General features: G+C 71.2%; 50 protein-coding genes and 1 pseudogene (1 of these 51 only partly in view). 12 read left to right on the forward strand and 39 right to left on the reverse strand.

The window, feature by feature from the left end; translation table 11 throughout:
• Positions 1-208: 208 nt before the first annotated feature.
• The 9 genes from VF092_00165 to VF092_00205 form a co-directional block, all read right to left on the reverse strand.
• A complete protein-coding gene (locus tag VF092_00165; GenBank protein ID HEX6745695.1) occupies positions 209-1,045 on the reverse strand; it encodes a hypothetical protein in 837 nt (278 codons plus the stop codon).
• Positions 1,046-1,089: 44 nt separating this feature from the next.
• A complete protein-coding gene (locus VF092_00170) occupies positions 1,090-2,106 on the reverse strand; it encodes a GNAT family N-acetyltransferase (protein ID HEX6745696.1) in 1,017 nt (338 codons plus the stop codon).
• Between the two features lie 5 nt (positions 2,107-2,111).
• The gene (locus VF092_00175; protein HEX6745697.1) at positions 2,112-3,299 is read right to left on the reverse strand and encodes a hypothetical protein; all 1,188 of its coding nucleotides are present in this window, start codon (positions 3,297-3,299) and stop codon (positions 2,112-2,114) included.
• A gap of 458 nt (positions 3,300-3,757) precedes the next feature.
• On the reverse strand, positions 3,758-4,798 hold the full coding sequence (locus tag VF092_00180) for a YpdA family putative bacillithiol disulfide reductase (protein ID HEX6745698.1): 1,041 nt from the start codon (positions 4,796-4,798) through the stop codon (positions 3,758-3,760).
• Between the two features lie 107 nt (positions 4,799-4,905).
• Positions 4,906-6,111: a hypothetical protein gene (locus tag VF092_00185; protein HEX6745699.1), complete on the reverse strand. Its 1,206-nt coding sequence runs from the start codon at positions 6,109-6,111 to the stop codon at positions 4,906-4,908.
• A gap of 350 nt (positions 6,112-6,461) precedes the next feature.
• Entirely contained in the window at positions 6,462-7,679 is a 1,218-nt protein-coding gene (locus VF092_00190; GenBank protein HEX6745700.1) for a PLP-dependent aspartate aminotransferase family protein, read from the reverse strand.
• On the reverse strand, positions 7,672-8,262 hold the full coding sequence (locus tag VF092_00195; protein HEX6745701.1) for a hypothetical protein: 591 nt from the start codon (positions 8,260-8,262) through the stop codon (positions 7,672-7,674). Before VF092_00195 ends, VF092_00190 begins: the two co-directional genes overlap by 8 nt.
• 6 nt (positions 8,263-8,268) lie before the next feature.
• Positions 8,269-8,733, reverse strand: coding sequence for a peptidylprolyl isomerase (locus VF092_00200; protein HEX6745702.1), 465 nt, complete (start codon positions 8,731-8,733; stop codon positions 8,269-8,271).
• A gap of 64 nt (positions 8,734-8,797) precedes the next feature.
• Positions 8,798-9,760 carry an ATP-binding protein gene (locus tag VF092_00205; protein ID HEX6745703.1) on the reverse strand — a complete coding sequence of 321 codons (963 nt, stop codon included), beginning with the start codon at positions 9,758-9,760 and terminating at the stop codon, positions 8,798-8,800.
• 312 nt (positions 9,761-10,072) lie between these two features.
• Here VF092_00205 and VF092_00210 point away from each other — a divergent pair, with 312 nt between their 5' ends.
• Positions 10,073-10,300 (forward strand): hypothetical protein, encoded by a 228-nt coding sequence (locus tag VF092_00210; GenBank protein HEX6745704.1) that lies wholly within the window; start codon positions 10,073-10,075, stop codon positions 10,298-10,300.
• 364 nt (positions 10,301-10,664) lie between these two features.
• Here VF092_00210 and VF092_00215 read toward each other — a convergent pair whose 3' ends face one another.
• The 9 genes from VF092_00215 to lepA all read right to left on the reverse strand — a co-directional run bounded on the left by VF092_00215 (position 10,665) and on the right by lepA (position 20,922).
• Positions 10,665-11,264 carry a dihydrofolate reductase family protein gene (locus VF092_00215; GenBank protein HEX6745705.1) on the reverse strand — a complete coding sequence of 200 codons (600 nt, stop codon included), beginning with the start codon at positions 11,262-11,264 and terminating at the stop codon, positions 10,665-10,667.
• A gap of 278 nt (positions 11,265-11,542) precedes the next feature.
• Positions 11,543-12,811 (reverse strand): DUF6596 domain-containing protein, encoded by a 1,269-nt coding sequence (locus VF092_00220; protein ID HEX6745706.1) that lies wholly within the window; start codon positions 12,809-12,811, stop codon positions 11,543-11,545.
• On the reverse strand, positions 12,808-13,203 hold the full coding sequence (locus tag VF092_00225; GenBank protein HEX6745707.1) for a YciI family protein: 396 nt from the start codon (positions 13,201-13,203) through the stop codon (positions 12,808-12,810). Before VF092_00225 ends, VF092_00220 begins: the two co-directional genes overlap by 4 nt.
• A 236-nt stretch (positions 13,204-13,439) precedes the next feature.
• The gene (locus VF092_00230; GenBank protein ID HEX6745708.1) at positions 13,440-14,714 is read right to left on the reverse strand and encodes a DUF4272 domain-containing protein; all 1,275 of its coding nucleotides are present in this window, start codon (positions 14,712-14,714) and stop codon (positions 13,440-13,442) included.
• Positions 14,715-14,972: 258 nt separating this feature from the next.
• Positions 14,973-15,941 (reverse strand): PfkB family carbohydrate kinase, encoded by a 969-nt coding sequence (locus tag VF092_00235; GenBank protein ID HEX6745709.1) that lies wholly within the window; start codon positions 15,939-15,941, stop codon positions 14,973-14,975.
• Between the two features lie 364 nt (positions 15,942-16,305).
• Entirely contained in the window at positions 16,306-17,310 is a 1,005-nt protein-coding gene (locus VF092_00240) for an ROK family protein (GenBank protein HEX6745710.1), read from the reverse strand.
• A complete protein-coding gene (locus VF092_00245) occupies positions 17,307-18,173 on the reverse strand; it encodes a glycosyltransferase family 2 protein (GenBank protein HEX6745711.1) in 867 nt (288 codons plus the stop codon). Before VF092_00245 ends, VF092_00240 begins: the two co-directional genes overlap by 4 nt.
• Positions 18,173-18,739, reverse strand: coding sequence for a hypothetical protein (locus VF092_00250; protein HEX6745712.1), 567 nt, complete (start codon positions 18,737-18,739; stop codon positions 18,173-18,175). Before VF092_00250 ends, VF092_00245 begins: the two co-directional genes overlap by 1 nt.
• 383 nt (positions 18,740-19,122) lie before the next feature.
• The gene (gene lepA, locus VF092_00255) at positions 19,123-20,922 is read right to left on the reverse strand and encodes a translation elongation factor 4 (protein HEX6745713.1); all 1,800 of its coding nucleotides are present in this window, start codon (positions 20,920-20,922) and stop codon (positions 19,123-19,125) included.
• A 211-nt stretch (positions 20,923-21,133) separates the two neighbouring features.
• Between lepA and VF092_00260 the strand changes: the two genes are divergently transcribed.
• Positions 21,134-22,456, forward strand: coding sequence for a DUF5723 family protein (locus tag VF092_00260; GenBank protein HEX6745714.1), 1,323 nt, complete (start codon positions 21,134-21,136; stop codon positions 22,454-22,456).
• A 104-nt stretch (positions 22,457-22,560) separates the two neighbouring features.
• Here the strand turns inward: VF092_00260 and VF092_00265 are convergent, their stop codons facing one another.
• From VF092_00265 to VF092_00300, 8 genes are all read right to left on the reverse strand, one after another.
• Positions 22,561-22,767, reverse strand: coding sequence for a hypothetical protein (locus tag VF092_00265; protein HEX6745715.1), 207 nt, complete (start codon positions 22,765-22,767; stop codon positions 22,561-22,563).
• Positions 22,768-22,975: 208 nt separating this feature from the next.
• Positions 22,976-23,224: a hypothetical protein gene (locus VF092_00270; protein ID HEX6745716.1), complete on the reverse strand. Its 249-nt coding sequence runs from the start codon at positions 23,222-23,224 to the stop codon at positions 22,976-22,978.
• Positions 23,225-23,259: 35 nt separating this feature from the next.
• Positions 23,260-23,508 (reverse strand): hypothetical protein, encoded by a 249-nt coding sequence (locus tag VF092_00275; GenBank protein HEX6745717.1) that lies wholly within the window; start codon positions 23,506-23,508, stop codon positions 23,260-23,262.
• Between the two features lie 188 nt (positions 23,509-23,696).
• Entirely contained in the window at positions 23,697-23,915 is a 219-nt protein-coding gene (locus tag VF092_00280; protein HEX6745718.1) for a hypothetical protein, read from the reverse strand.
• 194 nt (positions 23,916-24,109) lie between these two features.
• Positions 24,110-24,337, reverse strand: a complete 228-nt coding sequence (locus VF092_00285) for a hypothetical protein (GenBank protein ID HEX6745719.1) — start codon at positions 24,335-24,337, stop codon at positions 24,110-24,112.
• 397 nt (positions 24,338-24,734) lie between these two features.
• Entirely contained in the window at positions 24,735-25,679 is a 945-nt protein-coding gene (locus VF092_00290) for a cation diffusion facilitator family transporter (protein ID HEX6745720.1), read from the reverse strand.
• A 32-nt stretch (positions 25,680-25,711) separates the two neighbouring features.
• Positions 25,712-26,701 carry a prolipoprotein diacylglyceryl transferase gene (gene lgt, locus VF092_00295; protein HEX6745721.1) on the reverse strand — a complete coding sequence of 330 codons (990 nt, stop codon included), beginning with the start codon at positions 26,699-26,701 and terminating at the stop codon, positions 25,712-25,714.
• A 26-nt stretch (positions 26,702-26,727) separates the two neighbouring features.
• Positions 26,728-27,441 (reverse strand): tetratricopeptide repeat protein, encoded by a 714-nt coding sequence (locus tag VF092_00300; GenBank protein ID HEX6745722.1) that lies wholly within the window; start codon positions 27,439-27,441, stop codon positions 26,728-26,730.
• Positions 27,442-27,944: 503 nt separating this feature from the next.
• On the opposite strand from VF092_00300, the gene VF092_00305 reads away from it, so the two are divergent.
• Positions 27,945-29,294, forward strand: coding sequence for an MFS transporter (locus VF092_00305; GenBank protein HEX6745723.1), 1,350 nt, complete (start codon positions 27,945-27,947; stop codon positions 29,292-29,294).
• A 101-nt stretch (positions 29,295-29,395) separates the two neighbouring features.
• Here the strand turns inward: VF092_00305 and VF092_00310 are convergent, their stop codons facing one another.
• From VF092_00310 to VF092_00320, 3 genes are all read right to left on the reverse strand, one after another.
• The gene (locus VF092_00310; protein HEX6745724.1) at positions 29,396-29,599 is read right to left on the reverse strand and encodes a hypothetical protein; all 204 of its coding nucleotides are present in this window, start codon (positions 29,597-29,599) and stop codon (positions 29,396-29,398) included.
• 166 nt (positions 29,600-29,765) lie between these two features.
• On the reverse strand, positions 29,766-29,936 hold the full coding sequence (locus VF092_00315; GenBank protein ID HEX6745725.1) for a hypothetical protein: 171 nt from the start codon (positions 29,934-29,936) through the stop codon (positions 29,766-29,768).
• 223 nt (positions 29,937-30,159) lie between these two features.
• Positions 30,160-31,515 carry an ectonucleotide pyrophosphatase/phosphodiesterase gene (locus tag VF092_00320; GenBank protein ID HEX6745726.1) on the reverse strand — a complete coding sequence of 452 codons (1,356 nt, stop codon included), beginning with the start codon at positions 31,513-31,515 and terminating at the stop codon, positions 30,160-30,162.
• Between the two features lie 692 nt (positions 31,516-32,207).
• On the opposite strand from VF092_00320, the gene VF092_00325 reads away from it, so the two are divergent.
• Entirely contained in the window at positions 32,208-33,545 is a 1,338-nt protein-coding gene (locus VF092_00325) for an NAD(P)/FAD-dependent oxidoreductase (GenBank protein ID HEX6745727.1), read from the forward strand.
• 114 nt (positions 33,546-33,659) lie between these two features.
• Here the strand turns inward: VF092_00325 and VF092_00330 are convergent, their stop codons facing one another.
• A complete protein-coding gene (locus tag VF092_00330) occupies positions 33,660-34,544 on the reverse strand; it encodes a DUF1259 domain-containing protein (GenBank protein HEX6745728.1) in 885 nt (294 codons plus the stop codon).
• Positions 34,545-34,708: 164 nt separating this feature from the next.
• Between VF092_00330 and VF092_00335 the strand changes: the two genes are divergently transcribed.
• Both VF092_00335 and VF092_00340 read left to right on the forward strand, forming a co-directional pair.
• Entirely contained in the window at positions 34,709-36,286 is a 1,578-nt protein-coding gene (locus tag VF092_00335) for an NAD(P)/FAD-dependent oxidoreductase (GenBank protein HEX6745729.1), read from the forward strand.
• A 347-nt stretch (positions 36,287-36,633) separates the two neighbouring features.
• A complete protein-coding gene (locus VF092_00340; GenBank protein HEX6745730.1) occupies positions 36,634-38,577 on the forward strand; it encodes a von Willebrand factor type A domain-containing protein in 1,944 nt (647 codons plus the stop codon).
• 209 nt (positions 38,578-38,786) lie between these two features.
• On the opposite strand, the gene VF092_00345 is transcribed toward VF092_00340, so the two are convergent.
• Positions 38,787-40,865 carry a carboxypeptidase regulatory-like domain-containing protein gene (locus tag VF092_00345; protein ID HEX6745731.1) on the reverse strand — a complete coding sequence of 693 codons (2,079 nt, stop codon included), beginning with the start codon at positions 40,863-40,865 and terminating at the stop codon, positions 38,787-38,789.
• Positions 40,866-41,285: 420 nt separating this feature from the next.
• Between VF092_00345 and VF092_00350 the strand changes: the two genes are divergently transcribed.
• The 4 genes and pseudogenes from VF092_00350 to VF092_00365 all read left to right on the forward strand — a co-directional run bounded on the left by VF092_00350 (position 41,286) and on the right by VF092_00365 (position 43,720).
• Positions 41,286-41,750, forward strand: a complete 465-nt coding sequence (locus VF092_00350; GenBank protein ID HEX6745732.1) for a MarR family transcriptional regulator — start codon at positions 41,286-41,288, stop codon at positions 41,748-41,750.
• Positions 41,751-41,817: 67 nt separating this feature from the next.
• A complete protein-coding gene (locus VF092_00355) occupies positions 41,818-42,258 on the forward strand; it encodes a DoxX family protein (protein HEX6745733.1) in 441 nt (146 codons plus the stop codon).
• 43 nt (positions 42,259-42,301) lie between these two features.
• A complete protein-coding gene (locus VF092_00360) occupies positions 42,302-43,219 on the forward strand; it encodes a VOC family protein (GenBank protein HEX6745734.1) in 918 nt (305 codons plus the stop codon).
• Positions 43,220-43,308: 89 nt separating this feature from the next.
• Positions 43,309-43,720 (forward strand): annotated as a pseudogene (locus VF092_00365) (transposase).
• 105 nt (positions 43,721-43,825) lie between these two features.
• Here VF092_00365 and VF092_00370 read toward each other — a convergent pair.
• Positions 43,826-44,704 carry a helix-turn-helix domain-containing protein gene (locus tag VF092_00370; GenBank protein ID HEX6745735.1) on the reverse strand — a complete coding sequence of 293 codons (879 nt, stop codon included), beginning with the start codon at positions 44,702-44,704 and terminating at the stop codon, positions 43,826-43,828.
• Positions 44,705-44,823: 119 nt separating this feature from the next.
• Here VF092_00370 and VF092_00375 point away from each other — a divergent pair, with 119 nt between their 5' ends.
• Together VF092_00375 and VF092_00380 are read left to right on the forward strand one after the other, a co-directional pair.
• Positions 44,824-45,123 carry a hypothetical protein gene (locus VF092_00375; GenBank protein ID HEX6745736.1) on the forward strand — a complete coding sequence of 100 codons (300 nt, stop codon included), beginning with the start codon at positions 44,824-44,826 and terminating at the stop codon, positions 45,121-45,123.
• A 117-nt stretch (positions 45,124-45,240) separates the two neighbouring features.
• Positions 45,241-47,460: a hypothetical protein gene (locus tag VF092_00380; protein ID HEX6745737.1), complete on the forward strand. Its 2,220-nt coding sequence runs from the start codon at positions 45,241-45,243 to the stop codon at positions 47,458-47,460.
• Positions 47,461-48,065: 605 nt separating this feature from the next.
• Here VF092_00380 and VF092_00385 read toward each other — a convergent pair.
• The 7 genes from VF092_00385 to VF092_00415 all read right to left on the reverse strand — a co-directional run.
• A complete protein-coding gene (locus VF092_00385; protein HEX6745738.1) occupies positions 48,066-48,329 on the reverse strand; it encodes a hypothetical protein in 264 nt (87 codons plus the stop codon).
• A 186-nt stretch (positions 48,330-48,515) separates the two neighbouring features.
• On the reverse strand, positions 48,516-49,175 hold the full coding sequence (locus VF092_00390; protein HEX6745739.1) for a hypothetical protein: 660 nt from the start codon (positions 49,173-49,175) through the stop codon (positions 48,516-48,518).
• Positions 49,176-49,404: 229 nt separating this feature from the next.
• Positions 49,405-49,893, reverse strand: a complete 489-nt coding sequence (locus VF092_00395) for a hypothetical protein (protein ID HEX6745740.1) — start codon at positions 49,891-49,893, stop codon at positions 49,405-49,407.
• A gap of 15 nt (positions 49,894-49,908) precedes the next feature.
• On the reverse strand, positions 49,909-51,879 hold the full coding sequence (locus tag VF092_00400; protein HEX6745741.1) for a hypothetical protein: 1,971 nt from the start codon (positions 51,877-51,879) through the stop codon (positions 49,909-49,911).
• A 21-nt stretch (positions 51,880-51,900) separates the two neighbouring features.
• Positions 51,901-53,643 (reverse strand): hypothetical protein, encoded by a 1,743-nt coding sequence (locus VF092_00405; GenBank protein ID HEX6745742.1) that lies wholly within the window; start codon positions 53,641-53,643, stop codon positions 51,901-51,903.
• Positions 53,643-54,593, reverse strand: coding sequence for a baseplate J/gp47 family protein (locus VF092_00410; GenBank protein HEX6745743.1), 951 nt, complete (start codon positions 54,591-54,593; stop codon positions 53,643-53,645). The genes VF092_00405 and VF092_00410 overlap by 1 nt, the downstream gene beginning before the upstream one ends.
• Positions 54,594-54,596: 3 nt before the next feature.
• Positions 54,597-57,021, reverse strand: the 3' portion of a protein-coding gene (locus tag VF092_00415) for a putative baseplate assembly protein (GenBank protein HEX6745744.1). Its footprint extends 1,847 nt past the window's final position; only the last 2,425 of its 4,272 coding nucleotides appear in the window; its start codon lies off the right edge, out of view; the stop codon is at positions 54,597-54,599.

Here is a 57,021-nt window from a genome sequence, read left to right on the forward strand (position 1 = left end):
CACCGCTACCGCAAGCGAACCCCCGCAATGGCCATCGGGCTGAGCGGCCACGTCTGGACCTGGGAGGAATTCCTGACTCGGAGAATTCATCACTGATGAGTAGAGTCACTACCTATAGATCCTTCGGCCTGCAACCACTTGCGCAGACGCCGGTTACGGTGTGGCCGGCCTCAGGATGACGTCGGCGGGGATTTGTGCGGATTCCCAATCACCGCCGCCGCGGCTGGTAGTTGAAGACGGTCTGTCGGTTGCGGCCGATGGTGCGGGCGTCCTTCATCAGGAAGCCGGCGCGGCGCGCGTCGGCGGCCTGCAGGTCGGGGAGGAGGCGCGCGTTCGGGGCCACCAGCACGCCCAATTGGATCATCCGCCCGCGGCAGATCTCCACGTAGTGCGACAGGCTGAAGCGCATCGCGGCGCGCCCGGCCTCGAGATGGTGGAAGGCGAACTCCTGCGCGAAATCCTCGCCCACGCCGTAGGTGCAGTCGTCGCCCGGCGGCTGGATCTCGTGCGTCTTCAGCGCCTCGACCATCGCCGCCAGCGACGCGAAGGAGCGCACGTGCGCCGAGTCCATCGCCTGCCGCACCAGGCGGTCGGCCATCAGCGCGCGCAGCAGCTCGCGTTCGGGGACGAGGTCCGTCGCGCGCACCTCGTGCGGGCGGGCGACGGTGCCGCGCGCCAGGTCGTACGCCACGAAGCGCGTCCACAGGATGGGATGCGCGCCGCCGCAGTCGCAGTAGTTCGCCTCCTCCAGGCTCACGATCGAGCCCACCACCGACATCAGCCGGTACTTCATCTCGAACTCGCGCACCGGCACCTCGTCGTCGTGGTCGCTCGCCATCTTCGCCCACTCGGCGTCGGCGACGCGGCGCGCGCTGAAGACGAGCGCGCCGTCGCTGGCCCGCCGCGCGGTGATGTCGCGCTCCGTCCACGCCACGTCGAACCCGCCCGAGCGCCCGCGCCAGATCGCCTGCTGCGCGTCGGCCGCCGTGGCGCCGAGGCCGGCCATCATCAACAGCGGTAGGGAGATGCGGGAGATCGCAAGCATCCGTGTCCTCGGGGAGATGGGGATCGGGGGATGATGCCCGTCCGCTACGCGGGGAGCGGGAGCGGAGATTCGAAGATGACGCGCCGCACCTCGCCGGGGACGACGAGCGCGGCGTTGGCGGCTGCGGCGAGCTCCGGCGGCGCCTCGGTGAAGCCCAGACCGCGGAACATGGCGAGCGAGGCCGCGTTGTCCTCGCGCACGTCGGCGTAGACGCGGGTGACGCCGTCGCGGTACGCCTCCGCGCACGCCGCGCGCACGAGCTGGCGCCCCAGTCCCAGCCGCCGCGCCCACGGCGACACGCCGACCGAGCGCACCCAGTGGCCGGGGAGCGCCACCCCCTCCGCCGCGTACTCGTCCACGAAGGTGAAGCCGCGCACCGTCCCCCGCGCGTCGAACGCGGCGACCGGGAAGCCTTCCGCCGCCCACCGGCCGCGCACCTGCCGGGCGATGAGGTCGCGCATCCGCGGCAGCGCCTCGGCGGCGAAGGCGTCGAGCGCGGCGGCGTCGCCCGGGCCGGCGCGGCGGATGCGGACCTGTCCCACGTGCCGGGCGCGCATCCGCCGCGTGGCCGGGGAGGAGCGGACGAAGCGGAGGGCGGGGCCGAGCACCCGGCGCGCGCCCGCGCCGGCGCGCTGCATCGCCCACGCGGCGGCGCGGTGGGTCGCGCCGAACTCGAACGTGCGCCCGCCGCGACGGACCGCCATCACGCGGCCGTGGACCTGGCAGGCGTCGTCCTCCATCGCGCCGTGCAGCGTCCCCAGCCGCGGCGGTTGGACGGCGGCGACGACGCGGACGGACCACGGCCCGCCGCAGCGCACCAGCGCCAGGTCGCCGCGGCGCAGCGCATCGCCCCCGCACCGCTCGATCCCCATCTCGTCGCCCGGGCGCAGGAGCGGCGCGAAGGTGCGGCCGTTCACCGGGAGCCAGGCCAGCTCGCCCGGGGCGGCGGCGCGGAGTCGCGCGAGGACGTCGCCGCCCGGCGCGGCCGCATCTCCCGAAAACACGCGAGGCGCGGAGGACGCGGCCCGTTCCGCGCGCTCCACGCCCCGGTGCCAGCTCACGTTGCTCAGCGGTGGGAGTCGTGCTGGTGCGGCATCCCCGGCGTGTGCGTGTGCTCCGCCGCGGGCCGGGGAGTCGCGGGCTTCGCGGGCGCGGCGGCCGTGCCGTGGCTCATCCCCGCCATCCCCCCGTGCGGGTGGCCGGAAGGGGCCGAGCCGCCGTGCATGTGGCCGCTTCCCTCCTGGTTCCCCGTGTGCACCAGGTGCCAGTCGAGCTTGAGCTGCGGGTCGTTGCGGTCCACCCCCGGCCAGCGCGCGTCGCCGTCGGGAACCAGCGCGCCGCCCAGCGCTCCCATCGCGCCGCTGGGGATCATCCGCCCGGTCGGGTTGTCGTACTCCGCCGTCAGCCGGTACAGGTGGTCCGGTCGCACGGGCACACCCAGGCGCCAGACGAAGAGCCCGGTCGGCATCCCCACCACCTCGCCGTCGGCATCCAGCGTCGGCCGCGACTCCCAGATCACTTTGTTGGCGGTGACGTCGGTCAGCCGCAGCGCGGTGCCGTACTGGTGCAGGTGCCCGCCGAGGCCCAGGATGCGCCCCGCCACGGCCGGACGCGCCTCCCAGCTGCGGCTGGAGCGCCCCGGCGGCAGGTCCCACGAGTGCAGGCTCGCGGGCGGCATCACGTCCATGTAGAAGGGGAACACGGAGATCGGCTTCATCAGCGCGTCGCCCGGCGTGTAGCCGAAGTGGATGCGCAGGGTGACGCCCCTGTAGTCGCGCCCGGTGGGATTGTGCATCATCGAGGTGACGATGAGCTCCTGGCCGCGGCGCACGCGGTAGCCCAGCATCCGCGGCAGGCCGACGGGCGGCGTCTCCTGCCCGGCGGCCGCCACGCGCAGCATGATGGGGCTGAACAGCTCGCGCTGCCCGGGGGCGATCACGTTCACGTGGTGCAGCGTGCGCCGGGGAACGGGGCGGCCGCGCGCGTCCACCATCTCCACCCGGAAGCCGTGCAGCCAGCCGTCCACGGGGATGCTGGCGTGGTACGCTGGCAACTGCTTGTGGCCGCCGGCGGCCGGCAGGTCCACCGGGCCCACCTCCAGCACCAGGTCCCTGTTCGGCGCGTCGACGCGGACGCGCAGCCCCGTCAGGTTCGCGGCCGCCGTCGCGGGCGCCTGCGCGTGCGCGAGGGAGAGGGTCGACGGCAGCGCGGCCAGCATCACGAGGCCGCGGAGGTGCGCGCTGCGGAATCGCATGGGTCGGTGCGGAAGGATCGCGATGGATCGGTGTGGCTGCGGATCAGGCGCGGAATCGCGCGGAGGCGTGCCCCACAACGTAGCAGGAAAGTGCACGCTTGGGGAGTGGCGGGGCATGCTTCAGGCGGGAACGACGTCCGAGAGGAGTATGCGAATAAATTCGCGGCTACAACCACACGAAGTCCCCTCCGGGGACTACAGGCGTCGTCGCGGACGAGGCCACGGCGCTCGCGACGGGCCTCCAAATCGGTGAACCCGGGAAGCCGGTCGCGAGCACCGTAATCGCAGCCGATGGGAAGCCGGTAGTCCGCGAAGGCGGACTTCGTGTGGTCGTAGCCGCGAATTTATTCGCATTGTCCCCCGACGATGCCCGGCCACTCTCTCCGGCCACTCTCTCCGGCCACTCTCTCCGGCCACTCGACCGCGGCGGCGCCCGCGGCCGCGGTCGCGCCCGCACCCTACGTCGCCACTGCGAGAGACTTGGCCTTCGTCACCGTATCGGGGTCGGGCTCGCGGCCGAGGATGGCGTCGGCGATCAGGGGGCCGTGGAACTTGCCGTTCTCGATGAAGATCTTGTTGGCGTCGTAGCCCGCCGCCAGCACCCCCGCGATGTACACGCCGGGGACGTCCGTCGCCATCGTCGAGCGGTCGTGCGTCGGGATGCCGGTCTTGGGGTCGATGGTGACGCCAAGCGCGCGCAGGAGGCCGGGGTCCGGCTCGTATCCCGTCATCGCCAGCACCCAGTCGTTCGGCAGGGTGCGGATCTCGCCCGTCTCCAGGCTCTCCACGTCCACCTCGCGCGGGCGGATGGCGACGACGCGGTGGCGCCAGAGGACGGGGATGGATCCCTCGGCGATGCGGTTCTCCATGTCGGGACGCACCCACGGCTTCACGCCGCGGTCCAGCTTGTCGAAGAGGTGGACGATGGTCACGCGCGCGCCCTCGCGCCAGGTGGTGAGCGCCGCGTCGGCCGCGCTGTTCCCCGCGCCGATGACGACGACGTCCTGGTCGAAGTAGAGGAACGGCTCGGTGAAGTAGTGCACCACCTTGTCGAGTTCCGCGCCGGGCACGTCCAGCCGCCGCGGCGTGTCGAAGTAGCCGGTGGCGATCACGATGTTCCTGGCCCGGTACTCGGCGTCGTCGGCGTCGCGGATGCGGGTGCGCAGGATGAAATCATCCCCGTCGCGCTCGATCTCGACCACGTCCTCGTACTGGTGCACGTCGAGCCCGAAGTACGTCACCAGCTTGCGGTAGTAGCGCAGCGCCTCGCGCCGGGTGGGCTTGTCGCCCGCCGTGGTGAAGGGAACGTTGGCGATCTCCAGCTTCTCCGGCCCGCTGAAGAACGTCGTGTACGTGGGATACCGGTAGACGGACCAGGTCACCGGCCCGCGGTCGAAGTTCACGCACGAGAGGCCGCGCTCCCTGGCGGCCACGCCCACCGCCAGCCCGCACGGCCCCGCCCCCACCACCGCGATGTCGAACGGCTGCTGCTCAGCCATCTGCGCTCGTCTGCCCGGGATACGACGCGTCCCGCCGGCACCGCGCCGTCGGGACGTGGAAGAATATCGCCGGAGCGAGCCTCCGGCCAAGTTCGTGCCGCGAACTCCTATTGGGATTTACCCACGAGTGGGCGGAGCGAATCCTCCACAAATTGATTTGGCTTCCAGCCCTTGAGGATGCGGTCAAGGACGAACGTGTCCGTAGCACCCAGCGCCAAGCCCAGCGCTGTCCCTAAGCCGCCTGCCCCGATCGAATCCAAACCTACGCCTAAACCTGAGAACAAAAGCCAACGGACAGTCTTGGAGGGGAGTTTATCCACCCAAGTCGAAGTAGTCACACTCCTGAAGTATTCCTTGATCAAGTCTGCGTCCGCCGGCTGGCTATGTAGCCAACTCTTGAACTTGGCCGCCTTCTCGAGCAACCGAAGGACATCCTCGACGCCAATTCGACCGGTGTTGACAGCTTCGCGAATGGCACGACCATCAGCAAACAAGAAGTCCTGAAATCGTGCTATGTTCGATTCATTTTCGGCGCGCCTCGCGAGAAGCGAATCAATCCGTACGGCTGCTACGACCGAGTTCACTGGATCTGCTGCCATATCTGCCCCAGAACGCGCGGCATCCTCCAAAATCTCGCGAGCACTAAGGAAATGCGCTAACAAGAATGCGGGTGTTAGCGGATCTGCCCGAAACGTGGTTCGACGAAACAATGCGTTTGCGACCACAAAATCGATGTTCGTCAGAACCCGTAACCCGTCCTCGACCTGTTGCACCTCAAATCGTGTATTCGACGGAAGATCGAGTCCCGGGGCAAAGATGCGTAACATGTGACGAACAGCTAAACTGACATACTCCGAGTCTAGCAGATCCGAGGTGACTCGCGTTGTTATTGCAGAGTCTGTTTGTTCAACGATGAGTCTTCGGCATACCTGCGCAGTAACTCTCCGCGCTCGTCCTCGACGACCGATCACTTCCTCAAGGGCACGCCTAATTAGCACTTCTGGTCCAGCAACACCGGTTTCACCTGCTGCAAGCGCCATGACCACAGGATGGTAGCGTTCGCGCGCACTTCCAGTGTTCGCAGTGTGGATTCCAGTTAGCCCCTGCTGGAACCTAAACTTTGCCACGCCGCTGTTCAGAAGCGCGAGAAGCCCCTCCGGGGACCACATCCTAGCGATCTGCTTAATGACTCCTGGATTGACCAGGACTTCAGCCTCGCCATAGAACAGCAGTCCCTCGACCAACGCGCCAAGATCGAGCGGTGTATCTGCGTCCAGCGGACTGTGCGGTCGGAGGCTTAGTTTCTCGAACATTCCCTGTCTTTCAGCGTTGCTCGCATCCTTGCTCTAACCAATCCACCCAAGCAGTCACGCTCGGTGTCCGAGCGGCGAGACAAATCTCCGTAGTATAACATGTACTCCTTAAGCACCGTGGCGAAGGGCGCCGTATTAGGAATGAGGGATAAGCACGAATAGGGGAGGCAGCCTTCTGCCGCCCGTGCTTTTGTTCGACGTCGTGTAGGCCCCGCGGGAACAGACGTTGGGACCCGATCGGGACGATGAGGAGATTTGGGATCACGCAGAGTCAGCAGGGTCAGCAGAGAGAACAGCTTCAGTTCTCTGCTGACCCTGCTGACTCTGCGTGAGACCTTCTGTTCCAGGAATCAATCTGCCGCGATCTCGTCCGGGATCTCGCGCCGCTCGGCGGCGGTGGCGCCGTTCGTCGCCGCGTCCACCGCCTGCTCGAAGTCGGCGATCAGGTCGGCGGCGTCCTCGATCCCCAGCGACACGCGCACAAAGCCGTCGCGGATGCCGTTGGCGGCGCGCTCCTCGGGCGTCATCGCCGAGTGCGAGGTGTAGCGCGGCTCGCTCACCAGCGTCTCTACGCTGCCCAGCGACGGGGCCACCTTCGCCAGCTGCAGCGCGCGGACGAAGCGCGCCGCCGCCGGTCCCCCGCCCGCGATCTCCAGCCCGATCATCCCCCCGAAGCCGTCCAGCACCCGCCGCGCCGTCTCGTAGTCCCGGTGCGACGGGATCCCCGGGTAGTGCACGCGCGCGATCCCCGGGTGCGAATCCGCCCAGAGCGCGACCGCCAGCCCGTTGGCGTTGTGGCGCTCCATCCGTAGCGCCAGCGTCTTCATCCCCCGCTCCAGCAGCCACACGCCGTGCGGGTCGAGCGCCGGCCCCCAGATCTTCGCGCGGTCGCGCACCGCCTTCACCCGCGCGGCGCCGCCGGCGATCACCCCCGCGGTCACGTCGCTGTGGCCGCCCAGGTACTTGGTGCCGCTGTGCATCACCAGGTCTACCCCGTGCTCCAGCGGCCGCGAGTTGATCGGCGACGCGAAGGTCGAATCCACCATCACCACCGCGCCGCGTGCGTGCGCCTCGTCCGCCAGCGCGCGCAGGTCTAGCACGCGGACCAGCGGGTTCGACGGGCTCTCGCCGATCACCAGCTTCGTCTCCGGGCGGAACGCGTCGGTCCACCCGGGGGCGAACATGTCGACGAACGTCGTCGTGATCCCCAGCCGCGGCAGCTCGTTCTCCAGCAGCGCGCGGGTGCCGCCGTAGATGGCGTCCGTCGCGACGACGTGGTCGCCCGCCTGGACGACGGAAAGGACGGCGCACGACATCGCCGCCATCCCGCTGGCCAGGACGACGGCGTCCTCCGCCCCCTCCAGCGCGGCGATGCGCGCCTCGGCCAGCACGTGGTTGGGCGCGTTGCCATAGCGCTGGTAGAGCACCGGGCCGCGGCCGTCGGGGTCGTTGTAGAAGGTGGTGGAAAGGACGATGGGGTTCACCACCGGCCCGTAGAGGTCCTTCGCCCCCTCGCCCGCGTGCACGGCGCGGGTGGACGGCCCGGGCGTGCGGCTGGGATCAGTCATCGAGCAGCATGGACAGGGGCGTCACCGTGCCGTCGGGGTGCGGGGTGACCACCCGGTGGTTGATCAGCGCGGCCAGCGTGGCCTCCACCGCGTCGGGCGAAAGGCCCGTGTCGGCAGAGAGCTCGGCGGCGCCGGCGCGGCCGCGGCGCGTCAGCGCGTCCCACGCGGCGCGATGCACCGGCGTGGCCGCCCCCATCAGCTTCACCGTCCCCTCCTCGTCGCGCGCGACCAGGAGGAGCGAGTGCCGCTCCAGCACCGCCTCGATGGCCTCCTCGTGGTGCTCCTGCATCCCCAGCACCACGAAGTACGCCTCGGCCGGCCGCTCCTCGCCCAGGAAGCGCAGGAGGAGCTTGGCCACGATCTCGTCGGCGCACGAGTAGTCGAGCACGCGCACCTGCGAGAAGTCGAGGATCGACAGGCACGGCTCGGCGGGCCCGTCCATCTCCGCGATCTGGCTCTCCACGCCGGTGCGGATGGCGCGGCCGGTGGGGCGCGTCACCAGGTTGCTGAAGAGCGAGGTCACCGAGCGGCGCTGCACGGCCATGAGGCGGAAGGGGGCGCGGGTGACGAGGGCGGCCTGCACGCTGCGTCAGGCGTCAGCGACAGTGACCTTGTCCATGCGGTCGCCCTTCTGGAGCTGCCGCACCACGTCCATCCCCTGCGTGACCTTGCCGAACACGGTGTGCACCCCGTTCAGGTGCCGGGTGTTGGCCTCGCTCAGCACGATGAAGAACTGGCTCCCGCCGGTGTTCTTCCCCGCGTGCGCCATCGAGAGCGAGCCTTCCTCGTGCCGGTGGGGATTCCCCTCGGTCTCGCACTTGATCTGCCACCCGGGCCCGCCGGTGCCCACGCGCGGGTGGTTCAGCCCCAACTCCTTGGTCAGCGGGTCGCCGCCCTGCACCACGAAGTCGGGGATCACGCGGTGGAAGATGATCCCGTCGTAGAAGCCGCTCCCCGCCAGCTTCTCGAAGTTCGCCACCGTCCCCGGCGCCTCGTCGGGATAGAGCTCGGCGGTGAAGGTGCCTTTGTTGGTTTCGAAGGTCGCGGTTTTCATGAGTGCGTGAGTGCGAGAGTGCGAGAGTGCGAGAGTGCGAAAGCAGAACGGTGCCGCGATCGGATCACCCCGGACGCGGGCGCTGCGGTGGCGGCGACGCCGTCCGTGCGCGGGCGCCGGGGGCGGGCGCGGCGGGCTGCGGCGGCGCGGGCTCCTTCGCCGGCAGGATGATCTCGATCTGCGCGCCGGGGAAGTACGGCAGGTCCTTCGCCAGCGGCTGCGCGTCGTCCCACTCGGGAACGTCGGCGATCTTCGCGGTGCCCGAGCGGATGGAGATCTTGCCGCCCCACTTTCCCACGCGCTTGCGGATCTGCTTGAGCCCCTGGCCGCGCCCCGGCTCGCGGAAGCGGGTGACGCCGTGGATGAACGCCGCCTCCAGCGCCGTCGCGTCGCCCCAGCGATCGCCGAAGCGCGCGGCGTGCTCGCGCTCGAGCGAGCCCTTGAAGCCCACGCCCAGGTCCATCACCGCGATCACCGCCACCTGCCGCTCGATTCCGCGCCAGCGCCGGTAGGTCTGGATCCCCACCCAGCCGGGCGCGGCGGCGTGCTCGATGATGTTCTGGGAGACTTCGGAGAGGAGGACGCTGAAGCCGATGGCGTCGACCTTGGAGTGGCCGAGCTTCTCGGTCAGCAGCGCGCTCACCCGCCCCTCGTTCAGCTCGTTGACGACCGCGTGCACGTCGTCGGCCGAGTTGATCACGGTGATGGGCAGCAGCGCGCCGCTCTCGGGGACGCGGCCGCGCGGCGCCGCCATCTCGAACGCATTGGCCGCCGCGGCCAGGAAGCCCATCCCCCCGAAGTAGCGCACCACCTCGGGCGACTGCGGAAGCTGCAGCATGGGCCGCCCGCCTCCCTCGCCCAGCCAGGTGCCGAGCGCCAGCAGGCCCAGCATCCCGTACGGGTCGGCGAAGCGCACGTGGCGCGCGTCGAAGAGCAGCTTCTCGTCGCCCGCGCCGGCCGATTCGGCGAGGAGCGCCTCGAAGGCGTCGCCGTTCAGCGTCGGGGGCACCGCCACCACGCGCGTCATGCGCCGGTCCGTCCGTTCGTCGGCATGCCCGGCAAACTACTCGCGGAGAGGGGAATCGGAAAGTGTTCGGTGTGGAAGCGGGATGCCGATTGCACCCGGAACAATCCCGCACCGACGTTGCCCCAAGGCCGGCCAGACTGTAATTAGCGTCCGCGCAAGCGTCCTTGCGTGCGACAAAGCGGTGCCCCTGGACCCGACAAACTGGTGACCGCGCGGCGTGAAACGGGTGGGTCGCACCGCCACGCCGCGGTACCATTTGTTTGGCGCGCCTATCCGGCCAGCGCCGCCCACACCCATCCCAAGAGGCAGACGATGAAGAAGCTCGCGCTCAAGCTCGAGGACATCGGGGTCGAGTCGTTCGAGGTGCAGGAGAAGTCCCGCGGCGGGGTGGTAAGCCGGGAAGACACGGTCGATCCCAACTGCGGCGGCACCCATTCGCTGGCATATGCCACGCACTGCGACTGTTCGGGCGGCGCCAACTGCACCACGCCCTGCGTGGAGTACAGCCAGGCGACGGACCTCTACATCTGCTGCGGCTGACGCGATCTCCAGGTGCCATGCAAGGCAGAGCCGGCCGCCGGAGCTTCCGGCGGCAGGCTCTGCCTCGTTTCTCGCTCAGGACTCAGGACCCATACCGGCTGCCGCAATGGATTTTGCATTCCGCTCGGATGTCATCCGAGCGGCGCCACTGCTCCGAACCTTCAATCGCGCGGATGCCGAGCGGCGCCCGAGGAATCTGTGCCTGCGTCCGAGCGACAGGCGCCTGTGGCTCGGAAGCCGGCCACAGATTCCTCAGGCGCCACGACTTCGGCATGGAGGACAGGGCGGCGCGGCGCCTTCGGAATGACATTCTTTCCTCCAATGCGCAGTTGATCCGACGATTCGGTATCAGGACTCAGGACTTTCACCCCTTCCTCGCATACTTCAGCATCACGTTGCCGTTGGGATACGGCTTGGCCTCCAGCAGCTCCAGACGCACGGTCGACGGCACGCCGCTGACGAGCAGTTTCCCGCTTCCGAGCAGGACGGGGCCGACGATGAAGTGGTACTCGTCGATCAGCCCGCGCTCCGTGAGCTGGGAGACGATGGTGCCGCTGCCGAACAGCATGATGTTGCCACCCTCTCCACCCTTCATCGCCTCCACCTCGCGCGGGTCGAGGGTGGGATGGAGGTGGGAGTTCTGCCACGTCACCTCGTTGCGGGTGGTGGAGAACACGTGCTTCTCGGCCTGGTTGATCCATTTCGCCATCGCCACCATCTCGGGCGAGTGGCGGCTGGGGGTGTGAGGATCCGGCCCGGCCGGCGCGTCCTGGGACACGTGGGGCCAGAACGACTCGAACATCTCGTACGTCCGCCGGCCGAACAGCATGGTGCCGCTGCCGCCCAGGCCCCCCGCCGCCTCCCTGTCGAGCGCCTCCTCCGGCACCACCCATCCCAGCCCGCCGCCCGCGTCCGCGAAGTACCCGTCCGCCGACACCCGGTCGAACGCCACGATCTTCCGCATCGTCGCAACTCCTGTCCGTGTCCTGAACCTGCGGGGCTACCCCCCGGTGTCATCCTGAGGACGCGGTGCACCGAAGCCGCGTTCACACCAGCGCTTGTGCGCCCGAAGGATCTTGCATGGCGGGCTGGAGATCCGCTCGAAGGAGCAAGCCTGGCCGCACGGCCGAGTAGATCCTTCGGTCGGCGCCAACTCTCCGTTCAGACGCGGGTTGCGTTCGGCGCCTCCCTCAGGATGACACCGGGAGGTGTCGGGGGAATGTTCTCCGAACCGGGTGGCGATCACGTCCCGGACGTGGCCGCCCGCAGCCGCGCGGCCTTCTGGTTGAGGTAGTCTCGCTCGGGGATGCTGGCCGTCCCCTCCGCGGCGGCGCGGTAGTGGGCGAGGGCGCGCCCGGGGTCGCCCGCGCGCTCCAGCAGGTGCGCGCGGACGGCGTCCAGGCGGTAGTGGCCGCGCATCCGCGGGTCGGCCGCCAGCGCCTCCACCCGCTCCAGCCCCACCCGCGGCCCGTGCACCATCGCCGCGGCGATCGCGTGGTTGAGCGCGACCATGGGGTTGTCGGACATCCGCATCAGCACGCCGTAGAGCGCCATGATCTGCGGCCAGTCGGTGTCCTCCACGCGCGCGGCCTCGTCGTGCACCGCCGCGATCGCCGCCTGCAGCTGGTACGGGCCGGCGGCGCCCTTCGCCAGCGCTCCGGAGACGAGCGCGATCCCCTCATCGATCTCCTCGCGGTCCCACAGCGCGCGGTCCTGCTCGTCGAGGGGGATCAGCTCGCCGTGCGGGCCCGTGCGCGCGGCGCGGCGGGCGTCGGTCAGCAGCATCAGCGCCAGCAGCCCGGCAACCTCTCCATCGTCCGGGAGGAGATCGTTGAGCGCGTGGGCCAGTCGGATGGCCTCGCTGGAGAGATCGGTGCGCTGCAGCGAGGGCCCGATGCTGCTCGCATATCCTTCGTTGAAGATGAGATAGAGGACGTGTAGCACCGCCGCGAGCCGCCCCGCGCGCTCCCCTTCCCCCGGCATCTCGAAGGGGATGCCGGACGACCTGATGCCGGCCTTGGCGCGGCTGATCCGCTGCGCCATCGTGGCCTCGGGAACGAGGAAGGCGTTGGCGATCTCCGCCGTCGTCAAACCGCCCACCGCGCGCAGCGTCAGCGCGATGGCGGACGCCGGGGTGAGCGCGGGATGGCAGCACATGAAGAGGAGGACGAGGGTGTCGTCACGGTCCACGCCCACCTCGCCGTCGGGCGGGGGGACGAACGCCCAGTCGGCCCACACCGCCGTGGCCACGGAGTCCTCGCGGCGGCGGCGCGCCATCTCGCTGCGGAGATGATCGGTGAGCCGCCGCAGCGCGACGTGGTAGAGCCACCCGCGCGGGTTGGCGGGAACGCCCTCCGCCGGCCACTGCATCGCGGCGGCGATCAGCGCCTCCTGCACCGCGTCCTCCGCCGCGGCGAAGTCCCCGTGGCGGCGGGCCACCGCGCCGAGCACCTGCGGCGCCAGCTCGCGCAGCAGGTGCCCGACCGTAGCTTCCAGCGTCTCCGCCGTCACAGCTCGGTGGGTGGCGCGCTCATCACCTGCCGCACCTCGATGGGCATGTTCAGCGGCACGCCGCCGGGCCCGGGCGCCGCGGAGGCCTTCGCCGCCAGCTCGTACGCCCGCTCGGGCGAGGCCACGTCGACGATCCAGTAGCCGGCCAGGAACTCCTTGCTCTCGGCGAACGGCCCGTCGGTGATCGGCTGGCCGTCCTTCCCCGCGCGGACGAGCTTGGCCTGGCCCGGAGGCGTCAGCCCCTGCCCGTCGACCCACTCGCCCGCCGCGGTCAGCTCCTGGTTGAACTGGTGCATGAACGCGATGTGCGCCTGGAAGTCCTCGGGCGACCAGCCGCTGATCTGGTAGTCGCCGGTGCCGGCGGGCACGTGCATCATCATCATGTACTTCATGGTCCTGTCTCCTCCCTGGGGTCTGGCGCCGTGGTCCGGCGTTGCGAAAGGAGCCGTCGTTGGCCCTCGCGTACGGTAGTCGGAGCCGAGCGCGGGTTCTCTACATCACCTTCCGAAATCTTCTCGGCGATAATCTTCTCCGACGATAACGTGACGGGCGGGTAAACCCGCGGCTGGAACATTGGGAAGCCTCGCAAACTGCGCGAGACTGCGTGAATCCTGCGTGAGGGCCATGGCTACGTTGCCTCGCTGGCCTCGGAGTAGAGCTCCGGGCCCTCCCACAGCCAGTTCGCGGCCTGGTGGCGCTCGCGCGCGATGCTCATCGCGGTGGAGACGGCGTCGGGCGAGGCCCGGTCGATGCGGACGCCGTTCACCCCCAGGTCGCCGTCCACGAGGGTGAGGCCGCCGAGATCGAGCGGGCCGAACCAGGCCGTCGCCGCGAAGCTCGCGAAGTCCATCGGGCGCGGGCGGATGGAGAAGTCGCGCAGACGCCAGTGCAGCGCGAACAGCCGGTTGCGCAGCGTGGCGATCTCCTCGCGCGGGCGGAGCGGGGGCTCGGCCAGCAGCTCGGCCGCGGCGTCGGCGTCGAGCACGCCCATGCTCGTCAGCAACGTGCCGACGTCCACCACGCGGTCGTGCGGCGGAAGCTCGAACCGCCCGAGCGCCCACGCCAGCACCGCCAGCCCCTCCAGCCGCCAGGCGGCGTCCACGTGCCGCTGACCGTGCAACTCGCCCAGCGGCGTGCGCAGGATCTCGCGCTCTTCCGGCTCCATCTCCGCGTCGGCGCCGGCGTCGCGCGCCCACTCCAGCAGCCGCTCGTACGTCTCGTCGACCGCGGGCTGGCGGGCTTCGCGCTCGAGCATGGCCCGCGCGGTCAGCGCCGTCAGCGCTAGGGCGCGCGCCGCCACCCGCTCCGCCGACGGCGCCTCGTCGGCCGGACCCTCCTCGCCGGGCGCGGTGGGGCGCGAGCGCTCGTGCATCCGCGCGCCCAGCGGATCCGTGACGGGCACCTGCATCGCCACGCGCGGCCACACCGCCGCGGGATCCTCGGCCGGCTCGCCGCCCGCGCCGTAGAGGACACGGCCGCGCGCGTCACGCAGCGTGCCAGGGGTGAAGATCACCGCGTCCGTGGCCTCCGCGACCGCGAGCACTGCGGCCAGGCGAGGGTCGTCGAGCGACTTCAGCTCGGGCTTGAAGATGGTGGCCACGACGCCGCGGAACGTGCCGATCACCCCCATCACCCGCGCGGTCCGCGACGTGGCGGGGAATTGCGAGAAATAGCCCCGCATCCCGTCGACCTGCTGCGACCAGTTCGGCTCCGAGGAGAACGCGGGGTCGTACGACAGCGTGAGCGTGCGCCGGCTCCACAACCTGCCGAACGTCGCCACGGCCTGCGTCCACGCGTCGTCGGGGCCGTCGAGCTGCACCGAGGGCGCGACCTCGCGCAGCCGCCGCGCGATGAGCCCCCGGTCCACATCCCGCAGGTAAAGCGAGATCAGCTCACCGACCATGTGGAAGTCTCCAAATCAGGGGGATTGATGATGCAGATCGATGGAGAAGTGAGCAACGTGTGACGGAGATGGAGATCACGAGGCGGGCTGCTCCGGGTGAAGCACTGCTGCGTCGCACCGGATCTCGTGCTGCCACGATGATAGATCCTTCGGCCTGCAAACGCTTGCGCAGACGCTGATTACAGTCTGGCCGGCCTCAGACTCAGGATGACGTCAGCGTGGATCGGTCTGAATGCATCACCCAACTCCCGCATCTCGTCATGCCCACGCCTCCCGCCGCGCGACGAGGTGCTCGTACAGGGCCGTCGCGCCGCGGTGCTCCATCTTCACGACGGCGGCGGCGTTGGCGCGCTCGACGGCCGCGCGCAGGCCCAGGCCGCCGAGCAGGCCGCACCACGCCGCCGCGCCCCAGACATCGCCCGAGCCGGTGGGATCGCCGCTTGTCACGCGGTGATGCGCGGGGACGTGGCCCGCGCCGGCGGCGGTGATGCGCCGCTCGCCGCGCAGCCCCGGCCGCGCCTCGTCGCCGCCGCGCGCGGCGAAGGCGGCGCCGCGGGGGCCGAGGGTGACCAGCGCCGCATCCGGCCCGTACGCCAGCAGCTCGGCGGGGGGATCGGTGGGAGACGGCGGCGGGGCGATCAGCGCGCGCTCCTCCTCGTTCATCTGCACCACGTCGAAGCAGCCGAGCCAGCGCTCCCAGTCGGGGAGGCGGCGCGGGAGGCGCGGCCCGTCGCGCGGAGGACCGAGGAAGAGCGAGTGGAAGTCGGCGTAGACGGGGCCGGGAAAGCAGCGCGCCAGCCGCTCCGCCGACGCGAGGTCCATCTCCCAGCCGGAGAAGAAGTTGACGAGCAGCGCGTCGAGCCCGGCGACGTGCGGCGCCAGCTCGTCCCACGTCCACCCGCGCACGCCGCCGCGCATCTGCTCGCCGCGGTTGTGCTCGTCGGTGTAGACGAGCTCGACGCGGTTGTTCGGCTGGTCCACGGGGACGACGGCCGTGCGCGGCCCGACGCCGCCGAGCGTGTCGAGGTACGCGTGCGCGCGGCCGAGCAAGTCTGCGCCGACGTGCGCGATGGGGACGATCTCCCACCCCTCGGGTCGCGTGGCCGCCGCGGAGGCGAGGGAGTACGCCATCCCGCCCCACGACTCGAACGCGCGCCCCGCCGCCTGGTCCGCCAGCGTCCAGCAGGTGTCCCAAACGAAGGTGCCGAGGATGCCGAGGCGTTTCACGGGATGAGTGCGGGAGTGCGAGAGTGCGAGAGTGCGAGAGTGCGTGAGTGCGTGAGTGCGTGAGTGCGTCGTGAATCCGGGCGGCGGGAAGGTACGAGAGATCAGGCGGCTGCGGCAGGGGGCGGATTGATTACGGGCGGGTAAACCCGCGGGCTGGAACATTGGGAAGCCTGCTGCGCAGGCTGCGGCGCCGACCTTTCGCGCGATTCGTCCGCCTCTCCGCGAAAAAGAAAAGCCTCGCGCTGTTTGCGAGGCTTCCCAATGTTCCAGCCGCGGGTTTACCCGCCCGTCCCGATGCATGGCCGACGATCCGATCCCCGCCCATCACTGGGCACTGGGCACTGGGCACTGGGCACTCAGCACTTCAAACGTGCCCGTAGTTCTCCTTCTTGAACACCGCCGCCGCGCCCACCACGCCCGCGGTGCCGGGGAGCGTGCCCGAGACGATGCGGCAGCACTCCTGCGCGCTCTTGAAGGCGCGGCGCCGCACCTCCGCGCGCAGCGGCTCGAACAGGTGCTCGCCCGCGCGCGTCACCCCGCCGGCGATCACCACCATCTCGGGGTTCAGGATGTTGATGATGCTGGCGATCCCCGCGCCCAGGAACTTGGCGGTGTCCTTCATCACCTCGTTGGCGTAGGGGTCGCCCTCGACGACGGCCTCGTAGACCGTCGCCGCGGTGATGTCCTCGACCTTGCCGCCCACCATGTCCAGCAGCAGCGACGGCGCGCCCGCCTCCAGCCCCTCCACCGCGCGCGTGGCGATGGCCGGGCCGCTGGCGTACTGCTCCAGGCACCCGTAGTTGCCGCACTTGCAGCGCCGCCCGTTGCTGTCGATGGTCATGTGGCCGATCTCGCCGGCCACGTCGCTGCAGCCGTGGTAGATCTCGCCGTTCAGCACGATCCCGCCGCCGATCCCCGTCCCCAGCGTCAGCCCGACGAGCGTCTGCGTCCCCCGCCCGGCGCCCATCCACCACTCGCCGTAGGTGGCGCAGTTGGCGTCGTTGTCCAGCGTGCAGGGGAGGTGGAGCTGGTTGGCCATCAGGTCGCGCAGCGGGAAGTTGCGCCACCCCAGGTTGGGCGTGTTGATCACCGTTCCCGTCTTGCGGTCCAGCGGCCCCGGCGAGCCGATCCCCACGCCGGCGACGGCATCCCGCGTCGTCCCGTGCTGGGTGGTGACCTCCTCGATGGACTCCTCGACCATCGCCACCATCTTGTCGACCACGTACTTGGCGCCGCGCGTGGCGTCGGTGGGGTGCGTGCGCAGCCCCAGGACCTCGCCCCCCTCGATGGGGATGAGGCCCACGACGATGTTGGTGCCGCCCAGGTCCACGCCTGCGATCCAGCGCTTCTCGGCCGTTCCGGGGGTCATGTGCTCTCCAGTGGGGATGGGGCGGAGGCGGTGTCGCTTTCGGCCTGCAGCTCGGCCAGGCCGCGCCGCGCGCGGGTCAGCCCGCGGCGGCGGATCTCGCGGCGCAGCTCGCGGTTGCGGCGCCACTTCTCGGGGTCGGCGTAGGGCCGCTCGTGGTGGAGATGGAGCACCGGCGCGCGGTGGCGCAGCTGCTTCCCGCGCACGCCCGCGTTCTCCAGGCACTCGCCCACCGCGCGGTCCAGCCCGCCGTACGCCATGTCCAGGTCGTAGCCGTTCACCCGGAACAGGTCGGCGCGCCAGCCGCTGGCGTTGTGCCCGTTCCACGTCGCCCCCGTAGGCGTCAGCGCGTCGAGCAGCGTCGCCAGGAGACGCGAGCGGGTGAGCCGCAGCGTGCGCCGCCCCGGGTTCCACCCCCGCGCACGGAGCCAGCCCGGATCGGCGACGCGGCCGCTGCGCACGTCGTCGGGGGTGATGGCCTCGCTGACGGCGCGCGGGAGCTTCAGGTAGCCGCCGGAGAGGAATCGCCCCGGCTTGGCCAGCCGCAGGTGCGTCGCCACGAAGTCCGCGCGGGGGATGCAGTCGCCGTCGGTGAAGATGAGGTAGTCCCCGCGCGACGCGAGGATGGCGCGGTCCAGGATCTCCGTCTTCCGGAACCCCCGGTCCTCGTGCCAGACGTGGAGGATCTCCATCCCCGACTCATGGCGGACGCGGTCGATCACCTCCCGCGTCTCCTCGCCCGACCCGTCGTCGGCCACCACCAGCTCGAAGTCGCGCCGCGACTGCACGGCGAAGCCCCACAGCACCAGCTCCAGCGCGCGCGGGCTGTTGTAGGTGGTGAAGATGACCGACGCGCGCTCCGGCATCACCACCGCGGGGGCGAGACGATGCCGACCGCGGGCTTCCCTTCGCCGAACAGCATCCAGCCGCGCACGGTGCGGTAGACGAGCCAGGCCAGGCTGCCGAACCCCAGCACCATCATCAGCAGGAAGGCCATGGGGAAGAAGGCGAGGACGGCCATGAGCACGCCGAAGATCATCACCACGAACGCGGCGATGGAGACCAGGAAGGTGTCCACCAGCCAGTTGCAGTGCGATTCCAGCCAGGTGCCGCGCACGGCGTCGCGCTTGGTGTAGGCGATGATGGCGGAGACGATGTACAGCGGCCCGAACGCGAACGACGCGGCAAGGAGGATGTAGCCGATCTGCACCGTCTGCCGGTGCTGCGCGAGCGGATCGACGGGCGCGGCGTAGTACGGTCCGGCCGGCGCGTACCCCGGCGCGGGGGCGCCGTACTGGGGCGTCGAGCTGCCGTACCCCGCCGCCGGCTGCTCGTACGGCGCCGGGCGCTCGGGGATGGAGTAGCGCGGCTGCGTCTGCGCCGGCGTCATGGTCCGGCCGCACGCGGGGCACGCGGCGGCCGAGTCGGACACCGGAGACCCGCAGTCGGGACACGCGATCATCGCCATGGGATTCGTGACGAGTTGAGGGTCACCCGCGGCACCGCCCCACGCCCCCACCCCTTCCGTTCGAGAGAGTACGATCTCCGGCCCGTCCCGGTGTCAACGGCAACCATCACCGCGGCGACATCGGGGAATCGATCGAGATCGAGATCGCAAGGAGGAATATGCGACTAAAGTCGCGGCTACAACTACACGCAGTCCGCCTTCGCGGACTTCAACAGCGCCGCGAACGCATCATTGCGTACACCCCGCGCGGATGGTGGCGTGCTACCTCTCCCGGTACGGGAGAGGTGGCGAGCCTAAGCGAGCCGGAGAGGGCGCGATGCCCCGCGCCCACTCAGCACTCAGCACTCTCAGTCCCCCACCTGCAGCACCGCCAGGAACGCCTCCTGGGGGATCTCCACCGTGCCGACCTGCTTCATCCGCTTCTTCCCCTCCTTCTGCTTCTCCAGGAGCTTGCGCTTGCGGGTGATGTCGCCGCCGTAGCACTTGGCGGTCACGTTCTTCCGCATGGCCTTGATGCTCTCGCGGGCGATGATCTTGTTGCCGATCGCCGCCTGGATGGCCACCTCGAACATCTGCCGGGGGATCAGCTCGCGCAGCTTCTCGGCCACGTTGCGCCCGTATTCGTACGCCTTGTCGCGGTGGATGATCACGCTGAACGCGTCGACCGAGTCGCCGTTGATCAGCATGTCGAGCTTCTGCAGCGGGTTGGGGCGGTACTCGGCGAACTCGTAGTCCAGCGACGCGTATCCCCGCGTGGCCGACTTCAGCCGATCGTAGAAGTCGAGCACGATCTCCGCCAGCGGCAGGTCGTAGGTCAGCTCCACCCGCTGGGGGTCGGGATAGCTCATCCCCTTGAAGTCGCCGCGGCGCTCGTGGCAGAGCTTCTGGACCGCGCCGATGTACTCGGCCGGCGTCATGATCCGCGCGCGGACGTACGGCTCCTCGATGCGGTCGATCTTGGTGGGGTCCGGCAGCTGGCTGGGAGACTCGATCCACAGCTCCTCCCCGTCCGTCATCACCACCCGGTACTTCACGTTGGGCACGGTGGTGATGAGGTCGAGGTCGAACTCGCGCTCCAGCCGCTCCTGGATGATCTCCAGGTGCAGCAGCCCCAGGAACCCCGCGCGGAAGCCGAACCCCAGCGCGGTGGACGACTCGGGCTCGTACGAGAGCGAGGCGTCGTTCAGCTGCAGCTTGGCCAGCGCGTCACGCAGCTCCTCGTACTGCTCGGTGTCCGTCGGGTAGATCCCCGCGAACACCATCGGCTTCACTTCCTGGTAGCCGGGGAGGAGCTCGGTCGCGCGGTTGGCGGCGTCGAGGATGGTGTCGCCCGAGCGCGTGTCCTGCACCCGCTTGATCCCCGCGATGATGTAGCCCACCTCGCCCGGGCGCAGCTCGTCGAGGCTGTAGCGGCCGAGCTGGAGGTACCCCACCTCGTCGACCGGATAGACGGAGTCGTTGCTGCCGAAGGCGATGCGCATCCCCGGCCGGAACACGCCGTCGACCACGCGGATCGAGGGGACGGCGCCCACGTACTTGTCGTAGTACGAGTCGAAAATCAGCGCCCGCGGCGGCTTGTCCGGGTCGCCCTCGGGCGGGGGGACGCGCGCGACGATGGCCTCGAGGATCGCGTCGATCCCGATCCCCGCCTTGGCACTGGCGAGGATCACCTCGTCGGGATCGACGCCCAGGAGGTCCACCAGCTCCTCGCGGCGGCGCTCCGGCTCCGCGCCGGGGAGGTCGATCTTGTTGAGCACGGGGATGATCTCCAGCCCCGCGTCCATCGCCAGGAAGAGGTTGGAGAGCGTCTGCGCCTGCACCCCCTGCGATGCGTCGACGACCAGGATGGCGCCCTCGCACGCGGCCAGCGAGCGGCTCACCTCGTAGGTGAAGTCGACGTGGCCGGGGGTGTCGATCAGGTTCAGCTCGTACGGCCGCCCGTCGCGCGCGGCGTACTGCATCCGCACCGCGTTGAGCTTGATGGTGATGCCGCGCTCGCGCTCGATGTCCATCGAGTCGAGCACCTGCTCCTTCATCTCCCGCTGCTGCAGGGTGCGCGTGGCCTCGATCAGCCGGTCGGCCAGCGTGCTCTTCCCGTGGTCGATGTGCGCGACGATGCAGAAGTTACGGATGTGGTCTATGCGCAACGGACAACTACCTGTCGGTCCGGGGACGGAATTCGGGTTCGGAAGCCGGTAAAACTAGCCACGAAGCGGCTTTCCGGAAAGCGGGGCGGCTATCGGAAGCGCGCCCGCGCTGGTATCTTCCTGCGCTTCCCGTACACCGCAGCGACCAGAACGTCCGCCGCCCCGCGACGGACGCGTGGCTCGCGATAGACTCCGGCAGATGGATAGAGGGATGAGAGGGACGGATCGTTCGACGATGATGACGGCGCTGGCGCTGCTGGCGGCCGCGCCCGCCGCCGCGCAGGTGCCGCTGACCCCGCGCGCGCTGGGGATGGGAAACGCGTACGTGGCCGCCGCGCGCGGCAGCGAGGCGCTCTGGCAGAACCCGGCCAACCTGGCGCTCCCCGGCGCCGCGCACTGGAGCTTCAACATCCCCACGCTCTCCGCCGGCGCCGACGTGCTGGGGCTGGACGCCGGCGACGTGGCCGACCTGGTGGACTACGACAACCAGACCGACGCGCGCAAGCAGGAGATCCTCGACGCCGTTCCCGCGGGCGGCACCGAGGTGCGCGGCGACCTGCGGCTGCCGTTCGCCAGCGGGCAGATCCGCCACTTCGCCGCCGGGTTCGCGTTCAACACGGTCGGCAGCCACACGCTGGACAAGGACTTCGTGGACCTGCTGCTCTTCGGCTTCCAGCCGGTGCCGGGGAAGTACGACATCACCCCGGCGGAGACGCAGGGCTTCCGCGCCAGCTACTGGGACTTCGCCGCGGCGTACGGCCGCCGCCTCCCGGTGCCGCTCCCCGGCCCGCTGACCGTGGGCGCCACGGCGCACGTGTACGTGGGCACCGCGCTGGTGCGGATGGGGATCACCGACGTCGACACCGTCCGCAACGCGGTGGGCGTTCCCACCGACCTGCAGGTGACGTACACGGGGGTGAAGTACCGCGGCGGCACCGGGATCGGCGTCGACCTGGGCGCCGCGTACCAGCCGCTGCCCAGCCTCACGCTGAGCGCGTCGGTCAGCAACGTGCTGAACACCTTCGGCTTCGGCGGCAACCGCTCGCAGAACCAGGTGACGCTCACCAGCGCCGACTACGAGAACGGCGACCTGGCCGACGTGTGGGACCGCTACGACTCGAGCCTGGCGGACTACGACGAAGCCGCGGCGAACGCCAACGTGCGCGCGCTGGCGGCGGACCTGGACACCGACAGGAAGCTGCCGCGGATGCTGCGCGCCGGCGCCGCCTTCGAGCCGCGCGCGGGGACGCTCCTTTCCGCCGCCTACCAGGGCGCGCTGGGCGACTCGCGGCTGACCGGGCTGTGGGACCGCACCTTGGGCGTGGGCGTGCAGCAGCGGCTGTCGTTCGTCTCCGCGCGCGTGGGCGCGTCGACCAACCTGGACAGCGGCACGCTCCTCTCCGGCGGGCTGTCGATCGGGCCGCTGCACCTGGGCGTGGCGCACATCACCGACGGCTCGCCCGTGGACGCCGATCGCAGCGGGTGGGTCGCCACGCTCGGCTTCGGCACCCGCAGCCAGACGCGCATGCCGTGATCCGGCTGGACCACGGGCCTCACGCGGAGCCGCGGAGGACGCGGAGAACTCACCGCACGACGAAGGGGCGGCGCATGGCGCGCCGCCCCTCATTCTTCGGACCGTCAACCAGTGTGGCAGGCATTCGAACAGTAGTAGCACCCGTTCACCTGCGTGTAGTGGGTCCTTGCCGCAGCCACGGCCTGCCAGCAGTTGTCGAAATAGCCGAGAAACTTCCGATTCTGCTCCGATGGCAGGAAGCTGCAGGTCGACGTGTGCACCTCGTGGTCGCCGTTCGATTGGGCGACCTTGTTGACGTAGTACGCTGCCATCGTCGTGCTCTCCGCTGCCCGGGTGAGGTCTGATCCACGCGTGAACCCATTGGACGGGTCCGATCCGACGGATTCCCACCCGAAACGACTGCAACAGCGAAGGGACGGCGCAGACGCGCCGTCCCTTGGTCTTTGGATTCGTGCTCATCCGATCTCCCGGAGACCGGGAGGGTTGCGCTCCGTTTGTCCCAGCGCAGGACGGATCCCCTCACCCGATCTGGCAGCAGGGGTAGCGCGTGTAGCAGCCGGTGAGCTCGCACGAGTAGCAGAGCGACCAGTCGCAGGTCAGGTTCCCGAGGCACGTCTTCGACGCCGGCGCCGGCGCGGCCACGAGCTCCGCGGCGTCCAGCTGCTCCAATGCATTCGCGCGCACCGTCCCCACGCGCCGCGAGGCCTCGGTGCCCGTGTCGAACGACTCGACGGCCAGCTTCTCCAGTTCCAGGCTCAGCTTCTTCATGCGTCCTCCGGTGGTGGTGAGATGAGGGAGAAACCTCACGCGCAGTTGCAGGTGTTCCAGCACGAGCCGTCGCACGAGAGCCCGCAGGTCGCGTCGGGGATGCACGTGCCCCAGCACGAGTACTCGCAGACGGTGCAGCTCTGGTAGCGCGTCTCGCAGGTGTCCGGCTCGCACGCGGTGGGGCCGGTCATCCGCGCGTGCACGGTGCCGCGCGCGGGTGCGGCGTCGCCGGTTTCGAACGACTCCACCCGCAGCGCGTCGATCCGCAGCTTGCGCTTCTTCATGGGGATGTCCTCGGGAAGGGGGATGGGAGACGGCTCCGATCACCATACCCGCGGCGGGGACGGCGATACGGCACGCGAGCCGCCGCGGATCGCATCCCATCCGTCCTCCCGATGGCGCGATCCGCGCGCAAATGGATCGGGCGCAGAGCCGCCTGGCCCCGCGCCCGATCTTCGTCCCCATCCCCCGTTCAGCCGTCCTGGCAGCAGGGGTCGACGGTGTTGATGCAGCTTCCGTTGCACGACAGCCCACACGTTTCCCCGCACGACTCCAGGCAGCTCCAAACGCCCGACGCGCAGACGTACGGCTCCGACTGCCCATGCGCGCGCACCGTCCCGATCCCCGCCGCCGCCCTGGCGACGACGAACGAGTCGACGCCCAGCTCCTCGATCCGCAGCTTCTTCTTCATGGCCCCGCCTCCGCGTGGATGGGGTAGACCTGCGTGAGACGCGATCCCCGTCGCACGTCGCAGATCGCGCCGAGCCGGTGCAAGATACAGCAGAAGCGGCGGGAGATGAATGCGGGATGTGCGCGCAAACGGATCGGGCGCGGAGCCGCCCGGCCCCGCGCCCGATCTCCATCTCCACCCTAAGGCGGTCGATCCTACGCGCAGTTGCAGGTGTCGACGCAGGAGTCGCAGGTCGCCCAGCAGCTGGCCCAGCAGGTCAGCCCGCAGGTGTCCTCGCACGATTCCAGGCACGTCCACACGCCCGACGCGCACACGTACGGCTCGGACTGCCCGTGCGCGCGCACCGTCCCGCGCTCCCCGCCCGCCCCGGCGACGACGAACGAGTCGACGCCCAGCTCCTCGATCCGCAGCTTCTTCTTCATAATCCCGCCTCCGCGTGGATAGGTCGATTGGCGCACCGGTTTCGGTGCAATCTACCCCGGGAGCGGGCGGAAGCTGCGAAGCATGGGACGAACCGTCGTGCGGTGTGACAGACGGTGGTGTCGGAAGTGATGCGGCGCTTCGGATTCCCCGGCTGCGACACCCCACCGATGTCATCCTGAGGGCGCGGCGCACCCGATCAGCGTATGCGAGGAAGTTGGCCGCGCCCGAAGGATCTTGTCTGGCGGGCAGGATGCCGGCGCGATCGAGCGGCATCCGGGTGAGGGAAAGTAGATCCTTCGTCGGCGCCAAAGGCTTGTGCAGCCGCGAGTTCGGGCGCGGCGCCTCCTCAGGATGACACCCGCTGGGGTGTCTCCCTCATGTCTCCGCGCCCGTCCTTCAGCAGCCGAGGGCCGCGCAGTCCAGCTCCTTGAAGCCGCGGGGCTCGATCTGCACGGTCAGGTGATGCAGGCCGAACCGCTGGTGCAGGACGTGGTGCACGTCGGCCAGGATCTCGCCCGAGTACCGCCGCTCGTCGCGCCCGCCGACCACCACGTGGCAGCTGAGCGCCTCCATCCCGCTGGTGATGGTCCACACGTGCAGGTCGTGCACGGCCTCCACGTCGGGCACCTCGAGCAGCGCGCTGCGCACCGCCTCGACGTCGATGTGCGCGGGCGTTCCCTCCAGCAGGACGCTCACCGAATCGCGCAGCAGCCCCCAGCTGGACCAGACCACCAGCACGCCGATCAGCACCGACACCGCGGGATCCGCCCAGAACCACCCGAACGCCCAGACCAGGATCGCGCCCGCGATCACCCCCACGTTCCCCAGCGCGTCGGTCAGCAGGTGCAGCCACGCGCCGCGGATGTTCAGCGAGGTCTCGCGCCCCGAGTGCAGCGCCGCCGCGCCGATCACGTTCACCAGCAGCCCGCCCACCGCGATCCACATCACCAGCATCCCCTGCACCGGCTCGGGGGCGCGCAGCCGCTGCCACGCCTCGTAGAAAATGTAGACGGAGATGGTGATGAGCGTGGCCGCGTTGGCCAGCGCGGCCAGGATCTCGGTGCGGTACCAGCCGTAGGTGCGGCGGTCGGTCGCCGGGCGGCGCGCGATCCAGAGGGCGAAGAGGGAGAGCCCCAGCGCGCCCACGTCGCTCAGCATGTGGCCGGCGTCGGCCAGCAGGGCCAGCGAGTTGGCCAGGTATCCCCCCACCACCTCGGCCACCAGGTAGGCCGCCTGCAGCGCCAGCGTGAACGCCAGCCGCCGCGCGTTGCGCTCGGCCGTGTCGCCGTGCGCGTGCCCGTGGTGGTGGTGCCCGTGGCCGTGGTGGTGCCCTGCGCCCATCGGTGCGGATCGAGATCGAAGGAGGTGTGGCGCTACGCCGCGGCGGGCGCGTCGGCCGGCGGCTCGGCGGCCGCGGGCGGCGTGCGGATGCCGCGCACCAAGAAGAAGACGCCGACCAGCGCCGTGGCGATGCTCAGCAGCTGCCCCATGGTCAGCGGGCCGAGCACGAAGCCCAGCTGCGCGTCGGGCTGGCGGAAGAGCTCCAGGAAGGTGCGCACCACGCCGTAGCACACCAGGAACAGCCCGCCGTACGCGCCGTCGCCCCAGCGCACGCCGCGGCGGCGGTTCCAGAGGAAGACGGACCAGACGACCAGCCCCGTCAGCGCGCCCTCGCCCAGCGCCTCGTACAGCTGTGAGGGGTGGCGGAGCGGCACCGCGGGCTCGATCTGCCGCCACACCCCCGTCTCGTACGCGCGGTCGATGATGCGCTCCTTGTCGCGCAGCGAGCTGGCCACCGCGTTCATCCGGCGCAGCGCCTCGGGATCCGTGGGGAAGCGCATCGCCCAGGGCACCGAGGCGTCGGCCACGCGCCCGAACAGCTCGCCGTTGATGAAGTTGGCCACCCGCACCGCGAAGATCCCGGGCGTCACCGCCAGCGCCAGCCCGTCGCCCACGTTCTTCCAGGCCACCTTGCGGGTGCGCGCGAACCAGGCGCCGGCGAGGATGGCGCCGATCATCCCCCCGTGGAACGACAGCCCGCCCGTCCAGATCTTGAAGATCTCGAGCGGGTGCGCGGCGAACTTGGGAAAGTCGTAGAAGAGGATGTAGCCCACGCGCCCGCCCAGGATCACCCCCAGGACGAGCGCGAAGACCAGGTCGCCGACGGCGTCGGGGGAAAGGCGCAGGAAGCCGCGGCGGGCCAGCGCGCGCAGGATGAAGTACGCCGCGGCGAAGCCCACCATGTACCCCAGCCCGTACCAGCGGATGTCGAGCGGGCCGGGGAGGTCGATGGCGACCGGGTCGATGTGGGGATAGGGAATTTCCAGCAGGGCCGGGGCGGCCGCGGCGACGAATCCGGTCACGCGCTCCCCCCGGCCCGGAACGGGGCTTACTTCGCGGCGGGGGCGGCGGGCGCGGCGCCGGCGTGCGCGCGGGCCTCGGCCATGTGCATCTCCACGATGGCGCGGTCGGGCGACCCCTTCTCCATCCCCTCGGCCACCTTCTGGTACAGCTCGGCGGCGCCGTTCCAGTCGTTGGCCTGCTCGCGCAGGACGGCGGCCTGGGTCAGCGCGTCCTCCTTCACGTACTGCAGGTCGGTGCGGTCGGCCAGCTTCAGGAAGGCGTCGAGCGCCTCCTGGCGCTTCCCCTGCTGCGCCAGCGCGGCCGCCATCAGCTGCATCCCCTGGTCGGCGACGGGGGTGCCCCCCTCGGCCACGGGGCGGACCTCGTCGACGGCCTTGGCGGGCTGGCCCTTGATCAGCCAGAGCTGGGCGGCGGCCAGGCGGGCCTCGGCGGCCTCGGTGGTGCCGTCGAAGCGGCTGGCGAAGCCGCTGAGCGCGCGGATGGCCTGCGTGGTGTCGGCGGGAAGGCCCATCTGCGTCTGCAGGTACTGCACGGCCGCGCGCTCGGCGCGCTGCGACTTGTACACGCGGTAGTACAGCGCCCCGCCCACCACCACCGCCGCCGCCACCGCGGCGATGATCACCACGCGCGCGTTGTTGCGCGCCCACTCCGCCATCTCGGCGGCGCGCATCATCACGGCATCGTCGGCGTCGACGGCCTTGCGCAGTTCCCGGCGGGCAACGGACGAGTGCGAAGCCATGCAGCAGTCCTCAGGACGAAGGTGCGGCGCGTGCCTGGGCGCGCGCGGTCGGATGTTCGGTTTTGGGAAAGAAAGAGCGTGCGCCGCGCAAGTCCGTGCGGGCGCACAAGCGGGTAAAACTATCGCCTGACTTGGAGTTGTGTCAACCGGGCGCGGGGGCCCTCATCCCCCCGGTCCCTTCCTCGCGGCTGCGCCGCGAGGGGGCCCTCTCCCCCCGGCCCCCTCCCCCAAAACCGACTGGGGGAGGGGGAGACCTCAGTGTGGGGGCGGGTTCGACGCGGCACGCGAGCATCCGTGCGGCCGCGGGGTGGCCCCCTCCCGGCCCCTCCCCCGCTGCGCAGGGGAGGGGAGAACCAACGGATGCCGTTTTCGTCGCTTCTGTTCACCTCTCCTGCTGTCGGGAGAGGTCGAAGAGAGGAGCGGTCGAGACGGCGGTTTTGTCTCGACCGCTCCTCTCTTCGGGTGAGGGCCACGCGCGCACGGGATTTGAGTGGGGCGCGGGCATGGCTTTCGGTCCCCGTCCCACCCGTCCCGCGCCGGACGTCGAGAACCCCACCCTTCAGGCCGCGCCCGAGCCGGAGCCCGCCGGCCCCCGCATGCTGCGCGCGCTGCGGTCGCGCAACTACCGGCTGTACTTCGGCGGGCAGGGCGTGTCGCTCGTCGGCACGTGGATGACGCGCATCGCTACCAGTTGGCTGGTCTACCGGCTCACCGGCTCGTCGCTGCTGCTGGGGGTGGTCAGCTTCGCGGGGCAGATCCCCACCTTCGTCCTCGCCCCGTTCGCCGGCGTGCTGGTCGACCGCGTGGACAAGCACCGCATGCTGGTGTGGACGCAGGTGCTGGCCATGCTGCAGTCGTTCGCCCTGGCCATCCTCGCGCTGACGAACGTGATCACCGTACCCGAGGTGATCGGGCTGTCGCTCTTCCAGGGGCTCGTCAACGCCTTCGACATGCCCAGCCGGCAGGCGTTCCTGGTGGAGATGGTGGACCGGCGCGAGGACCTGGGCAACGCCATCGCCCTCAACTCTTCGCTGGTGAACGGCGCGCGGCTGCTGGGCCCGTCCATCGGCGGCATCCTGATCGCCGCGGTGGGCGAGGGTTGGTGCTTCTTCATCGACGGCGCCAGCTACCTGGCCGTGATCGCGTCGCTGCTGATGATGCGTGTCACCCGCCGCGAGCGCATTTCCGGTCAGCCGAAGCGCGGGCTGCACCAGCTGGCGGAGGGGTGGAGATACGTGTCGCGCTTCGCGCCGATCCGCAGCATCCTCCTGCTGCTGGCGCTGGTGAGCCTGATGGGGATGCCGTACACGGTGCTGATGCCGGTGGTCGCGTCGCAGACGCTGCGCGGCGGGCCGGCGCTGCTGGGGGCGCTGATGGCGGCCACCGGCGTGGGCGCCCTCTGCGGCGCGCTGTACCTGGCGCAGCGGACGACCATCCTCGGCCTCGGCCGGGTGATCCCCGCGGCGGCGGCGGTGTTCGGGGCGGGGCTGGTCGCCTTTTCGTTCACCCGTGTGGAGTGGCTCGCCGTCGCCGTTCTCGTGCTCGTCGGGTTCGGGATGATGGTGCAGATGGCGGCCAGCAACACCATCCTCCAGACCGTCGTCGACGACGACAAGCGCGGGCGGGTGATGAGCTTCTACAGCATGGCGTTCATGGGGATGGCGCCGTTCGGCGGGCTGATGGCCGGCGCGCTGGCCCACCGCATCGGCGCGCCGCGCACTATCCTGGTCAGCGGGATCGCCTGCATGCTCGCCGCCGCCTGGTTCGCGACGCGGCTGCCGTCGCTGCGCACCATCCTCCGCCCCATCTACCGCGAGATCGGCGTCCTCCCGCCGCTGGAGGAGGACGCGTAAGCTGCGTGTCTAAACAGAAAGTCTCACGCAGGGCTAGCAGGGTCAGCAGTGAAACTGCAGTTCAACTGCTGACCCTGCTAACCCTGCGTGAGACAAATCTTTTACGGCTTCTCCTCCCCCTCGTTCTCCTCGCGCACGGGGCGGCAGAGATAGATGGGATACGTGCAGCGCGCGCCGGTGCAGGGATTGAAGGTGGAGTCCGGCTGCGTCTGCAGCGCGTCCACCGTGCCCGCGCCGGCAACGGCGGGGTCGGTCTGGAACGTGGCGACGTGCAGCTCGTCGACGCTCAGCCTGAGCTTGCGCATGAGGCACCTCCCGGGTTGATGGGCGGGAGCGCCGCCCCGGCGTCGGACTGGCGCCGGGTCCGTGGCCGCTCTCCTGGGGCCGGTGGGTGCCTCGATCACTGCCGTTGCGGCGCTGCGGCGCTCCACTGAAAATCGCCGCATACGCCGTTCCCGCATCTCCCGTGGCTCAGCAGGGGAGGCCCGTGCAGGCCGAGTAGGTGCAGAAGTACGTGCAGCGGAACTGCTGCGTGGCCCTGAGCGCCATGGCCGGCGCATTCCGGCCATCGCGCGCGGGATCGTCGTCGGCGCGGAAGGTCTCCAGCACCAGCTCCTCCACGGTCAGCTTCAACCTGGGCATCGCTCCGCCTCCTGCAGGGGTTGCTCGGGCGTGCGCTCGCACGCCGCGTTGAATATGCGGCTGGAGATGGCGGGGATGCTATTGCAGGGGCGTGTGGATTGTTGCCCGGGAGCAGGCCACAGATTCCTCGGGCGCCAGGACTAGGCGTGGAGATTGGTTCGGAGCGGCGCCCTCGGAATGACAGATCTTTGTCGTCGCGCCCAACTCTCTGTCGTCCGATTGGTTATCGCTCGGAGGGATCGCTGAGGAGGCCGGGGAAGACGACGCCGTCGAGGGCGTGGAAGGGGATGCCAAGGAGCGCGGCCACGAGCGGCGCGACGCACTCGGCGGGGAGGAGCGGGACCGCCGCGCCCGGGCGGAAGCCGGCGCCCGCGCCCACGAAGCCCGTGCGCATCTGCGGCTCGTCGGGGTGGTAGCCGTGCGTGGCGCCGTGCACCGGCCGCACTTCCGGCGGCGTGGCGTCGTCGGAGAACTCGATCCCCGGCACGGCGGTGAGCGCGAACGCGGCGTCAGGATCGGCGCCGAGGGCGGTCATCTCCGCGCGCTCGACGATGCGGAAGAGGCGGCGGACGCCGTTCGGCTGCTCTTCGACGACGCGGCGGGCGCGGCCGGCGGCATCTTCATCCCCCCGCTCCCGCAGGCGCAGGAAGGCGGAGCCGCCGTCGGCGTGGAAGGTGGCGCGCCAGGCCCCCCGATCCTCGCGGTCCTCCATCAACCCCCTGGCGGCGAGCCAGGCGTTCGGCCGCAGCTGCGTGTGGCGGTTGATGGAGCCGTGGTCGCCGACGATGACGAACGCCACGCGGTCGCGCATCTCCAGCCGCTCCACCGTTTCCACCACCTGGCCGATGGCGCGGTCGGCGGCCCCAACGGCGCGGCGCGTGAGCGGGTTGTTGCGGCCGCGCTCGTGCTGCATGTGGTCGGTGCCGATCAGGTGCATCAGCAGCAGCGTGGGGCGATGGCGCTCGAACAGGTACGCGGCCATGGCGCCCACGCGGTCCTCTCGCGCCAGCCAGCCGAGCCCGAAGGTCTCGCCGCGCAGCCGCCCCGTTGCCTCGCGCTCCAGCTCCTCGAACAGCCCCGGCGGCGTGGTGGCGGCGCGCACGGGGGCGATGAAGTCTGCCTGGCGGTAGTGCTCGGGCCAGATGTCGGGGACGTTCCAGTCGATGTCCGCGCCGACCGTCACCGGCCATCCGACGGACGCCGTCGATCCGCCGGCCGCGCGCACCGCGTCCCACAGCGCGGGAACGCGGATGCGCGCCGCCTCCCACGCCCACGCCTCGGACTCGCCCTCGGCGCGGAAGGGGCGGTTATGGACGATGCCGTGCCGCGCGGGGAGCGCGCCGGTGACCAGCGTGGTGTGCGCCGGATAGGTCAGCGCGGGAAAAACGGTGCGCACCGCCTCGGCTCGCACGCCCTCGAAGCCGAGCTGCTGCATCGTCGGCGCGGGCCACGTCTCGTCGAGGTAGAACTCGGGGCGCAGCGCGTCGATCGACGCCAGCACCACGTGGTCGGCGCGCGGGTTCGGCACCCGCATCCGCGCCGCCATCTCGATCTCCCGCGCCTCGATCCGCTCCGTCACCCGTCGCCCTCCATCCCCCATCATCATCCCCGGATCCCGGTGATTCGCACTGCCGCACGCGCAAACGGCGGACCCTTTCCGCGCGTTTGCGGCCGGGCGGGAACGCGGGTGTGTCATCCCGATGCCCCGGAACGACTGCTGTCATTCCGACTGTCGCCGCCGCGCTGAGACGCTTTCGAGCGAACGCCTGGTATCCGCGCGGACGAACGCCGTCGGGGTGCACGGCAAGATCGCCAACTGCGTCATCGGGGGGCGACGGTGCGGAGCGGGCGCACGTGCGTGTCCGCTGCCCCGGCGCGGGACGGACCCGGCCGGCCCCGGTCCCTGTATTTCCTTCGGCACGATATGTCCGAAATTTCCGACATATCGATCCGACTGCATCGCCACGCCCTGCTCCACGTCCTGGCCGCGCCGGGAAATCCCGTGCGCCACGGCTTCTCCAGCTCCCGTCAGACGGTCATCGCCAGTCCGCCATGGTTACGCGCCGATGCCTCGCCCGCACCGGAACACCCGATGACGCAGTTTACAGAGCGTCGTACGCCAGAGCTTCCTCGGGCGCCGCTAGGCATCCGTGTCGCATCGTCACGTGAGCGGCGGCGCTTTCGTCTCAAGGTTACGGTGTATCAGGATGATGGTTGGGGATGGGAATCGGACGACCAGTCGCCGGCGTGGTCCGGCGGTGAGGAGGGGAGATGAGCGGGGCGACCAGGATCGTGGTGCTGGGCGGCGGATTCGGCGGCGTGATGGCGACGCGCGCGCTGGAGCGGCGGTTCGGAGGGCGCGCGGAGATCACGCTGGTGAGCCGCGACAACTTCTTCGTGCTGACGCCGCTGCTGTTCGAGGCGTGCTCGGGAGTGCTGGAGCTGCGGCACTGCGCCCAGCCCATCCGCCCCGCCCTGCGCCGCGCGCGCTTCGTCGAGGCCACCGTCACCGGGGTGGACACCGAGCGGCGCGTGGTCCACGCCGAGGCGGCGGAGGCCGGCGCGTACGAGCTCCCCTACGACCACCTGGTGGTGGCGCTGGGATCGACGACGAACCTGTCGCTGATCCCGGGCTCCGCCCATGCGTTCACCTTCAAGACCATGGCGGACGCGCTGGTGCTGCGGAACCACCTGATCGAGCGCTTCGAGCGCGCCGACGCGGCCTCCGACCCCGCGACGCGCCGGCGCTCCCTCACCGTGGTCGTCATCGGCGGCGGGCTGGTGGGCGTGGAGCTGCTGGGCGAGCTGACCGCCTTCGCCGACGACGTGCTGCGCTACTACCCGCGCATCCGCCGCGACGAGCTGCGCTTCCACCTGTTCGAGGCGGGCCCGCGCATCCTTCCCGAGCTCGACCCGAAGCTGGCCGATTCCGCCACGCGCGTGCTGCGGCGGCGCGGCGCCGACGTCCGCGCCGCCACGCCCGTGCGCGAGCTCGAGCCGGGCCGCGTCCACCTCGCGGACGAGACCATCGAGGCGGGCACCGTCGTCCTCGCGGCCGGCATCGTGCCGAACGGCGCCGCCGCCGGCATCCCCGTGGAGCACGACGGCCGCGGGCGGATCGTGGTGGACGCGGCGATGCGCAGCCGCAGCCACCCCACCGTGTGGGCGCTGGGCGACTGCGCCGCCATCCCCGGCCCCGACGGCCGCCCGTACCCGGCGCTGGCGCAGCACGCCACCCGCGAGGCGAAGCACCTGGCGCGCAACCTGGCCGCCGTGGCGGCGGGGCGCGCGCCCGCGCCGTTCGAGTTCAACGCGCTGGGCACCATGGCGTCGCTGGGGCACACGCGCGCGGTGGCGTTGGTGATGGGCGCGCGCGTCACCGGCTTCCCCGCGTGGTGGCTGCGGCGCACGTACTACCTGTTCCAGATGCCGCGCTGGGACCGCCGCCTGCGCATGGTGCTGGACTGGACCGTCGCGCTCTTCTTCCGCCCCGACATCACCAAGGTCGACCTGGCCGTGGAGCGCGTGGAGGAGGCACGCGACGCCGCGGCGGGCGCATCTCCGCCCGAGGCGGCCGAGGATCACCTGCCCGCGGGCGTGGGGGGATGAAGATGCGGTGCGTCCCGGTCGTCTCCTCGCGCGGCGGCGATAGTTAAGCAATCGCTTAACTATCGATCGAGCGGACAATCCCCCACCCCGACCGCGCGCGGCCTCACCGCCGCCTCAGCGCACGGCCATCCGCGCGAGCGCGGCTCGCAGGCCGCGCGCGACCCTGAGCGCGTCGTCGTTCGCCCAGAAGTGCGCGAAGTAGAGGCGCGGCTCCTCGCCCACCATGTGCGAGTGCAGCGCGGTGACCTCGATCCCGTTCTCGCGCAGCGCCCGGAGCACGCCCTCCACCTCGCCGGCGGTCATCACGAAGTCGCCCGTGGCGGCGGCGCGGCCGGGGCCGGTGGGCTGCAGGTTGATGGCGGTGGCCACGCCCATCGCGGGCGGCACCGTGTCGCCGTGCTGGACGATGGCCTCCGCGCGGGGGACGCTCACCTGCCACACGCCGCCGTTCACGCGCCCGGAGCGGCCCAGCGCGCCGGCCAGCGCGCCGGTGTCGAGCGCGAACGGGGCGGCGGAGGGCGCTGCCGGCGACCCCATCGGCGTGCGCGTCAGCGCCAGCGCCGCCCGCACCGTCCCGGCGATGCGGGCGGCATCGCCGTGCGCCTCGACGTGCACGTACGTCACCCGCGGACGCTCGCGCAGGAGGTGGTTGTGCACCGCGCTCGGCATCACCCCGCCCTGCTCCAGCCGCGCGATCACCGGCGCCACCTCGTTCTCCGCCAGCACCAGGTCGCCCATCGCCATGGCGCCGCCGGCCGCGCGGCGGAATGCGAGCCACGAGCCCAGCGCCAGCGCGGGCCGGACCGCCACGCCGTCCACCGTCACCCGCAGGTCGGAGCGCGGAAAGGAGAAGCGCATCACCCCGCCCGGCTGCTCGGTCCCGGCACGCCCCAGCGCGCGCTCGACCGCGGCCCAATCCCCCTGAGCCACCAGCGGCGATGGGGACAGCACGAGGGTGAGAAGCAGCGTTCGAGTCAGACGTGAGATCGCGGCGTCCATGGCTGGATCGGATCGATGGAGACGGGTGCGTGGGATTCGCCCGCACGTCCCCGCACGAACCTCGCCGCGCCGCGCTTGGATGAGCTCCGTCCCCCTGCCCTGTCTCATTGGCCCCTCCCCTGCACGGGCGTCGGCGGGTCTGGGTGATGGATACCGCATCGCGGATGGAGATTTTGCGCGTCTCGGCGAGTCGCGTGCGGTGTCGGGCGATAGATCCTTCGGCCTGCAAGCTCTTGTGCAGACGCCGATTACGGTCTGACCGGCCTCAGGATGACGCTCATCGGAGATTGGCGGCTGATTTCCAGGATTGGTGGCGGAGGGAGATGGCGGAGCACGACGTGGTGGTGGTGGGCGCGGGGCCGAACGGGCTGGCGGCGGCGGTGGAGATGGCGCGCGCGGGGCGGTCCGTCCTGGTGCTCGAGGCCGAGGAGACCATCGGCGGCGCCGCGCGCTCGATGGAGCTGACGCTCCCCGGCTTCGTGCACGACGCCTTCTCGTCCGTCTACCCGCTGGGGATCGGATCACCCTTCTTCCGCGATCTCCCGCTCGATGAGCACGGGCTGGAGTGGGTGCACCCCGCCGCGCCGCTCGCGCACCCGTTCGACGACGGCACCGTGGCCATGCTGGAGCGCTCCGTGGACGCCACCGGCGAGACGCTGGGGCCCGACGCGCGCGCCTGGCGCGAGTTGCTGTGGCCGCTCGTCGCCCACTGGCACGAGCTGGCGCCCGACCTCCTCTCGCCGCTGGGGATCCCGCGGCACCCGCTGCGGATGGCGGCGTTCGGGCGCGTCGGCCTGCGCTCGCTGCGCCACGTGGCCGAGTCGCGCTTCCGCGGCGAGCATGCAAAGGCGCTGCTGGGCGCGTGCGCCGGCCATGTCGGCCTCCCGCTCGACTTCGCGGCGACGGCGTCGTACGGGCTCGTCCTCGTGGCCGCGGGGCACGCGGTGGGGTGGCCGATGGCGCTCGGCGGCGCGGGGCGGGTCGCGCAGGCGCTGGCGTCGTATCTCCGCGCCCTGGGCGGCGAGATCCGCACCAGCGTGCGCGTCCGCTCGCTGGGCGACGTGCCGCCCGCGCGCGCCGTGCTGCTGGACGTGACCGCGCGGCAGCTCCTGTCGATCGCCGGCGAGCGGCTGGGCGGGCGCTACCGGCGGCAGCTGGAGCGCTTCCGCTACGGCTGCGGGGTCTTCAAGGTCGACTGGGCGCTGGACGGGCCCGTCCCCTGGAAGGCGCCGGGGATCAACCGCGCGGGGACGGTGCACCTCGTCGGGTCGCCCGCGGAGCTGTACGCGTCGGAAGAGGCGCCGTGGAACGGGCGGCACGCGGCGCGACCGCTGGTCCTCTTCGCCCAACCGAGCGCGCTGGACCCGACCCGCGCGCCGGCGGGAAAGCACGTCGCCTGGGGCTACTGCCACGTGCCGAACGGCTCGGACGTCGACATGACGGAGGCCATCGAGTCGCAGGTGGAGCGGTTCGCGCCGGGGTTCCGCGACCTCATCCTCGCCCGCTTCTCCGCCGGCCCGTCGGTCCTGGAGCGCGCGGACGCGAACCTCGTCGGCGGCGACGTGAACGGCGGCGCGGGAACGCTGTCGCAGCTCTTCTTCCGTCCCGCGCCGCGAATCCATCCCTATCGCACGCCCATCCGCGGCGTGTACCTGTGCTCGGCCAGCACTCCGCCCGGCGGCGGTGTCCACGGGATGTGCGGCTATCACGCCGCCCGCGCCGCGCTCGCCGACGGCTTCTGACGAAGAAAAGAAACAGATTGTTTTCACGCGGAGGCGCGGAGCCGCAGAGGAGGCGCGCGACCCTCCGCGGCTCCGCGGCTCCGCGGCTCCGCGGCTCCGCGTCTCCGCGTCTCCGCGTGAGATTTCCCCGATCGCCCGGGTGCCGTGACGAACCGTTCGGCACCCGGTTCGTTTTGACGATTTCGCGGGACGAACCGTTCCCCCCGATCCCCGTCCACGTCAGAGACGCGGGCCCCGCGCGCGTTCCGTCTGCGCAGGGCCAAGCGATCCCCATCCCCCGAACGACGAAGGGAGGACGCCGCGGAATCCATCTACCCGCAGGTTCGAACCCCCGAAAGGAGCAGGCGATGAAGAAGATCGTGGTCTGGTCGATGCTGGCGCTGACGGCCGCGTCGCCCGTGGGGACGGCGCAGGCGCCGGCGGTGGTGCAGGGGCGCGTGACGGATGCGGGCGGCGCGCCGCTGGCCGGCGCACTGGTGCGCGTCGAGGCGCTCGGCGTGGCCGCGACGTCGCGGCAGGACGGCATGTACCGGCTGGTGATCCCCGCCGCGCGGATGCGGGCCGGGGCGCAGCGCTACGCGGTGACGGCGGTGCGCATCGGCTACACTTCCGTGCGTCGCGTCGTGCGCCTGGCGCCCGGCGACAGCGTGATCCAGAACTTCCAGCTGGCGCAGGCGGCCGTCGAGCTCAGCGGGGTCGTGGCGACCGCGCAGGGTGCGGAAGTCCGGTCCCGCGAGGTGGTGGCCAACAGCGCCGGCCGGGTGGCGGACGAGGGGACGTACGAGCTGTCCGCGCCTTCGCCGATCGTCGACCCGTCGCGCAGGCGGGAAGATCCGAACACGGAGAACTACGCCGCCATCGACGAGAACCCGTTCCTGGCGGTGCGCGCCAACCCGCTCTCCACCTTCTCCATCGACGTGGACCGGGCCAGCTACGCCAACGTCCGCCGCTTCCTGCGCGCCGGGCAGCTGCCGCCGAAGGACGCGGTGCGGATCGAGGAGCTGCTGAACTACTTCCACTACGACTATCCCGATCCCGCCGGCGAGCACCCGTTCAACGTGATCGCCGAGGTCGGCCAGTGCCCGTGGAACGCGCAGCACCGCCTGGTCCACGTGGGGCTGCAGGGCCGCCACGTCGACGCCAGCCGGCTGCCGCCGTCGAACCTCGTCTTTCTCATCGACGTCTCCGGCTCGATGATGGATGCCAACAAGCTGCCGCTGGTGAAGGACGCGCTGCGGCTGCTGGTGGAGCAGCTGCGCCCGCAGGACCGCATCTCCCTGGTCGTCTACGCGGGCGCGGCGGGGATGGTGCTCGACGCCACGCCGGGCGACCGCAAGCAGACCATCCTGGACGCCATCGACCGGCTGCAGGCGGGCGGGAGCACCGCCGGCGGCGCGGGGATCCGGCTGGCGTACGAGACGGCGCGGCGCAACTTCATCCGCGGCGGCAACAACCGCGTGGTGCTGGCCACCGACGGCGACTTCAACGTGGGCGTCAGCAGCGACGCGGAGATGTTCCGGCTGATCGAGGAGAAGCGGCAGGAGGGCACCTTCCTGACCGTGCTGGGCTTCGGGATGGGGAACCTGAAGGACAGCAAGCTCGAGGGGCTGGCCGACCGCGGGAACGGCAACTACGCGTACATCGACGACATCGGCGAGGCGCGGAAGACGCTGGTGGGCGAGTTCGGCGGGACGATGTTCACCATCGCCAAGGACGTGAAGCTGCAGGTGGAGTTCAACCCGTCGCGGGTGCAGGCGTACCGGCTGATCGGCTACGAGAACCGGGCGCTGCGCAACGAGGAGTTCGACGACGACCGCCGCGACGCGGGCGACCTGGGCGCCGGGCACTCGGTGACCGCGCTGTACGAGATCGTGCCCGTGGGCGTGCGGCTGGACGTGGACGCGCGCGTTCCCGAGCTGCGCTACCAGCGCACCGAGCCGGCGCCGCCGCGGGCGAACGCCGGGCCCGAGCTGGCGTTCGTCAAGCTGCGCTACAAGCTGCCGGACGGCGAGACGAGCCGTCTCCTGTCGCACCCGATCACCGACCGGGGCGGGAGCATGCGGCCGTCGGAAGACTTCCGCTTCTCGGCGGCGGTGGCGGGGTTCGGGATGCTGCTGCGCGACTCGCGCCACCGCGGCAGCGCCGACGCCGACGGCGTGCTCGCCCTGGCGCGTGAGGCGATGGGCGACGACCCCGAGGGCTACCGCCGCGAGTTCGTGACGCTGGTCGAGCGTTACCGCAGCATCGCCCGCCACGAGCCCGTCGCCATCGAAGGCAACGACGATCGGTAGATACGATCGAGGGCGTGGAGATCATGATCTCCGCGCCCTCAAAAAAGTCTGTCATCCCGAGGGCGCTGCACCGAGTCATCGTCGCGCACCGAATCCCGGTGCCGCCCACCATCCCCGTGGACGCGAGGACGGTGCGGCATCTCCGCTCGGAATGACAGTCTCCGCTTTCTCTTGATCCCCCAACTCAGCACTCGGCACTCAGCACTTCGTCACTGCGCGTGGGTGGTGATGAGGATCGCGCCGTTGGGCGAGTCGGTGCCGAAGCGCAGCGTGGCCTGCGGGCCGGTCAGGAACTCGATCTTCTCGATCTGCGACGCGGGGATGCGGCGCAGCGACTCGGTGAAGATGCGGGTGAAGTCGTCGCCGTAGACGTACTCCACCTTCGCGCCGTCGATGTACACCGCGGGGAAGCTCCTGGCGACCGTCTCGTACTCGCGGTCGATCACCATCGGGTCCCGCACGGTCTGCATCTGCATGCTTCCGCGCCCGCGCATCTGGTTCCACTCGGGGCGGACGTGCTGCAGCAGGTCCATGGCCGTCTGCAGCCCCGACTGCCGGATCTCCTCGCGCGTCATCACCCGCACCCGCTCGGAGTTGCGCGTGCGCGCCTGCACCGTGCGCCCGGCGATGGGCTGCGACGCCCCGCGCCCGCCCAGCACCAGGTCGCGCCGCTCCAGCGACGCCGAAGCCAGCCGCAGGTCGGCCGACGCGCCGCCCGCGCCCGGCGCGCTGGCCGCCAGCGTCGCGGTCGACCCCGCGGGCACGCCGCAGAAGTGGTACGCGCCCGCCGCGTCGGTCTGCGCCTGCGCGGTGCGCACCGGGCTGTTGCGCGTCTGCCGCCAGGTGAGCACCACGACGGCCCCGGCGACGGCGTTCCCCGTCGCCGCGCTGCGCACCGCGCCGCCGACGGAGGCGCCCGAGTCCGGCGGGCACGCGGCCGCCAGCACGCGGGTCAGCGAGGGCACCGCCAGGTCCTGCCGCACCGACCCCCCCTCCGCCATGGTCACCGTCACCGGCGGCGGCAGGTAGCCCAGCCCGTCGAGCCGCGCCGAGGCGAAGGAGAGCGCGTACGTCCCCGGCCGGACGCCGCGGATCTCGAACCCGCCGGCCGAGTCCGTCACCGCCTCGTACGCCGTTCCCGACACGTACACGCGCGCACCGGCCAGCGGCTGCACGGTGGTGCTGTCGAACACCGTCCCCGTCACCGTTCCCAGCGCCACGACGCCGGCCTGCGCGCCGGGGGCCGCGTCGATGGCCACCACCTCGCCGCCCTCCTCGCGCACCAGCGACGGCTGCCGCGCCGCGGCCGCGTGCGGGATGACGTCGGTCACGGGGTCGTGGTCCTGGATCGGCATCCGCACCACCCACTTCGACGCGATCCACACCCCGCTCGGCAGCTGGCGGAAGTCCACCCGCCCGCCGGGAACGCCGCCGGGCCCGCGGACGGGCGCGCGCGTGTAGGTGTAGTCGAGGTGGCGCAGTTGCACGGGGTCGCGCGAGAGCCAGAGCGTACCGCGGACGTCGGATTTGCGCCCCTCGCGCACCGGCTCGAAGGCCAGCCCGATGACGCTGGTGTCGCGGTCGCTGGAGTCGACGATGCGGAAGCAGTGCCCGTCGAGGAACTCGTCGGAGAGGAGGACGTCGGCGTCGGGGGCGTTGTAGATGGTGGTGTCGGCGCGCGTCTGGATGAAGCCGCTCTCGCGGATGGTGTCGGCGGGTACCACCGAGAAGGGGCGGTCGGTGACGGCCTCGCTCTCGCGCGTGGTCCCTTCCGCGGCGACGCCGGTGTTGAAGTCGCTCTCGCGCGACCAGTTCTTCACCCGGAAGCTGAAGAGCCGGTCGGAGAGGGCCGTGCGGGTGACGTCGAGCGCCTTGCGCGCCTCCTCCCACACCCGCGCCGTCTCCAGGTTGCGCCCGGGCCGCACCACGCAGCGCGACCCCGCCTGCGCCGTGATCCCCGCCAGCATCATCGCGGTGGGATCAGCCTCCAGCCGGTACTGCAGCGTCTGCCCCGCCTGCAGCTCGAGCGCGGGCGAGCGCGTGGTGGCGTAGCCGATGCGCTCGGCGCGCAGGGAATAGCGCCCCGCGCCCGGCGCGCGCAGCGTGAACGCGCCCGACGCCGCCGTCAGCGCCGAGCCCACCGTGCGGCCGCTCTCGTCGACCAGCAGCACGTGCGCGCCGCCGACGCCCGCGCGGGTGCGCGGATCCACCAGCTCGCCGCGGACCGTCTGCGCGGCCGCGGGGGCGGCCATGGCCAGGAGAAGGAGGGCCGTGGAGGAGATCTTCATGCGGGTACCCCGGGAGAGAACTGCGCGGGTTCGGATGCGCGAATGGGTCGCGCGGGACCGCGGCGGGAGTGGGGGAGGAACAGGAATAGAATGTGTGAGCGGAAGCGATGTACACACCGCGCTGAATAGCGGCCACACCGGTCGATTCCATCAGACAGGCGAATGAATTCACGGCAACAAAAGCACAAAGTCCCTGCGGGACTGCGGCCGCGGCATCCGGGCGCCCAGGCAGGCATCTCCGCGGGCGAAGACCGTCTTTCCCCGCGCAAACATCCTGCGGAGCCGCGCGGATCCTGCCCCCGCAGTCGCGAAGCGACTTGGTGCTGTTGTTGCCGTGAATTCATTCGCCTGGACCAATCCGGATCCCGGAGAGCAGATGTATGTCTTGACACTATGTGTGATAACACCTAAATTCCATCCATGACCACGCAGCTCAGGGACGAGATCCGGCAGTCGAAGCCGTTCGGCAGCCTGGAGCAGGAGGCGCACCTCAGCATCGAGCGCACGGCGGCGGTGCTGGGGCATGCGCTGGCCGAGGCGCTCAAGGCGCGCGGCATCACACCTGCGCAGTACAACGCGCTGCGCATCCTGCGCGGCGCGGGGCCCGACGGGCTGTGCCGCGGCGAGGTGCGCGAGCGGCTGGTGGCGCAGGTGCCCGACGTCACCCGCCTCCTCGACCGGCTCGAGGCCGCCGGGCTGGTGGCGCGCGAGCGCGGCACCGAGGACCGGCGCTACGTCACCACCCGCATCACGGCGGACGGGGCGCGGCTGCTGGACGGGCTCGACGCGCCGGTCGAGGCGCTCCATCGCGATTCGCTGGGACACCTGTCCGAAGACGAGCTGCGAAGCCTCATCGCCCTGCTGGCGAAGGTCCGGGGGAGATGATTTTCACCAAACGTGTGTTTGCACACGTGTTGTTCGAACACCCACAGTTCAACGGGAGATGATGGGGATGAGCACGATGCTCTTCGGGCCGGCGCGGCGGCGTGGCGTGGACCTGGCGCTGCTGATCCTGCGCCTGGTGGTGGGGATCGTCTTCGTGATGCACGGGTGGCAGAAGGTTTCCGCGGGCCTCGGCAACGTAGGCGGGATGTTCGGGCAGATGGGGATCCCCATGCCGGGCGTCATCGGGCCGCTGGTCGCCCTGCTGGAGCTGCTGGGCGGGATCGCATTGATCATCGGCCTGCTGACGCGGCTGGCGGCGCTCGGCCTGGCCATCAACATGCTCGGCGCCATCTTCTTCGTGCACCTGAAGAACGGCTTCTTCAACCCCACGGGGTTCGAGTTCCCGCTGACGCTGCTGGCCGCGAACGTGGCGCTGATGCTGGCGGGCGCGGGAAGCTACTCGGTGGACGCGGCGATCGGCGGAAGGCAGCCGGCGACCAACTCCTGACGCGGCGACGCGGCGGGAGCATTCAAGGAAGGGAGATGTGGAGATGTCGAAGGTGATGGATCTCGCGGGCGCGCCGGCGGCCGCGGCGGAGGCGGGCTACGGCATCGCCCCCGACGGATACCGGCTGCCGGCGGCGACGCACGTGGGCCGCGTCCGCCTGCAGGTGGGCGACCTGGTGCGGTCGCAGGCGTGGTACGAGCAGGTGCTCGGCTTCCGCGTCCTGTCGCGCGGCGACGGCATGGCGACGCTGGCCGCGCACGGCGACGACACGCCGCTGGTGGAGCTGCACGAGCGGCCGGGCGCGAAGCCGGTGCCGCAGCGCGGGCGGGTGGGGCTGTACCACTTCGCCATCCTGCTCCCCGACCGCGCGGCGCTGGGGCGGTTCATCTCGCACCTGGCCGACGTGGGCGAGCGCTTCGGCGCCAGCGACCACCTCGTGAGCGAGGCGCTCTATCTCCACGACCCCGACGGGCTGGGGATCGAGGTGTACGCCGACCGGCCGCGCTCGGCCTGGCGCGCCAACGGCCGCGAGCTGGCGATGGACACCACGCCGCTCGACCTGCGCGACGTGGTGGCCTCCGCGCGCGGCGAGGCGTGGGCGGGGATGCCCGCGGGGACCACGATCGGGCACGTGCACCTGCACGTGGGCGACCTGCGCGAGGGGGCGGCGTTCTATCACGCCGCGCTGGGGCTGGACGTGGTGGTGTGGAGCTATCCCGGCGCGCTCTTCCTCTCCGCCGGCGGCTACCACCATCACCTGGGGACGAACACCTGGGCCGGCGCCGGCGCCCGTCCCCCCGCGGACGACGAGGCGCAGCTGCTGGAGTGGGAGCTCGTCGTCCCGTCGCAGGCCGACGTCGATGCGGCGTCGCGCAGCCTCAGCGACGCCGGCTACCCGGTCGCGGACGGCGTCGTCGCCGATCCGTGGGGGACGCGGCTGCGGCTCGTGGCTGCGGGCTGATCTTCGACAGAAAGCATGGAGCCGCGCTGAGAAACGGAGGCAGCGGAGAAGTTCTCCGCTACCTCCGTTCCCTCCGTGTGACCAGTGCCCGGAACGTGGAAGTGACGGATCAGCGGACCGCGCCGACTTCGCCGCCCAGATGAAGGCGCTGGTCGACGTGCACTACCCCGAGGCAAGGAAGATCCGCGTCGTTCTCGACAACCTGAGCACCCACACACCCTGGATGCTGTACACGGCCTTTGCCCCCGAAGAGACGCGGCGAATCCTGCGCGAGCTCGAGTTCCGGCACACACCGAAGCACGGCAGCTGGCTGAACATGGCCGAGATCGAGCTCTCGGTGCTCAGCCGTCAGTGCCTCGACGGCCGCCTGGCAAGCCGACGGCGGTCCGGCAGCAGGCCAGCGCGTAGGAGGGTCCCCGCAACGAGGCCGGTGCAACGGTGACCTGGCGCTTCACCACGAACAAGGCGCGCGAGCGCCTGAAGTGGCTCTATCCATCATGACTTACGTGGTGGACTAATAGCTTCTTTCCGTTCCCTTCGCCCCTCGGCGAGAAGCTCCTGCATGCTGCGGCGGGCCTCCGCCGCTCGCGGCTGGCGTGCGGCCCGTCACCCGCTACGCAATGCCGGGGAGCCTCCGTCCGACGCGGTCGCGGCCCCGCCCAGGCAGCGGAGAGCCAGTTCCCGGGGTTGAAGCTCGCGAGCCTGCGAGGGCGTGCCCCCCATCACGGTGCGGAACTGGCGCCGCAGCGTCTCGGCCGAGCCGTAGCCGAGTGCATGCACCGCGCGCTGGATCGTGCTGCCGTGGCGTAGCAGGTCGGCCGCTTCGAGGACCCTCAGCCCGTGCAGGAACCGGAGCGGCGGGAAGAAGCCCGAGCCGTGGACCATCCGTACGAATTGTTTCCTGCCCAGGCCGCTGTCCCGCAGCAACCCCGCAAGGGTGGCGTGCGGCCGCGCCGAGGTGAGCTCGGATCTGGCCAGGCGCGCCAGAGCCGGAGGCAGCCGGCAGGCGCTCACCACCAGGTCCGCGAGCTCGGAGCGCGAGGCGTACGCCAGGGCGGCGGTGAGCCGCCGGGCCAGCCCGCGCGCATCCTCGTCGCCTGCCACCGCCATTCCGGAAAGCTCGAAGTGCCGCGGCACATGGCACAGCAGGTCCAGGGCGGGTGTCGCCGGCCGGGAGAGAAGCGCGAATACGGTGAAGCGGCACCCTGCCAGGTGGGCCGTATCGAGCCACGCGGCGGATGCTGCCGGATCCGGCGCGAAGTCGTGGACCAGCAGGGCGCGCGACACGTCCGGCCAGCCCACCTCAGGACATGGTTTCGGTGGGCCGAGCCGGAGCTCGATTCGCGCCAGCCGTGCCGCGCGCGAGACCTCCGCTGCCAGCAGGTCGGAGGAGAGGACCGCGACGATGATGGAGGACCGAATCTGAGGCTCTCCGGCGCAGAAATCAGGCTCCCCGCTCGTATCCCCGGGCTCCACCTTGGCCATGGTGCCGGAGACCCGCACCGTCCGCACGGAGACAATCAATATAGGTGGAAGCCCGGGCACCGTCAGCCAAACACATGTCGTTCCGCGCGGTTCCGGAACGGCTGGGGAACCGACAACCGATGCCGACCCTGAAGATCGATCTGCGAGAGGGTTTCGACGGCGACACCGTGCTCGTGCGCGTGGGCGGGCGGGAGGTGTACCGCCGCTCGGGCGTGCGCACCAACTATTCGATCGGGCTGGCGGATCGGGTGGAGACGGAGGTCGGCCCCGGCCCCGTCGAAGTACGCGTGGAGCTGCCCGAGCGCGGAACGGCCGGCGGGTACGCCACCCGGCCGGAGGAAGGGACGGTGGTGGCGGTGGCGCTCGATTCAGGCAGACGGCCGGTGATCCGGCAGGTGGCCGAAACGCCCTACCTCTGAGGCCGGTGCCTGCCCCGGAGGGCATTGCGCCGGCACGTCCATCGACAGCGAACAGGAGCGAACGAGGAACCCGCAACCGCCCTTCCGGCTTTCGCAACAATGAGACAGGAGGTTCCTATGTCAGTGGTGGATCCCACCCAGGTGGCCGCCGCGGAGCCGACCGCGCTCGACCCGGAGCTCGGCGCCGCGGACGGCTGGACGCAAAGAACCGAGATCAAGGCCGGGGAGCCACACACGGAGCGTGTAGAGGTCGTCCGCGTCTTCGGCGGGCCGGCCGAAGCGCCCGCTGGGGGCGCGGCGATGGCGGTGCCGCCTCCCGCGCTTGCCGTGCCCACCCGCACGGTGAGCGGACGCTATCGCAGCGAGGGCACCACGCTGCTCGAGGTGAGAGTCGACGTCGACGGCCCAAGGCCACTGCGGCGCCTCAGCGGCGACGTCTACACCCGGTCCGGCGCCACGCTCTACTACTTCGGCTCCTTCAGGGTCGACACCCTGAAGTTCGCCAGCACGACCGACGCGGTGGTGGTGGAGGGAACGGGAATCTTCACCTGGGGCACGTCAGCCCCTCGCGTGCGGGTGACCATCCCCCGGTCCAGCGTCCTCGATCCGCCGGAGGACGCGCTGGTGGAGTTCCTGACCCCGGGCGGTTTTCCGGGAGGTATGTATACCTGCTCATTCGAGTCGAGCCTGTTCCGCACCGTGCAGCTCGAGGAAGACAGCGTGGCCGGAGTGACGCCGTTCAGCAGCTACTACACCGGGTGGCTCCCGTCGCCACCTCCCGCGCGCACGCTCAGCGTCGTGGCATCGTACGCGGAAGCGGGGATCGAGATGCAGCCGGCCAGCCTGCGCAATCTCGTCTCCACGGCGGGAATCGGCCCGAGCTGGAGCGACACCGAGCTGCACAACGCGATGGTCGCGAACTTCAGCCTCTGGGCCGACGTGCCGCAGTGGAAGGTCTGGATGTTCCATGCGCTGCTGCACGACGCGGGACCCGGGCTGCTCGGCATCATGTTCGACCAGCAGGGACCACAGCGGCAGGGGTGCGCCGCGTTCTACGCGGGGCTGGGCGGTACCACTCCCGAGCGGCTGCGTCTGCAGCTCTACACCTGCGTGCACGAGTTGGGGCACTGCTTCAACCTGTTCCACTCGTTCCACAAGGAGTTCATGAACCCCCCGCAGCCGAACCGGCCGCTCGCGCTTTCGTGGATGAACTACCCGTTCATCTATCCCTCCGGCGAGGCGGCATTCTGGGCGGCGTTCCCGTTCCAGTTCGACACCCCGGAGCTGGTGCACCTGCGCCACGGATTCCGCGCCAACGTCATCATGGGCGGCAACCCCTTCGGAACCGGCGCGGCGCTCGAGGCGGTCGAGGTGTTCGAACCGCCGGTGGAAGACAACTCGGGTCTGCTGCTGGAGCTGCGCGGCCGGCCGGGCTTCGTGCTCGGGGAACCGGTGCGCGTGGAGTTGAAGCTGTCGTCGACGGACCTGCGCGGTCGGGTGGCTCACGCCAACCTGCACCCGAATTTCGGGTTCGTGCAGGTGGCCATCCGCCAGCCGGGCGGTCGGGTGGTGCTGTACCGGCCGATGATCGAGCACTGCGCCATCCCCGCCCGGAGGCGGCTCCGTGGAGGAGGCCCCGCATTGTACGAGAGCGCCTACGTCGGCTACGGGAAGGATGGCCTGTACTTCGACACCCCGGGAATGTACCAGCTCCGCGCCGTGTATCACGCGCCGGACGGATCGCGCGTGGTCTCGAACACCCTCGCGCTGCGCATCCGCTCGCCCGTGACCCGCAAGGACGATGCGGTGGCCGACCTGCTGCTGGGGGAGGAACAGGGCGCGCTGTTCTACCTGAACGGCTCCGATTCGCCCTTCCTCCGCCGCGGCAGCGAGGCGCTGGAGACCGTGCTGGAGCACCACGGAGACCATCCGCTGGCCACCTACGCACGGGTAGTGCGCGGCGCGAACGCCCTGCGCGAGTTCAAGACCATCACGCCCGACGGACGCATCCGGGCCCGCGCTCCGGACCACGCAGCCGCGATTCGCGACCTCGGCGCCGCCGTCGAGGAGAACCAGGCGGAGCAGGTGCTGGACAACATCGCGCTGAACCGAACCATGCGCCGTCTCGCCGACGCGTACGAGGGCGCCGGTGACGAGGCGCAGGCGGTGGCCGTTGCGGACCGGATGGTGGATTACTTCCGCGGCAAGGGCCTCAACCCGGCCGTGTTGGCCACGGTGGAGGCACAAGCGGCGGCGTACGCGCCCGGTGAAGGCCACCTGAGCGCGCCAGAGCGGTGGGCTCGCTCCAACCACCTGGAGCTGCCGCCGGAGCGGTGATCGCTCCCGCGCGGAGCCACCCGGAGCCGGACCGCGAGGTCCGGCTCCGTATTTTTCCGGGGCCGGCCGCGGATCGCCGATGACTCGTTCGCGACGGGCCCGCTCGTGCGCGGCGTCCGCCACGGATCGATCAGTGAGGACGAAGCACGGACGACGACCGGCGGAGCAAGGTGGCGGGCGCCGAATCAGGAACGGACGCGAGCCCCGCACCCGAGCTCCGCGAGATGTGACGGCCGAGAGCGCGACCCTGGCGGCGAATAGATCGCGATCCACACAACGTTCCCACCAAAACGTGGCCGGCGATGAATCCGCCTACGAGGGCGGCGAGCGCGATGTCGCCCCCCCGGCTCCGCACGCAACGCGGTACAGCGGACCGCGAAGGCGAGCAGAGAAAAAAGGGGAGCAGCCGGGCTGTGGCTGCTCCCCCCCTGTTGGTGTGGGATAGAGTGTTGTGGGACAGGTTAGCCGTGAAAGTGCGACATCTCAGCGTGCGATTCCCGGTAGGGCCGTTCCGGAAAATCAAGGACTACAAGGGTTTTCGGCACACGCGCCGATTACTCTCCTGACTCCGTGCGACCCTCTTCCGTCTGTGCGAAATCAGCGAATCACCAGCACTCGCAGAGGCGCTGCGAGCCGGTGGCGCAGGTGATCTCGTTGGTGCCCGGACAGCCGCAGGTAGCTGCCCCGCTGCAGGCGTAGGTGCCGCAACCCTGGGTATCGCACGGCCCGCCCTCGTCGGTGCAGCCGCAGAGACGCTGCCCGGCGGTGGTGCTGTCGAACCCGTTCACCGTCCCGCCCCGTGACTCCTTTTCCGCCGTGGAGAACGATTCCACGCCCAGGTCGTCGATCGTCAGCCGCAGCTTCTTCATCGCTGTCTCCCATGCTCATGCGGGTTCCGCCGCGATGGCGCGTCGTGCCCTTCGCTTGGCTGTCACCCACGGTTTGCGCCTGAAAATCATACCTGCCCGGATCACGGGTGCGCAACACCAGTTTGTCTGCCTGGGACAAACACGGGAGGAATGGCTCACGCAGAGTCAGCAGGGTAAGCAGCTGGTTCACCGCTGACTTGCTGACTCTGCGTGAGCCTTGTTGTTGTTCCAGGATGCGTCGAGGAGGCGCACGGCGGGGAGCGCGGCGGCCATCCCCGCCGTCATCCCGGCGACCATCACGAGGTGCATCGCGGCGGCGCTCGGCGGGGAGAGCAGCGCGCCCGCGGCCGCCATCCCGCCCACCATCGCCGCGGCGGCGAGGAGGTGCGCGGCGGCCCGGCGCGCGCGGCCCCCGCGGCAGAGCGGCGCGCAGGTCCAGCGGCAGGCGGCGGCGCAGGTCAGCAGCATCACGACCGTCGCCGCGCTCCAGGCGGCGGGGGCGGCGGCCGCGTGCGTCATCCCCGCGGCGTGCGCGGCGGGAACGCGGAAGAGCCATCCCCCCACGATCATCCCCAGTCCCCCGAACGCGGCGGTGGCGATCAGCAGGTCGGCGCGGGCGAGGCGCGCGCGCCGGTCCCAAGCGAGCGCGCAGGCCAGCGCGGCCGCGGCGGCGAGCGGAACGGCGCCCGCGCCCAGCGCCACGCCCTGCGCCAGCACCGCCGCCGCCACGATCGCCGCCGGCAGCGAGGGAAGACGCATCCGGGCATCGTCGCGGCGCGGCACGCCCATTCCGCACGCGCGCGGGGCGTCGGCGGGAAGGCCGGCGGGGGTCGGTGGTGGGGTCACGGGACCGAAGCGGAAGGAGGGAGAACGTCGCTGCCGTTGCTCATGATGGACGGACCCGCACCGCTGAATTTCCCTCCGGCGATCACAAAAGACAACGAATTTCACACGGAGGAAACGGAGGGAACGGAGGGAAGGGAGAAGCTTTTGTCCTTCCTCCGTTACCTCCGTTCCCTCCGTGTGATGACATTCTGTTGACTGACCTGGCGATGCACGTCAATCAGCGAAATGGTCAGGCAGAGGGATTTTCAGGTATGGTGGGCGGCGTCTCACCGACGGCGGGCTTGCGCGGCCTGGAGGCGATGGTGCCCGGCATCACCTTCGGCGTCCCCCCCGGCGTGACCGTGCCGGTGGTGCCGGTGGCGCCCGTGGCGCCGCCCGGCCCCGGCTCCGCAGGAAAGCCCGAAGGCGGGCGGATGGGCGGGACGCGCGGCCGCGGCGTCGTCTTCGGCTTGGCCTTCGCCCTGGCCTTGCGCGTCTTCTCCGCCTTCCCCTTCCCCGCCTTGTCGAGCGGGACCACCTGCTTCGTCTTCACGTCCACCTTGCCGCGGTGGATCTGCCGCAGGTCGTTGAAGCCGGCGTCGGGCGGCAGGGTGACCTCGAGCGCCTGCTCCCCCGTCTTCAGGTCCACCCACGGGTGCTCGCGCCCGCGCGGAAGCTCGGCCACCTGCGCGGTGGCCACGATGTTCCCCTGCGCGTCGTAGCGTACGAACGTGCGCATCTGCGTCTTCCTTTGTCAGATCGTAACGATGGGGCCGGTCCGCCGCGGCGGGTTGACCTCCTCGATGCGGTAGAAGCGGTAGCCCACCACCAGCTTGAAGTCGCTGCTGCCGTTGCGCACCGTCCACTGCCGGCCGAAGTCGCCCCACGGGTCGCGCTCCGTGCTCCCGTACAGCACCACGTAGTCCTCCGTCCACTCGATGCGGATCTCCTGGTGCACCTCGGGCGTGGCCTCGAAGCCCACCACCTGGTCGATGTAGATGTTGGGGAGGATGAACCCCGCGTTGATGGGGACCGGGGGGATGGAGACGCGCTCGTAGGGCCCCAGCGTCACCAGCCCCTCGGCCACCAGCTCCGACGCCATCTGCCGCACCGAGACCGTCCCCGGCGCCACCTTGGGATGGGTGACCGCGTCGTCCTGGAGGTGGCCCGTCTTCACCCCGGCGCCGTCGCGGACGTCCTGCCCCGTCTTCCCGTCGGCCTCGGCGATCTTGACGCTGGTGACCGCGCCGTCCGCCACGCCGACGACGACGTCCGGGCTCAGCTTGTCGGCGGTGATGGTGCCCGCGACGATCTTGTCGCCGGTGATGGACTTGTCGGCGATCTTGTTCTTCGTCACCGCGCCGTCGGCCAGCTGCGCCTCGCCCACGGCGGCGTCGGCGATCTTGTCGCCGGTGACGGCGTCGTCATCGATCTTCGTCGTCGTCACCGCCCTCGTGCCAAGCTTCGCGCTGGTGACGGCGCCGTTGGTGATGTGGTCCGTCTTGATCCCGCTCCCCTTCGTGGTGTCCTGCCCGCTCGCGCCGTCGGCCTCGGCCAGCTTGGCGCTGGTCACCGCGTCGTCCTGCAGGTGCGCGGTCTTGATCCCGCTTCCGCTCCCGGTATCCTGCGCCGACTTGCCGTCGGCCAGGGCCACCTTGGCGCTGGTGACCCCCGCGTCGGCCAGCTTGTCGGTCGTGACATTCGCGTCCGCGATCTTCGCCGTCGTGACCGCCGCCGAATCGAGCTTCCCGGTGGTCACGCTCCCCGCCGCCAGCTTGCCCGTGGTGACGCTCAGGTCGGCGAGCTTGTCGGTCGTGACGTTCGCGTCCGCGATCTTCGGCGTGGTGACCGCCGCCGAGTCGAGCTTCGGGGTGGTGACACTCCCCGCCGCCAGCTTGGCCGTGGTGACCGCGGCGTCCTGCAGGTGGTCGGTCTTCACGCCGCTTCCCTGCGAGGTGTCCTGCCCGCTGCTGCCGTCGGCCTCGTCGAGCTTGGCGCTGGTCACCGCGTCGTTCGCGAGCTTCGCGGTGACGACGGCCACGTCCTGCAGGTGCGCCGTCTTCACCCCGCGCCCCTGCGAGGTGTCCTGCCCGCTGCTGCCGTCGGCCTCGGCCAGCTTGGCGGAGGTGACGGAGTCGTCGGCCAGCACGGCGCCGGCCAGCAGCCCCGCCTCCTCGACCAGGGTGAAGGGCTGCCCCGGCACCGCGCGGCGGAGCGTGGCCAGCAGCAGCCGCTCGCTCCCCGGGTCGGGCGGCCCGAAGCGCACCTCCACCACGGCGCGCTCCACGAAGCGGGTGAAGCCGGTGAGACCCACGTCGGTGCTGGGCTCGAACTCGTGCACGCCGCGGCAGACGGTGAGGTAGGCCTCGCCGTGGCTGGTGGGATACACCGACAGGTCCAGCCGCAGGCCGCCGGAGCTCATCTCGCCGGCGCCCTCGTGGAACTCGCTGCCGCCGGTCTGCACGCGCACCTGCACCGGCTGCCCGCTGACGTCCTGCAGCACCACCTCGTGCCCGGCACCGTCGACGGCGCGGCCGGGCGCCACCGTCACCGCGCCCGCCACGGTGGCGGTCACCGCCAGCCCCTCGAGCACGCCGGGGAGGTGCAGGAAGCGCGCGTGCTGCTGCTGGCGCTCCACGGGGTAGTCGCGCGCGCGGTCGAAGTCGGCCCGGCGCAGGAACTGGTGGTCGAAGTAGTTGACGCCGATGATGGTTGGGTCGGCCATGCGGATCTCCTGTGGATATGCTCAGCGGTCGCCGGCCACGACGAGGGGGCGGCTCCACAGCAGCGTGGTCTCGCCCACCCGCGCGCCGACGTGCCGGTCGGGGTCGGTGCCGATCTGGATGCTGGGTGCGTGCACCCGCAGGGTGTAGGTGGCGTGCGCCGGCTTCTCGCGCAGCAGCGCCTCGTGCGCGGCGTGGACCATCTCCTCCATCCCCTCGGGCGTGTGCAGGCGCATGCTGCGCGGCTCGGCGTGCAGGTCCACCCAGAACGACCAGGGTTCGCCGCCGCAGATGATGGTGTCGACGCCCACGGTGGAGACGAGGCCCACCTGGAGCGGGTTGGAGGGGTCGAAGACGTCCGTCGACGCCTCGCCGCGGAGGTAGGCGTCGAGGAAGGCCTCCACCCCCTCGCGCGTCCCCCGCACCGGCCAGATCCGCCCCGCGCGGCGCACCAGGTCGCGGTTCCAGCGCTCGCCGCGGCCGGGGCGCAGCGCCAGCCCGATCCACCCGGCCAGCCACTCCAGCGCGTCCAGCGCGCCGCCCTCGGGCACCACGCGCACGATCTCGCTCCCCTTCGCCGCGGGAAGTCCGAGCGGGGGGGAAAGGGCCAGGGTGCTGCCGACGACGTTGCGCACCTCGGCCCACTGCCCGCCGAGGGGACGCCCCGCCTTCCACTCCGCGCCGATCACCACCACGTCGCCGGGGGCGGCGCCCAGCGCGCCGGCGTCCAGCACCTCCACCCGCTCGGCGCGCACGCGATCCGTCTGCGGGTCGGGGCGGATCGACGCGGAGAGCAGGGTGGCGCCGGAGGGGATGCGGGGGATGTCGACGCCGGTGCCCACGGCGTGCGCGTAGCGGATCCCCCGCTCCAGCTGCACGCCGCGGCGGAAGAGCGCCGGGCCCTCCTGCGCCAGCGGCAGCGCGGCGACGCGGACGAACTCCACGCTCGCCGGGTCGAAGTCGCGGATGCGCAGCACGTCGCCCGGCTCCACGCCGGCCAGCGTGTCGAGCTCCAGGAAGCGGTCGCCCTCCGCGGCCTCGTCTTCCTTGCGGGCGAAGGCGTCGAGCACCAGCTCCGAGCCGGTGCGCGGCGCCCAGGCGAACGCGGCGGGCGGCGTCCGACGCGGCGCGAAGCCCCACGGGGTGACCGGCGTCCCCGGCTCATGGGGATACCGGAGCGGCGGGGCGACGGTGACGCGTCCCCCGTCGACCTCGACCACGTGGACGTACTCCGGCCGCGCGGAGTCGTCGATGCGCAGCGCCACGCCCTGCCCGATCCCCAGAAACCCGGCCTCGGGGATGCGCACCTCGCGGTCGCCACTCTCCGCGGGGAGCGCGAGCGAGGCGGTGCGCCCCGGCTCGCCCAGCACCCGCACGCGCGTCAGCCGCGTGTGCGCGAACCGCAGCCCGTCCGCGATGGCGACGGCGTCCGCGGGGAGCGGCCCGTCCGCGGCGGCCACGGTGACGAACTCCGGCTCCTCGCCGCTGTCCGCGGGCGGTTCGAGGAGAGCGACGTCTCCCGGGCAGAGGCCGGCGGCGCTGTCCAGCCGCAGCACCGTCGCCCCCGCCTCCGCGTCCCGCTCCAGCGCGGGGTCGGGGGTGACGGAGAAGATGCCGGGGATGGCTTCGATCTCCCCCTCCACCCCGGAAAAGACGACCTCGAAGGCCTTGAGGAAGCGGCCCAGGAAGTTCTCGCCCTGCCGCTCGTCCTGGCGGAAGACGGCGGGGAGCTGGTCGACGAAGCGGGTGTGCAGCGTGTGCGGCATCAGGCCTCCGTCACCGTCACGGCGATGCGCTCGCGCGCCGCGTCCACCAGCCCGTACGGCGGCAGCGGCACCTCGGAGACGTCGCCCGTCGTCGTCGGCACGTGGTAGAGGTGCAGCTCGCTCACGTGGTCCACCGCGGCCATCCCCTCCAGCAGCTGGTAGAGCTCGCTCTTGTAGACCGGCCGCCCGAACGGCCATCCCCGCCCGTCCGCCCCGCCGTCGAGGGGGGAGAGGAAGCGCACGATCTCCGCCTGCACCCGCTCGCGCGTCAACCCGCTCCCGCGCCGCCGGGCAACCGTCGTCGCGACGGCGACGGGGACGTACTCGGGGCCGAACACGCGCACGCGCGTTCCCAGCACCCGCCGCTCGTTCAGCCGGTTGAACACGCGCTCGATCAGTTCCGTGGACGGCAGCGGGCGGTGCGACACGCGGTCGGCGGGGACGATGACCACCGCCGCGGCCTCGCCCTCTCCGCCCGTCGTCCCCAGCGGCGCCTTGCTTCCCATCGCCTTCCGCAGCTCGTCCGGCGTGCGGCAGGTGCCGATGGACAGGCGGAGGAAGCGCGCGCGGGCGACGGATGGTCCGCTGCCGGGGTCCGTCTCCAGCGCCAGCTGCTCGAACTCGGCAGCGGTGACGGCCCGGCGCCGCTGGCCCACGCCGCGGACGGCGCGGGAGAGCGCCGAGTCCGTCGTCTCCCGAGAGCCGTCGGCGAAGACGGCGCGGCTCTCGCCCAGCAGGCGGACGAACGCCTCCACGCTCGACGGGGGGATGCGGTCGAGCTGGTAGATGGCCGTCTCGGTGAGCCAGGCGAACAGCTCCACCAGGGTGACGCCGGGGTCCGACGGGTTGCGGTCGGTCCACTCGCCGCCGTAGCGGGGGATCAGCGACTCGCCCTCGCGCACCAGCTCGGCGAAGGTGCGGTCGTCCAGGCGCGGTACGGGAAGCGGCATGGGTCAGCCGGCGGCGTAGTCGAGGGAAACCATGTGCGCCCCCGAGTAGGGGAGCGAGGCGGGGCCCACCCGCAGCCGGTCGCCCAGCACGGGCACCCCGCCCTCCAGCCGAAGCTTGAGCTCGGGGATGCCGGGCGCCTCCGCGGGGTCCAGCACGGCGCGGGTGGTGGTCAGCACGCCGAACACCGGGAGCGCCTCCACCCGCTCGCCGCGGCGGATGGGCGCGGCCAGGCGCGCGCTCACCACGCCGTCGGTGGAGACGATGGTGGTGTCGACGGCGGGGAAGTCGTCGGTCGCCACGAAGGCGTCCACCTCCAGCGTGTCGAGCGTGATGCGGCGGACCACGGCCTCCAGCAGGTCGCCGTTCTCGCCCCGCATCGAGATCCCCTCGCCCTCCTGGAAGAGGATCAGCATCAGCCCTGCGGCCGCCACGTCGCCCTCCAGCGGCTCGGCCAGGCGGCCGGTGAGCACGGGCGTGGTGCCGGTGGCAAGCAGCTGGACCCGCGTCCCCGCCGCCACCCCGCCGCGGGGGATTACGGGCGCCGGGTGCTCTTCGTCGCCCGGGTTCAGGAGGAGCGGAACCGTGGCCGCGCCGGGGCGGAAGCCGGCCGAGACCACGTGCTCCACCCCCTCCACCGCCTCGAGCGCGGCGAAGATCTCGGAGATGTAGGCGTCGCGCCCGAACGCCCACCCCGTTCCGTCGGGCCCGCCCAGGAGGGGGTGGAGGAAGGCGTCCAGCCGCTCGGACACGCGCTGCCGCACCGCGTCGGCGATGCCGAGGGAGACGGCGCGCACCCGCACTTCCAGGGCGACGGGAACGTAGCCGGGGCCGACGAAGCTCACCCGCGCGGGGTCGCTCCCCACGAGCGCCGTCGGCGCGCGCTCGGCGAAGAAGTCCTCCACCTGCCGCACCAGCTCGCCCGTGGGGAAGGGCCGGGGGTCGGGGCTGCGGGGGACGAGGACCACGGTGACGTTCCCCGCCGCCGAGCGCAGCCGCCGGTCGCGCGTCGGCAGCGCCCGCGCCCGCGCGATGCGGTTCCCCGCGGCCTCGCGCGCCAGCCACTCGTAGTCGTCGGCGGCGACGGCGCGGCCGCGGTGGCGGAGCGCCTGCGGGCCGCGGAGGACCACGTCGGCCAGGCTCTCACCGTCCGCCCCGCCGTCCGAGGCCTCGGAGTTGAAGGCGCCGGAGATGTAGGGGAACGCGCTGCGGAGCTGGCGGACCGCGCCCGCGGGCTGGTTCCCCCCCGCGCCGCCGCCGGCCAGGTAGCGCTCGACAACGAGATTGTCGCGCCCCAGCGGCGGCACCATCCCGCGCACCCCGTCGCCGAAGCGGATCACGCCGCTCGCGCGGTCGATGGTGTAGTGGCGGCCGAGGGGATCGGAGACGAGCGCAGTCGGGACCTCCGTCCACCGCACCCAGTACTCCGTCTCCCCCCGCGCGCCCGGCCGCTCGAGGACGGCGCCGGGGCCGCCCTCCGCCTCCAGCCGCTCCACGTCGGCCGGCGACGGGCGCTCGGGCTCGCGCACGCGCACCACCTGGCCGGGCTGCACGGGGGCGCGGGCCAGGCGGAAGGCCTGTCCCGGCCGGCCGTTGCTGGACCCCAGCAGCTCGCCGGAGACGGTGGCGCCCTGCACCGCGCGGACGGTGTTGGCGTGGACGCCGCGCAGGAACGCGGTGTAGCCAGGTGCCGCCTCCACCAGCCGCGCGCGCACCCAGTACAGCAGCGGCGCCTCCACCTGCTGGCGGCGCGCGAGGTCCGCCGGCCCGGGGAACTGCACCGTCCCCGACTCGGTGAGCGAGCGGGTGTCGTCGACCACGGGGAGCGGGGCCCACGCGGCGCCGTTCCAGTACTCCCACGCGACGCGGCTGTGGACCTCCACGTCGCTCTCCGTCTCCTCCCCCGTCTCCTCGCCGGGATCGGCCGGGCGCACCGGCGGCTTCTCCAGCTCCACCAGCTGGCGGGTGGGGACGGAGAGGTAGAGGGAGACCGGGCGCTCGGCGAACGGCTGGTCGAACCCCAGGTACAGCGCCGGCCGCGGCTCGGGAACGGGAAGGAAGGGGGCCACGCCGGCCCTCGCGTCGCCGAGCTGGAGGTCGCGCCACTCCAGGTGCGAGTGCGCCGCCATCCCCAGCCGCGGCGTGGCGGCGGAGTAGCCCAGGGCGAGCGACTCGATCACCGGCCCACCCAGCAGCGCGGTGCCGGGGACCACGCGCACGCCCTTCGACGCGTCGGCGGGGTCGACCGGCGCGTACTCCACGCCGCGCCCGAAGTCGCCCGAGGCGATGCGCACGCGCAGCCAGTGGCCCGCGCGCCCGTTCACCTCCACGGGCGCGGCGTCGCCCATGCGCGGGAAGCGCACCTCGCCGCTGCGGGTGAACGCGTTCGTCCCGTCGTCCACCTGCCCGGTCGACGCACCGGAGACGGAG

It is taken from the genome of Longimicrobium sp., assembly GCA_036377595.1.
Taxonomy (GTDB): domain Bacteria; phylum Gemmatimonadota; class Gemmatimonadetes; order Longimicrobiales; family Longimicrobiaceae; genus Longimicrobium.

Excerpts from the sequence above, each read along its gene's own strand:
- VF092_00330 (HEX6745728.1), bottom strand. The coding sequence starts at position 34,544 with ATGGACGCCGCGATCTCACGTCTGACTCGAACGCTGCTTCTCACCCTC.
- VF092_00165 (HEX6745695.1), bottom strand. The coding sequence starts at position 1,045 with ATGCTTGCGATCTCCCGCATCTCCCTACCGCTGTTGATGATGGCCGGC.
- VF092_00325 (HEX6745727.1), top strand. The coding sequence starts at position 32,208 with ATGAGCGGGGCGACCAGGATCGTGGTGCTGGGCGGCGGATTCGGCGGC.
- VF092_00340 (HEX6745730.1), top strand. The coding sequence starts at position 36,634 with ATGAAGAAGATCGTGGTCTGGTCGATGCTGGCGCTGACGGCCGCGTCG.
- VF092_00300 (HEX6745722.1), bottom strand. The coding sequence starts at position 27,441 with ATGGCTTCGCACTCGTCCGTTGCCCGCCGGGAACTGCGCAAGGCCGTC.
- VF092_00405 (HEX6745742.1), bottom strand. The coding sequence starts at position 53,643 with ATGCCGCACACGCTGCACACCCGCTTCGTCGACCAGCTCCCCGCCGTC.
- VF092_00400 (HEX6745741.1), bottom strand. The coding sequence starts at position 51,879 with ATGGCCGACCCAACCATCATCGGCGTCAACTACTTCGACCACCAGTTC.
- VF092_00385 (HEX6745738.1), bottom strand. The coding sequence starts at position 48,329 with ATGAAGAAGCTGCGGCTGACGATCGACGACCTGGGCGTGGAATCGTTC.
- VF092_00200 (HEX6745702.1), bottom strand. The coding sequence starts at position 8,733 with ATGAAAACCGCGACCTTCGAAACCAACAAAGGCACCTTCACCGCCGAG.
- VF092_00240 (HEX6745710.1), bottom strand. The coding sequence starts at position 17,310 with ATGACCCCCGGAACGGCCGAGAAGCGCTGGATCGCAGGCGTGGACCTG.
- VF092_00230 (HEX6745708.1), bottom strand. The coding sequence starts at position 14,714 with ATGGTCGGTGAGCTGATCTCGCTTTACCTGCGGGATGTGGACCGGGGG.
- VF092_00410 (HEX6745743.1), bottom strand. The coding sequence starts at position 54,593 with ATGCCGCTTCCCGTACCGCGCCTGGACGACCGCACCTTCGCCGAGCTG.
- VF092_00225 (HEX6745707.1), bottom strand. The coding sequence starts at position 13,203 with ATGAAGTACATGATGATGATGCACGTGCCCGCCGGCACCGGCGACTAC.
- VF092_00265 (HEX6745715.1), bottom strand. The coding sequence starts at position 22,767 with ATGGCAGCGTACTACGTCAACAAGGTCGCCCAATCGAACGGCGACCAC.
- VF092_00275 (HEX6745717.1), bottom strand. The coding sequence starts at position 23,508 with ATGAAGAAGCGCAAGCTGCGGATCGACGCGCTGCGGGTGGAGTCGTTC.
- VF092_00205 (HEX6745703.1), bottom strand. The coding sequence starts at position 9,760 with ATGACGCGCGTGGTGGCGGTGCCCCCGACGCTGAACGGCGACGCCTTC.
- VF092_00360 (HEX6745734.1), top strand. The coding sequence starts at position 42,302 with ATGTCGAAGGTGATGGATCTCGCGGGCGCGCCGGCGGCCGCGGCGGAG.
- VF092_00375 (HEX6745736.1), top strand. The coding sequence starts at position 44,824 with ATGCCGACCCTGAAGATCGATCTGCGAGAGGGTTTCGACGGCGACACC.
- VF092_00370 (HEX6745735.1), bottom strand. The coding sequence starts at position 44,704 with ATGGCCAAGGTGGAGCCCGGGGATACGAGCGGGGAGCCTGATTTCTGC.
- VF092_00175 (HEX6745697.1), bottom strand. The coding sequence starts at position 3,299 with ATGCGATTCCGCAGCGCGCACCTCCGCGGCCTCGTGATGCTGGCCGCG.
- VF092_00245 (HEX6745711.1), bottom strand. The coding sequence starts at position 18,173 with ATGCCGGAGCGCGCGTCGGTCATCTTCACCACCTACAACAGCCCGCGC.
- VF092_00315 (HEX6745725.1), bottom strand. The coding sequence starts at position 29,936 with ATGCCCAGGTTGAAGCTGACCGTGGAGGAGCTGGTGCTGGAGACCTTC.
- VF092_00185 (HEX6745699.1), bottom strand. The coding sequence starts at position 6,111 with ATGTTCGAGAAACTAAGCCTCCGACCGCACAGTCCGCTGGACGCAGAT.
- VF092_00335 (HEX6745729.1), top strand. The coding sequence starts at position 34,709 with ATGGAGATTTTGCGCGTCTCGGCGAGTCGCGTGCGGTGTCGGGCGATA.
- VF092_00210 (HEX6745704.1), top strand. The coding sequence starts at position 10,073 with ATGAAGAAGCTCGCGCTCAAGCTCGAGGACATCGGGGTCGAGTCGTTC.
- VF092_00305 (HEX6745723.1), top strand. The coding sequence starts at position 27,945 with ATGGCTTTCGGTCCCCGTCCCACCCGTCCCGCGCCGGACGTCGAGAAC.
- VF092_00180 (HEX6745698.1), bottom strand. The coding sequence starts at position 4,798 with ATGGCTGAGCAGCAGCCGTTCGACATCGCGGTGGTGGGGGCGGGGCCG.
- VF092_00270 (HEX6745716.1), bottom strand. The coding sequence starts at position 23,224 with ATGAAGAAGCTGAGCCTGGAACTGGAGAAGCTGGCCGTCGAGTCGTTC.
- VF092_00285 (HEX6745719.1), bottom strand. The coding sequence starts at position 24,337 with ATGAAGAAGAAGCTGCGGATCGAGGAGCTGGGCGTCGACTCGTTCGTC.
- VF092_00190 (HEX6745700.1), bottom strand. The coding sequence starts at position 7,679 with ATGACTGATCCCAGCCGCACGCCCGGGCCGTCCACCCGCGCCGTGCAC.
- VF092_00310 (HEX6745724.1), bottom strand. The coding sequence starts at position 29,599 with ATGCGCAAGCTCAGGCTGAGCGTCGACGAGCTGCACGTCGCCACGTTC.
- VF092_00350 (HEX6745732.1), top strand. The coding sequence starts at position 41,286 with ATGACCACGCAGCTCAGGGACGAGATCCGGCAGTCGAAGCCGTTCGGC.
- VF092_00290 (HEX6745720.1), bottom strand. The coding sequence starts at position 25,679 with ATGGGCGCAGGGCACCACCACGGCCACGGGCACCACCACCACGGGCAC.
- VF092_00215 (HEX6745705.1), bottom strand. The coding sequence starts at position 11,264 with ATGCGGAAGATCGTGGCGTTCGACCGGGTGTCGGCGGACGGGTACTTC.
- VF092_00260 (HEX6745714.1), top strand. The coding sequence starts at position 21,134 with ATGAGAGGGACGGATCGTTCGACGATGATGACGGCGCTGGCGCTGCTG.
- VF092_00280 (HEX6745718.1), bottom strand. The coding sequence starts at position 23,915 with ATGAAGAAGAAGCTGCGGATCGAGGAGCTGGGCGTCGACTCGTTCGTC.
- VF092_00395 (HEX6745740.1), bottom strand. The coding sequence starts at position 49,893 with ATGCGCACGTTCGTACGCTACGACGCGCAGGGGAACATCGTGGCCACC.
- VF092_00380 (HEX6745737.1), top strand. The coding sequence starts at position 45,241 with ATGTCAGTGGTGGATCCCACCCAGGTGGCCGCCGCGGAGCCGACCGCG.
- VF092_00355 (HEX6745733.1), top strand. The coding sequence starts at position 41,818 with ATGAGCACGATGCTCTTCGGGCCGGCGCGGCGGCGTGGCGTGGACCTG.
- VF092_00345 (HEX6745731.1), bottom strand. The coding sequence starts at position 40,865 with ATGAAGATCTCCTCCACGGCCCTCCTTCTCCTGGCCATGGCCGCCCCC.